Origin of the sequence: uncultured Campylobacter sp. (genome assembly GCF_937980635.1) — a bacterium.
Taxonomy (GTDB): domain Bacteria; phylum Campylobacterota; class Campylobacteria; order Campylobacterales; family Campylobacteraceae; genus Campylobacter_B.
In genome coordinates, this window is the sequence record NZ_CALJPG010000002.1 from 1 (window position 1) to 56,944 (window position 56,944).

Annotated in this window: 52 protein-coding genes and 4 pseudogenes; 15 read left to right on the forward strand and 41 right to left on the reverse strand. The window is 46.7% G+C overall.

Annotated elements, in window-relative coordinates; genetic code table 11:
• The 7 genes from Q0460_RS00200 to lgt all read right to left on the reverse strand — a co-directional run.
• Positions 1 to 525 (reverse strand): CdaR family protein (locus Q0460_RS00200; protein WP_299083382.1); only part of this gene is annotated, 525 nt, incomplete at its 3' end.
• A complete protein-coding gene (cdaA, locus tag Q0460_RS00205; RefSeq protein ID WP_367178637.1) occupies positions 512 to 1,168 on the reverse strand; it encodes a diadenylate cyclase CdaA in 657 nt (218 codons plus the stop codon). The genes Q0460_RS00200 and cdaA, both read right to left, overlap by 14 nt.
• Positions 1,086 to 1,277, reverse strand: a complete 192-nt coding sequence (locus Q0460_RS00210; protein WP_299083385.1) for a hypothetical protein — start codon at positions 1,275 to 1,277, stop codon at positions 1,086 to 1,088. The genes cdaA and Q0460_RS00210 overlap by 83 nt, the downstream gene beginning before the upstream one ends.
• 176 nt (positions 1,278 to 1,453) lie before the next feature.
• Entirely contained in the window at positions 1,454 to 2,191 is a 738-nt protein-coding gene (locus Q0460_RS00215; RefSeq protein ID WP_297897165.1) for a fumarate reductase iron-sulfur subunit, read from the reverse strand.
• Positions 2,184 to 4,202, reverse strand: a complete 2,019-nt coding sequence (locus Q0460_RS00220; protein ID WP_299083389.1) for a fumarate reductase flavoprotein subunit — start codon at positions 4,200 to 4,202, stop codon at positions 2,184 to 2,186. The genes Q0460_RS00215 and Q0460_RS00220 overlap by 8 nt, the downstream gene beginning before the upstream one ends.
• A gap of 10 nt (positions 4,203 to 4,212) precedes the next feature.
• On the reverse strand, positions 4,213 to 4,896 hold the full coding sequence (locus tag Q0460_RS00225) for a fumarate reductase cytochrome b subunit (protein ID WP_297915476.1): 684 nt from the start codon (positions 4,894 to 4,896) through the stop codon (positions 4,213 to 4,215).
• A 94-nt stretch (positions 4,897 to 4,990) separates the two neighbouring features.
• Positions 4,991 to 5,809: a prolipoprotein diacylglyceryl transferase gene (gene lgt, locus Q0460_RS00230; RefSeq protein ID WP_299083393.1), complete on the reverse strand. Its 819-nt coding sequence runs from the start codon at positions 5,807 to 5,809 to the stop codon at positions 4,991 to 4,993.
• A gap of 367 nt (positions 5,810 to 6,176) precedes the next feature.
• On the opposite strand from lgt, the gene Q0460_RS00235 reads away from it, so the two are divergent.
• Complete coding sequence (locus tag Q0460_RS00235; protein WP_299083396.1) at positions 6,177 to 6,482, forward strand: hypothetical protein; 306 nt, start codon at positions 6,177 to 6,179, stop codon at positions 6,480 to 6,482.
• Positions 6,483 to 6,485: 3 nt separating this feature from the next.
• Here the strand turns inward: Q0460_RS00235 and Q0460_RS00240 are convergent, their stop codons facing one another.
• The 13 genes from Q0460_RS00240 to exbB all read right to left on the reverse strand — a co-directional run bounded on the left by Q0460_RS00240 (position 6,486) and on the right by exbB (position 19,006).
• Entirely contained in the window at positions 6,486 to 7,025 is a 540-nt protein-coding gene (locus tag Q0460_RS00240; protein WP_299083398.1) for a hypothetical protein, read from the reverse strand.
• Between the two features lie 19 nt (positions 7,026 to 7,044).
• Positions 7,045 to 8,202, reverse strand: coding sequence for a DNA polymerase IV (locus Q0460_RS00245; protein WP_299083403.1), 1,158 nt, complete (start codon positions 8,200 to 8,202; stop codon positions 7,045 to 7,047).
• Positions 8,199 to 9,200 carry a bifunctional 3,4-dihydroxy-2-butanone 4-phosphate synthase/GTP cyclohydrolase II gene (locus Q0460_RS00250; RefSeq protein WP_299083406.1) on the reverse strand — a complete coding sequence of 334 codons (1,002 nt, stop codon included), beginning with the start codon at positions 9,198 to 9,200 and terminating at the stop codon, positions 8,199 to 8,201. The genes Q0460_RS00245 and Q0460_RS00250 overlap by 4 nt, the downstream gene beginning before the upstream one ends.
• 16 nt (positions 9,201 to 9,216) lie before the next feature.
• Positions 9,217 to 10,359: a WG repeat-containing protein gene (locus tag Q0460_RS00255; RefSeq protein ID WP_299083409.1), complete on the reverse strand. Its 1,143-nt coding sequence runs from the start codon at positions 10,357 to 10,359 to the stop codon at positions 9,217 to 9,219.
• A 14-nt stretch (positions 10,360 to 10,373) separates the two neighbouring features.
• A complete protein-coding gene (locus tag Q0460_RS00260) occupies positions 10,374 to 10,862 on the reverse strand; it encodes an HIT domain-containing protein (RefSeq protein ID WP_299083412.1) in 489 nt (162 codons plus the stop codon).
• Between the two features lie 980 nt (positions 10,863 to 11,842).
• On the reverse strand, positions 11,843 to 12,643 hold the full coding sequence (trpC, locus tag Q0460_RS00265) for an indole-3-glycerol phosphate synthase TrpC (protein WP_299083415.1): 801 nt from the start codon (positions 12,641 to 12,643) through the stop codon (positions 11,843 to 11,845).
• A 2-nt stretch (positions 12,644 to 12,645) separates the two neighbouring features.
• Positions 12,646 to 14,490 (reverse strand): hypothetical protein, encoded by a 1,845-nt coding sequence (locus Q0460_RS00270; protein WP_299083418.1) that lies wholly within the window; start codon positions 14,488 to 14,490, stop codon positions 12,646 to 12,648.
• Positions 14,457 to 14,828, reverse strand: coding sequence for a YkgJ family cysteine cluster protein (locus tag Q0460_RS00275; RefSeq protein ID WP_299083421.1), 372 nt, complete (start codon positions 14,826 to 14,828; stop codon positions 14,457 to 14,459). The genes Q0460_RS00270 and Q0460_RS00275 overlap by 34 nt, the downstream gene beginning before the upstream one ends.
• Entirely contained in the window at positions 14,821 to 16,062 is a 1,242-nt protein-coding gene (locus Q0460_RS00280; RefSeq protein ID WP_299083424.1) for a methyltransferase, read from the reverse strand. Before Q0460_RS00280 ends, Q0460_RS00275 begins: the two co-directional genes overlap by 8 nt.
• Entirely contained in the window at positions 16,059 to 17,006 is a 948-nt protein-coding gene (locus Q0460_RS00285) for an NAD(P)-binding domain-containing protein (RefSeq protein ID WP_299083427.1), read from the reverse strand. Before Q0460_RS00285 ends, Q0460_RS00280 begins: the two co-directional genes overlap by 4 nt.
• A gap of 351 nt (positions 17,007 to 17,357) precedes the next feature.
• A complete protein-coding gene (locus Q0460_RS00290) occupies positions 17,358 to 18,206 on the reverse strand; it encodes an energy transducer TonB (RefSeq protein WP_299083430.1) in 849 nt (282 codons plus the stop codon).
• A complete protein-coding gene (gene exbD / locus Q0460_RS00295; RefSeq protein ID WP_005872149.1) occupies positions 18,203 to 18,586 on the reverse strand; it encodes a TonB system transport protein ExbD in 384 nt (127 codons plus the stop codon). Before exbD ends, Q0460_RS00290 begins: the two co-directional genes overlap by 4 nt.
• Entirely contained in the window at positions 18,587 to 19,006 is a 420-nt protein-coding gene (exbB, locus tag Q0460_RS00300; RefSeq protein ID WP_299083523.1) for a TonB-system energizer ExbB, read from the reverse strand.
• Positions 19,007 to 19,291: 285 nt separating this feature from the next.
• On the opposite strand from exbB, the gene Q0460_RS00305 reads away from it, so the two are divergent.
• The 3 genes from Q0460_RS00305 (at position 19,292) to tsaD (ending at position 24,469) form a co-directional block, all read left to right on the forward strand.
• Positions 19,292 to 21,361 (forward strand): TonB-dependent receptor, encoded by a 2,070-nt coding sequence (locus Q0460_RS00305; protein ID WP_299083433.1) that lies wholly within the window; start codon positions 19,292 to 19,294, stop codon positions 21,359 to 21,361.
• A gap of 362 nt (positions 21,362 to 21,723) precedes the next feature.
• The gene (gene creD, locus Q0460_RS00310) at positions 21,724 to 23,118 is read left to right on the forward strand and encodes a cell envelope integrity protein CreD (RefSeq protein ID WP_299083436.1); all 1,395 of its coding nucleotides are present in this window, start codon (positions 21,724 to 21,726) and stop codon (positions 23,116 to 23,118) included.
• 343 nt (positions 23,119 to 23,461) lie between these two features.
• Positions 23,462 to 24,469 (forward strand): tRNA (adenosine(37)-N6)-threonylcarbamoyltransferase complex transferase subunit TsaD, encoded by a 1,008-nt coding sequence (gene tsaD / locus Q0460_RS00315; protein ID WP_299083439.1) that lies wholly within the window; start codon positions 23,462 to 23,464, stop codon positions 24,467 to 24,469.
• 206 nt (positions 24,470 to 24,675) lie between these two features.
• Here tsaD and Q0460_RS00320 read toward each other — a convergent pair whose 3' ends face one another.
• The 4 genes and pseudogenes from Q0460_RS00320 to Q0460_RS00335 all read right to left on the reverse strand — a co-directional run.
• The gene (locus Q0460_RS00320; RefSeq protein ID WP_299083442.1) at positions 24,676 to 25,158 is read right to left on the reverse strand and encodes a hypothetical protein; all 483 of its coding nucleotides are present in this window, start codon (positions 25,156 to 25,158) and stop codon (positions 24,676 to 24,678) included.
• Position 25,159: 1 nt separating this feature from the next.
• Positions 25,160 to 25,606: a hypothetical protein gene (locus tag Q0460_RS00325; RefSeq protein WP_299083445.1), complete on the reverse strand. Its 447-nt coding sequence runs from the start codon at positions 25,604 to 25,606 to the stop codon at positions 25,160 to 25,162.
• A 325-nt stretch (positions 25,607 to 25,931) separates the two neighbouring features.
• Positions 25,932 to 26,351: pseudogene (locus Q0460_RS00330) on the reverse strand (7-cyano-7-deazaguanine synthase); the annotation flags it as partial.
• 402 nt (positions 26,352 to 26,753) lie between these two features.
• Positions 26,754 to 27,002, reverse strand: a pseudogene (locus tag Q0460_RS00335) (7-cyano-7-deazaguanine synthase); the annotation flags it as partial.
• Between the two features lie 54 nt (positions 27,003 to 27,056).
• Here Q0460_RS00335 and ybeY point away from each other — a divergent pair.
• Entirely contained in the window at positions 27,057 to 27,686 is a 630-nt protein-coding gene (gene ybeY, locus Q0460_RS00340) for an rRNA maturation RNase YbeY (RefSeq protein WP_299083448.1), read from the forward strand.
• A gap of 210 nt (positions 27,687 to 27,896) precedes the next feature.
• Here the strand turns inward: ybeY and Q0460_RS00345 are convergent, their stop codons facing one another.
• From Q0460_RS00345 to mscL, 11 genes and pseudogenes are all read right to left on the reverse strand, one after another.
• Positions 27,897 to 28,703: a hypothetical protein gene (locus Q0460_RS00345; RefSeq protein ID WP_299083451.1), complete on the reverse strand. Its 807-nt coding sequence runs from the start codon at positions 28,701 to 28,703 to the stop codon at positions 27,897 to 27,899.
• Positions 28,704 to 28,711: 8 nt separating this feature from the next.
• Positions 28,712 to 29,359: a hypothetical protein gene (locus Q0460_RS00350; protein WP_299083454.1), complete on the reverse strand. Its 648-nt coding sequence runs from the start codon at positions 29,357 to 29,359 to the stop codon at positions 28,712 to 28,714.
• Between the two features lie 722 nt (positions 29,360 to 30,081).
• Positions 30,082 to 30,243: a hypothetical protein gene (locus tag Q0460_RS00355; protein ID WP_299083457.1), complete on the reverse strand. Its 162-nt coding sequence runs from the start codon at positions 30,241 to 30,243 to the stop codon at positions 30,082 to 30,084.
• A gap of 279 nt (positions 30,244 to 30,522) precedes the next feature.
• Positions 30,523 to 31,434, reverse strand: coding sequence for a hypothetical protein (locus Q0460_RS00360; protein ID WP_299083460.1), 912 nt, complete (start codon positions 31,432 to 31,434; stop codon positions 30,523 to 30,525).
• Positions 31,435 to 32,078: 644 nt separating this feature from the next.
• Positions 32,079 to 33,407 (reverse strand): annotated as a pseudogene (gene priA, locus Q0460_RS10595) (primosomal protein N'); the annotation flags it as partial.
• A 723-nt stretch (positions 33,408 to 34,130) separates the two neighbouring features.
• Positions 34,131 to 34,370 (reverse strand): annotated as a pseudogene (locus Q0460_RS10600) (primosomal protein N'); the annotation flags it as partial.
• A gap of 4 nt (positions 34,371 to 34,374) precedes the next feature.
• Positions 34,375 to 34,860, reverse strand: coding sequence for a type II secretion system protein (locus Q0460_RS00370; protein WP_299083466.1), 486 nt, complete (start codon positions 34,858 to 34,860; stop codon positions 34,375 to 34,377).
• 94 nt (positions 34,861 to 34,954) lie between these two features.
• Positions 34,955 to 35,944: an archaetidylserine decarboxylase gene (gene asd / locus Q0460_RS00375; RefSeq protein ID WP_299083469.1), complete on the reverse strand. Its 990-nt coding sequence runs from the start codon at positions 35,942 to 35,944 to the stop codon at positions 34,955 to 34,957.
• Positions 35,945 to 37,072 carry a metallophosphoesterase gene (locus tag Q0460_RS00380; protein WP_299083472.1) on the reverse strand — a complete coding sequence of 376 codons (1,128 nt, stop codon included), beginning with the start codon at positions 37,070 to 37,072 and terminating at the stop codon, positions 35,945 to 35,947. It abuts the gene before it with no gap.
• A gap of 3 nt (positions 37,073 to 37,075) precedes the next feature.
• Positions 37,076 to 37,714: a Crp/Fnr family transcriptional regulator gene (locus Q0460_RS00385; RefSeq protein ID WP_298063325.1), complete on the reverse strand. Its 639-nt coding sequence runs from the start codon at positions 37,712 to 37,714 to the stop codon at positions 37,076 to 37,078.
• A 9-nt stretch (positions 37,715 to 37,723) separates the two neighbouring features.
• Positions 37,724 to 38,125 (reverse strand): large-conductance mechanosensitive channel protein MscL, encoded by a 402-nt coding sequence (gene mscL, locus Q0460_RS00390; RefSeq protein ID WP_005872182.1) that lies wholly within the window; start codon positions 38,123 to 38,125, stop codon positions 37,724 to 37,726.
• 114 nt (positions 38,126 to 38,239) lie between these two features.
• On the opposite strand from mscL, the gene gltX reads away from it, so the two are divergent.
• The 4 genes from gltX to Q0460_RS00410 all read left to right on the forward strand — a co-directional run bounded on the left by gltX (position 38,240) and on the right by Q0460_RS00410 (position 41,992).
• Positions 38,240 to 39,556 carry a glutamate--tRNA ligase gene (gene gltX, locus Q0460_RS00395; protein ID WP_299083476.1) on the forward strand — a complete coding sequence of 439 codons (1,317 nt, stop codon included), beginning with the start codon at positions 38,240 to 38,242 and terminating at the stop codon, positions 39,554 to 39,556.
• Positions 39,543 to 39,839 (forward strand): YggT family protein, encoded by a 297-nt coding sequence (locus Q0460_RS00400; protein WP_295151925.1) that lies wholly within the window; start codon positions 39,543 to 39,545, stop codon positions 39,837 to 39,839. The genes gltX and Q0460_RS00400 overlap by 14 nt, the downstream gene beginning before the upstream one ends.
• The gene (locus tag Q0460_RS00405; RefSeq protein WP_299083479.1) at positions 39,836 to 41,500 is read left to right on the forward strand and encodes a lytic transglycosylase domain-containing protein; all 1,665 of its coding nucleotides are present in this window, start codon (positions 39,836 to 39,838) and stop codon (positions 41,498 to 41,500) included. The genes Q0460_RS00400 and Q0460_RS00405 overlap by 4 nt, the downstream gene beginning before the upstream one ends.
• A 249-nt stretch (positions 41,501 to 41,749) precedes the next feature.
• On the forward strand, positions 41,750 to 41,992 hold the full coding sequence (locus tag Q0460_RS00410; protein ID WP_299083482.1) for a hypothetical protein: 243 nt from the start codon (positions 41,750 to 41,752) through the stop codon (positions 41,990 to 41,992).
• Positions 41,993 to 42,400: 408 nt separating this feature from the next.
• Here the strand turns inward: Q0460_RS00410 and Q0460_RS00415 are convergent, their stop codons facing one another.
• A complete protein-coding gene (locus tag Q0460_RS00415; protein ID WP_299083485.1) occupies positions 42,401 to 43,357 on the reverse strand; it encodes a hypothetical protein in 957 nt (318 codons plus the stop codon).
• Between the two features lie 11 nt (positions 43,358 to 43,368).
• Positions 43,369 to 43,914 (reverse strand): hypothetical protein, encoded by a 546-nt coding sequence (locus Q0460_RS00420; protein ID WP_299083488.1) that lies wholly within the window; start codon positions 43,912 to 43,914, stop codon positions 43,369 to 43,371.
• A gap of 100 nt (positions 43,915 to 44,014) precedes the next feature.
• Here Q0460_RS00420 and mobB point away from each other — a divergent pair, with 100 nt between their 5' ends.
• The 5 genes from mobB to dapE all read left to right on the forward strand — a co-directional run bounded on the left by mobB (position 44,015) and on the right by dapE (position 48,630).
• Positions 44,015 to 44,503: a molybdopterin-guanine dinucleotide biosynthesis protein B gene (mobB, locus tag Q0460_RS00425; protein ID WP_299083491.1), complete on the forward strand. Its 489-nt coding sequence runs from the start codon at positions 44,015 to 44,017 to the stop codon at positions 44,501 to 44,503.
• Positions 44,504 to 44,512: 9 nt separating this feature from the next.
• The gene (locus Q0460_RS00430; RefSeq protein ID WP_299083494.1) at positions 44,513 to 45,361 is read left to right on the forward strand and encodes a class 1 fructose-bisphosphatase; all 849 of its coding nucleotides are present in this window, start codon (positions 44,513 to 44,515) and stop codon (positions 45,359 to 45,361) included.
• Complete coding sequence (locus Q0460_RS00435; RefSeq protein WP_295151906.1) at positions 45,361 to 45,570, forward strand: hypothetical protein; 210 nt, start codon at positions 45,361 to 45,363, stop codon at positions 45,568 to 45,570. The genes Q0460_RS00430 and Q0460_RS00435 overlap by 1 nt, the downstream gene beginning before the upstream one ends.
• A 1,269-nt stretch (positions 45,571 to 46,839) precedes the next feature.
• Positions 46,840 to 47,436: a LysE family translocator gene (locus Q0460_RS00440; RefSeq protein WP_299083498.1), complete on the forward strand. Its 597-nt coding sequence runs from the start codon at positions 46,840 to 46,842 to the stop codon at positions 47,434 to 47,436.
• Between the two features lie 15 nt (positions 47,437 to 47,451).
• Entirely contained in the window at positions 47,452 to 48,630 is a 1,179-nt protein-coding gene (gene dapE, locus Q0460_RS00445; protein WP_299083501.1) for a succinyl-diaminopimelate desuccinylase, read from the forward strand.
• A 1,067-nt stretch (positions 48,631 to 49,697) separates the two neighbouring features.
• Here dapE and Q0460_RS00450 read toward each other — a convergent pair.
• The 3 genes from Q0460_RS00450 to Q0460_RS00460 all read right to left on the reverse strand — a co-directional run bounded on the left by Q0460_RS00450 (position 49,698) and on the right by Q0460_RS00460 (position 53,146).
• Positions 49,698 to 50,261, reverse strand: coding sequence for a methylated-DNA--[protein]-cysteine S-methyltransferase (locus Q0460_RS00450; RefSeq protein WP_299083504.1), 564 nt, complete (start codon positions 50,259 to 50,261; stop codon positions 49,698 to 49,700).
• 145 nt (positions 50,262 to 50,406) lie between these two features.
• The gene (locus Q0460_RS00455) at positions 50,407 to 52,308 is read right to left on the reverse strand and encodes a hypothetical protein (RefSeq protein WP_299083507.1); all 1,902 of its coding nucleotides are present in this window, start codon (positions 52,306 to 52,308) and stop codon (positions 50,407 to 50,409) included.
• A gap of 25 nt (positions 52,309 to 52,333) precedes the next feature.
• Positions 52,334 to 53,146: a M23 family metallopeptidase gene (locus Q0460_RS00460; RefSeq protein ID WP_299083510.1), complete on the reverse strand. Its 813-nt coding sequence runs from the start codon at positions 53,144 to 53,146 to the stop codon at positions 52,334 to 52,336.
• A 108-nt stretch (positions 53,147 to 53,254) separates the two neighbouring features.
• Between Q0460_RS00460 and Q0460_RS00465 the strand changes: the two genes are divergently transcribed.
• Positions 53,255 to 54,070 carry a lipid-binding SYLF domain-containing protein gene (locus tag Q0460_RS00465; RefSeq protein ID WP_299083514.1) on the forward strand — a complete coding sequence of 272 codons (816 nt, stop codon included), beginning with the start codon at positions 53,255 to 53,257 and terminating at the stop codon, positions 54,068 to 54,070.
• 493 nt (positions 54,071 to 54,563) lie between these two features.
• Here the strand turns inward: Q0460_RS00465 and hypF are convergent, their stop codons facing one another.
• Positions 54,564 to 56,861, reverse strand: a complete 2,298-nt coding sequence (gene hypF, locus Q0460_RS00470; protein WP_299083517.1) for a carbamoyltransferase HypF — start codon at positions 56,859 to 56,861, stop codon at positions 54,564 to 54,566.
• Positions 56,862 to 56,944: the final 83 nt, after the last annotated feature.

Here is a 56,944-nt window from a genome sequence, read left to right on the forward strand (position 1 = left end):
ATCTTCGTCACTTGTAACAGTTACCTTATTGTCACCAACCGTCACGCGATCAACCATCAACCCATCTGCTAACTGGGCTGAACTGATAGTTGTTTTCACTTCAACTGTCTTGCTTGCTTTCTTGCCAACTTTCACTGTAATCTTAGCTGGTGTGACAGTCGCAGTTAAACCACTAGGTAAATTTTTAATCGCCAAAGGTACTTCTCTCGTTCCTTCTGTAGCTTTTGTCAAATCTGCCACAACCTTGAATTTTCGTGTGCTTTCTTGCATTTCACTAGCAAGAGTCACACGATTAGATCCTGTCAACACTACTGACACTTCAGATGCAAACCCACTGATAAAATATTTTTCACTATTGTATTTAATATCAATTGGTACACTAGGCAAGGTGTTGGTATAGTTTTCAGAAGTTGTTTGTCTAGCATTTGAATTATTTTGGTAATTTGTCGTGGTGGCGTAAATAAATAAAACACCTGCAAAAAAGATGGAAGAAATGATGTACCAAATCTGTTTATGATTTTTCATGTTTCCAACCTCCTAGCACACGATTTCTAAATGGTGATTTTGGTTGTTCATCTGAGATCAGCACTTTCCGCAATTCTGCTTCAAATTCCTCTAATGTCAAATTATGCTTGAAAACTCCATTATGTGTAATTGAAATCCCTCCCGTTTCCTCCGACACTACAAAAGTAAGAGCGTCTGACACTTCTGAAAGACCGATTGCTGCACGATGGCGCGTTCCAAATTCCTTAGAAATACCTGTGTTTTCTGTGAGCGGAAGATAAGCGCAAGAAACGGCTATTTTATTGTCTCTTACAATGACAGCTCCGTCATGCAGCGGTGTATTAGGAATAAAGATATTGATTAACAACTCACCTGATACATCGGCATCTAAAGGAATCCCTGTTGCAATATATTCTTGCAAGGTTCGGCTACCTTGGATAGCAACGAGAGCCCCAATTTTCCGCGGACTCATATAATCCACTGCTTTGACAAATGCCTGCACCATTCTTTCTTCTGAGCTAATGGGTGCTGTCGAAAACAAATTGGTAGCACGCCCCAGCCTCTCCAGACCTGTACGAATCTCAGGTGTAAAAATCACAACAGCCGCAATAACTCCATAGGTAATGACTTGATTGATTAACCAAGAAACCGTTGTTAAACCAATTGCATTGGCAAGAATTTTGAGCGTCAGAATTTTTCTGCAAACCTTGCTCTACATTTTGATGTCGTTCATTTAGAATTTTCTTTAGCTCTTTGGGCTTTGCTTCGTTCATCCTTATCCCTTGCTAGCGATCTTAAGCGATTTCGTATTTTACTTTTTTATCGCTTGGGATAGTATTAAATTTAAAGCTATCTAGCTTGTCTGGCTCAAGCATTTTAGAATTTATCTATCGAGGTAAAATTTATAAATTTAGAAGATAAATTTAAGCGGGAAGGTCCCGCTTAAATTTTATTTGCCGCAGCCGCACTTGCCCTGAGCGGCAAGCTTGCGGCGAACATATGCGATTTTGCTTTGAAGCGGAAGGTGCTTAGGGCAGTGGTCTTCGCAGCCTAGCAGCGTCATACAGCCGAATACTCCGTCATCATCGCCGATTAGCTCGTAAAAATCCTCATCGGTTCGCTTATCCAGCGCATCGATCTGAAAGCGTGCTACGCGGTTAATACCGACGGCGCCAATATAATCCTTTCGCATTATCGCTACGCCGCATGCAGCTACACAGATGCCGCACTCAATGCAGCGATCCAGTTCGAAAACCTCCTGCGCGACCTCAGGCTCGACCTTCTCTTCAAGCTTTGAGATGTCGGTTTCGTGATCGGTATGGATCCAGCTCTCTACGCGTTTGCTCATCGCGTTCATCCAGTTGCCCGTATCAACGCTGAGGTCTTTTAGCAACTTAAAAAATGGAAGCGGCATAAGCTCGATCACGCCGTCTGGATAATCCTTAGTAAGCGTGCGGCACGCAAGCTGCGGCTTACCGTTTACGAGCATACCGCAGCTACCGCAGATACCCGCGCGGCAAACGAAGTCGAAGCTTAGCTCAGGATCAAATCTCTCACGAATCACGTTAAGCGCGATAAACAGCGTCATTCCATCCGTCTCTTCGATCTCGTAAGTAGCGAAGTGCGGCTTTGAAATTTTGCTTAGCGGATTATACTTAAATGCCTTTATTGTTATTTTTCTACTCATATCCTATACCTGCTCTTTCGTTAGGTGCTTTATATTTTGGCTGCAATTCATAATGCATCAATGCCTCTTGAATTTCATATCTGCCTTTGCCCTCGGCTTGCATTTTCTCGCGAATTTCATCGACTTCTTTTTGGCGCACGGCGCTGTCCGGATGCTCGATAATATTGCCTTTGGCGCCGTATCCGCGGAATGCAGGTGGCATCTCCATCTTCATAATATCAAGCGGCTCATAGGTCAAGGTAGGCATCGTATCGCCCTCCTTCCAGCTCGCAAGCGTTCGTTTTAGCCAGTTTAGATCGTCGCGTTTCGGGAAGTCCTCGCGGAAGTGCGCGCCTCGGCTTTCTGTGCGATCAAGCGCACCCTTGGCGATACAAAGCGCGAGCTTTAGCATCTTCGGTACGCGGTAAGCCTCCTCGAGCTCCGGATTTCCAAAAAGCTCTTTATTGCTTACTTTGACGTCCAAGGACTGCTTGTAAAGCTCCTCAAGCTCTTTTACGGCTTTGGCTAATCCCTCGCCGGTGCGGAAGATCGCGCAGTGCTCCCACATAACGTCTTTCATCTTGTTTTTGATCTCGAATACGTTAAATTTACCCTCTTTTTCAAGCAGGCTTTTAATGTAATTTTTCTCTTTATCCACGAATTTTTCGATATCGTGCGTATTAATATCGACGTCGTGTCCTTGGCAATACTCCGCAAAATACTCGCCCACGATCATTCCTGCGACGACGGTTTCGGCGACGGAATTTCCGCCCAAGCGGTTAAAGCCGTGCATATCCCAGCACGCAGCCTCGCCGGCGCTGAAAAGCCCGGCTAGCGTTGGACTCTCGCCCGTAGCTTTTGTTTTGATACCGCCCATCGAGTAATGCTGCATAGGAAGGATCGGAGCCCAACCTTTACCGCGCTTTCTGCCCTGCTCGTCGGTTATTACCTCGGTGTCGGCAGGATCGATGCCGTTGAAAATCTCGCAAATTTCTTGCACGTCGCGTAAATTTTTCTCGATATGCTCGCGTCCGAGGATCGATATGTCAAGCCAAACGTGCTCGCCGTAAGGGCTTTTGACACCCTTGCCTTTTCTTATATGCTCCATTATGCGGCGGCTTACGACGTCGCGGCTAGCAAGCTCCTTTTTCTCCGGCTCATAATCCGGCATAAAGCGGTAGCCGTCCACATCGCGTAAAATTCCGCCGTCGCCGCGGCAACCCTCGGTAAGCAAAATTCCGCTCGGAACGATAGGGGTCGGGTGAAACTGCACCGCTTCCATATTTCCAAGCTGCGCGACCCCCGTCTCCAGCGCGATAGCTGCGCCGATACCCTCGCAAACGACGGCGTTTGTAGTGTGTTTATATACTCTGCCGTAGCCGCCGGTAGCGATCAACGTGCCCTTTGATACGTATGCGATCAGCTCGCCGGTAACCAAATCGCGCACGATTGCGCCATAGCAGCGGTTATTTGCATGAATTAGCGCGATCGCTTCTTTTCTATCATGAATATCTACGTTATGCTTTAGCGCTTCGTTCGCAACGGCAAAAAGCATCGTATGTCCCGTAGCATCGGCGGTATAGCAGGTTCGCCATTTTTTCGTGCCACCGAAGTCGCGGCTGTGGATAAGCCCGTGAACCTCATCTTTTTCGGTAATCGTGGTTTTTTGAGCATTGATAATAGCGCTTCGCTCACCTCTAGTAATCCTAGTCCAAGGAACGCCCCAGCCCGCAAGTTCGCGGATCGCCTTAGGTGCCGTTTGTGCAAACATCCTAGCAACATCCTGATCACAGCCCCAGTCGCTTCCTTTTACCGTATCGGCAAAGTGCACATCTTCATTATCGCCCTCGCTCATTTTGGAATTTCCCAGAGACGCCTGCATGCCGCCTTGAGCTGCCGCAGAGTGCGAGCGCTTAACAGGGATCAGACTCAAAACGATGGTGCTAAGCCCCTTCTCGCCGGTAGCGATCGCAGCTCTTAAGCCCGCCAAACCGCCGCCAATAACTAAAGAATCGCAATATATTACATTCATTCTAAACTCCCTATTCTAAACTTAACCATTTGAAATCGGCGATTATCGAAAGCAAGAAAAATGCACCCCAAACGATGAAAACCGCCTTTTTAATGAAGGCTCTTTTTCTTTGAATTTCAGCCTTCGTGCCGTCTATGCTGATCCATTTCATATAAAGCCTATAAATTCCAATACTAGCGTGAGTTACTACGAAAATCAATAAAACGAAATAAAATAGATGAAGCTGTCCGAATCTAGCAATAGCAAGATCTGCAGTAATTTTCGGACCGAATACGATCATTAAAATATGAGCCGCCGCAAAGAAAAATAGGAAAAATCCCGTCCAAAACTGAAACCACCAAAGCGTCGTGTCGCAATGCTTCATTCGCATTTTGTGCGCTTTAAACGCTCTGTAAGCGGCGTAGTTAGCTGGAAATTTTCTCATCGCCAAAAACGCGTGAATCACGAAAATCACGAAAATTACAAAAGCGACGATGTTTGTAACGAAATAAATTCCGCCCGGTTCGGCGAAATGTACGACGCCCTCAAACGCGCCCTTACCGATCAAAATCGTGCCGGTAAATATCATATGACACAGCATAAAACAGGCCAAAATCAGCCCGCTGATGCTTTGCGCCACGTCTTGCAAAGCCATAATGCGGCTTTTTTTGCCGTCTATGGATCTGCCCGTAAAGCCTTCAATGCGACCTAGCATAGGTTCTCCTTAAAAAAGATGATTATAAATCCCCGCTAAACGAAAATTTACATTTTTGTAAAGAGATTATATTACTTTTTAACTTTAGATTAATTTAATTTCTACAAATTAGTTTTTTCTTCAAAGACTGCTTTAAGAAAACTGCTATCAAAAACATTACCAAAGATAAAATTTGCCCCATCGATAAATTTAAAAATATAAAACCAAGCCCATTATCCGGCTCTCTAAAAAATTCTACGAAAAATCTAAACGCCGTATATAGCATCGCATACAGACATATCAGCTCGCCGTTAAATTTCTTGCGTTTGCGGTAGAAAAATAAAATCACAAAAATAACGAGCCCTTCCAAAACCGCTTCGTAAAGCTGGCTTGGGTGACGTAATGTGCCGTCTACCAAAATCCCCCACGGCTCGCTCGTCTCGCGCCCAAAAAGCTCCTGATTTAAAAAATTTCCCACGCGTCCGAAAAAATATCCAAGCGGCACGCTAAGTGCCACGAGATCGAGCAACGCCCACATATCGGTTTTAAATTTTTTGCAAAACCAAACCGTCGCGATCACGAATCCGACGACCGCGCCGTGATAACTCATACCGCGAATGCCCACGAACTCGCCGTTATGAAAGGGGTTGAAAATTTGCCACGGATGGCTGAAATACCACGCCGCCTCGCCCGAATAAATCGCGATGTATCCCAGTCGCGCGCCCAAAATGACACCAACCTCGACCCAGATAAAGTAGCGATCGAGCATCTTATCGCTAAAGCCAAGGCCGTCTTTGCGTACGAAATACTTGGCGATAAATAGCGCCGTAAGTAGCGCCAAAACATACATAATGCCGTACCAGTGCACGTTTATGCCAAACGCGCTGAATGCCACGGGATCAAAGTGAGTGTAAATTTCGTTCCAGTAATTCAAATTTTTCCTTTGTTTTAAATTTTAAAATTTGGCTACGTGCGCAGGACGCTACGTAACGCATGCTCGGCAAAAGACGCAAAGCGGCGCAAGTGCTAGACGCCAAACCCTAGTTTTCGAACGCTCAATCACACGCGCAAAACACGTAATGCGCGGATGCTTAGCGATAGCGTCAAACGATGCGCAGACCACCTCGCATGAAATTTTAAGCGACGACGCCAGATGGGACACAAGGCGCCACACGTAAAGCACCGAGCGGCGGTACCAGACGACATACAAAGCGACACGCAAGACGCCAAAGCGTAAAACGACGCGACGCAGACAAAGCAGGCAGTACCCTAATGCAGGCGGCGCAAAACGAGAGCACCGGATGCCTAGCAAAACTCGCAGTGCGCGCAAAACAAACATCAGGCAGCACATATGCAAAATACCGAATGCCGTGCAGAATTCAAAAACGACGCGCGATACGACAAACGCCGACGCACAAAACAGCAGGGCAGCTACTTTGCATCCGCGCAAATATGCAGATAAAATTCGCCCGTCTTGCTTAGCTTATCGCGCCCGCAGGAGCTGTACCGGCTACAGCGCAAGAAACCCCGAAAGCAAGCTCCAGACTTATCTCTACATAGCGCTTTTCTGTGCCGAACACGCAAAAAACACCGAGCGAGCGCTCTAAATTTTAAATTCCAAGCCCCAGCGTCTCTTTCACCACGCGGCAAAAATCCGCCAAAAACCACCCGAGCGCCTTGTAGTAGCTGCTTTTGGCGTTTATCTGCACGTGCGTAGCAAGCGCGGAAAAGCTCGGAATGATAAATTGTGCGAGATATAGCGTCAAAATTTTATGCGATTTCGCGTCTGTGTTTTGCTTAAAGATCATGGCAAGAAGTGCTAGCATATTGGCTGCGTGAGCGCTTTTAAGCTCCGCAAAAGGCTTTTTAAAGCGGCATTTTTCATAAAACAGCTCCACTTCGCTTTCGCTTATGAGCTTGAAAAAATCCATCTCAAACGCCCCTTTTAGCGCCTCAAAATCGCGCTCTAGCGCCTCGTAAGGCTCGCCTTGTACCTTTTGCCAAAGCTCGTGGCCGTTTTTGTTCTCGATATTTTTATTTACGATGATCCAGTTTTTACCCAAGCTGCGCAACTTCTGCTCATCTATCACGCCCCTGAAATTCGTCGCAAAGATTATGCAGATCACCGAGTATAGCTCGCCTAATTTCATCTTTTTCCTTTAAATTTAATCAAATTTCGCTCGCTTTTTTTAGCTTTTCGATGCCGAATTTTTCCCAAATCCTGCTTAAAGATCGATCCAAGCTCTGCTGCTTCTTATCGATCTCGCCAAAGAGCAGCGAGCCGCCCGATCTGCCGCCGAAATTTGAAAGATTTAGCGCTACGTGGATTATCTGCGCGCCTTTTTTCACGTCGCAGAGCCTAAACAGCTCAAGCGCGGTCTCGCTCAGCAAATTTAAACTAAACACCCTATCCTGGCTGATCTGGTGCGAAAACTCCTCGCGCGATTTGTAGCGGATCTTTAGATCATACGTCGCGGGCTTTAGGCCTCTGGCGAGCACTTCGCCCGCCAAATGGCGTGCCAAAATCAAAATTTTACGCCGTAGCTCGTCCCGATCGGCGCACGGCGCGAAGCTGCGCCCAAAGCCGATACTCTTGCGCTCGCGCTTTGAGACGACCTCGCCCTCATCCTCGCCGCTAAGGGCTGCAAAAATTTTCCTGCCGTTTGCGCCCATCTTTTCAAAAATTTCTCTGTGCCCTAGCGCATCGCCGAAGCTTACGATGCCGTATTTGCCGAGCGTTTTTTGCGCCGCTTTGCCGATGCCGGGGAATTTCGCTACCGGCACGGCGGATAGCTCGCGCGCGATTTGCGATTTTAAAATTTGCCGCACGCCGAATGGTTTGGCAAGGCTGGTGGCGAGCTTTGCAATCAGTTTTGCTTCGCTAAGTCCGACGCTACACGGAAGGCTAAAGCGGCGCATGATTTCACTTTGCAAAAACGCAGCAAAGCTCAGCGCATCCGCGTCGTAGGGCGTGCCGCGTAAATTTAGAAAAAACTCGTCGATACTAAATTTTTCGATCTCTGGCGTAAAGTTTAGTAAAAACTCATAAATTTCGCGTGAAATTTTTCGGTATTCGCCGTGCCGCGCGCGCACTAAAATTAGCTGCGGGCAGAGTCCGAGCGCGATTTTAGCGGGCTGAGCCGAGTGCACGCCGTCCGCTCTGGCCTCATAGCTCGCGCTTAAAATCACGCTGCCAAGCTCGCTCTTGCCGCCGAAAATCTCCTCGTCGCCGCCTCCGACGACTGCGATCTTTTTGCCCGCAAGCGCAGGATCGGCAAGCCTCGCTACAGAGACGAAGAAGCTGTCCAAATCGATATGAGCTATCAAACTATGTCGATCCCAAAACCGCTAAGCCCCGCGTAGTCTTTCGGCTCGCTCTTGCTTAAAATTTTGATTTTTCTAACGCCCAGATGTGCTAAAATTTGCGCTCCGATGCCGAAGCTCTTAAAATCGGCGCGATTTTGCGCGGATTTTAGCATCAAAAGCACGCCGCCCTCCTTGCGCAAAATGTCCAGATCGCGCATGAAATCGTTAAATTTCGTATCGCTTAAAAACTCCAGATCGCTTGAAATTTTATGAAATTTCACGTTCGTCTGCGCGCCCTTTCCCAGCTCGCCGAAAATATAGGCGCGGTGCTCGTTGCCCTCGTGATCGCTCACGTCGTAAAATTTCGCCGCTTCGCCGCACAGCAGAGCGCTTTTTGGCTCGCTAAATTTAACGAGAGTTTCGTGTTTTAGGCGGTACTGCACGATCTGCGCGACCGAGATCATATTGATGCCGTGCTGCGCGCAGAATTTTTCCAGATCGTCCCTGCGCGCCATATCGCCGTCGTCTTTGACGATCTCGCAGATCACGGCGCTTTGCGAAAGCCCCGCCAAACGGCACAGATCCGTTGAACCCTCGGTATGCCCCGTGCGAGCGAGCACGCCGCCGCTTTTAGCAATGAGCGGGAAGATATGCCCCGGGCGGACGAAATCATCCGCGCGAGCGCCCACGCGCGACATCAGCTCAATCGTCATATTACGCTCATACGCGCTTACGCCCGTCTTGGCGTCCTTCGCGTCGATCGTGACGGTAAACGCGGTCTCGTGGCTCGAAGTGTTTTTATCGACCATCAAGCTTAGATCTAGCTGCTCCGCAATCTGCGGGCTAAGCGCCACGCACAGCACTCCGCGAGCGTGCGTGATGGCAAAATTTACCTTCTGCGCACTGCTAAATGTACTCGCAAACACCAAATCGCCCTCGTTCTCGCGATCGACGTCATCGACCATAACGAGCATTTTGCCGTTTTTCAGATCCTCGATCGCCTGCTCTACGCTAACCATTATCTCTCCTTTAAATTTACGATATTATCTTGCCGTTTCTATCAACGATAGTTTCGCGACCGTCTAGTATGATTTTAACGTAGTCGTCGCTTAAAACTTTCACAAGTTCTACTTCGTCGTAGAACGCTGGCTTTAAAATTTCATTTTCCAAATCATCTAGCAACCCCCATTTGCCGTCTTTTTTGACCTTAACATATCCTTTATAATATATGACTTGATCATATATATCAAATAGGGTATCACTCAAAATCGATATATTATCATAAATGTAAGTAATGACCTCTTTGCCGGTTTTGTCTATATAGCAATATTTACCGTCTTTTATGACCCGAGCTAAGCCTTCTCTAAAGCCATCGGCAGAATCATAAATACAAGGAACGACTTCTTTGCCGGTTTTGTCTATATAGCCATATTTATCGTCTTTTCTAACCAGAGCTAAGCCTTCGCAAAAGTCATAGGCAGAATCATAAATACAAGAAACAACCTCTTTGCCGGTTTTGTCTATATAGCCGTATTTACCGTCTTTTTTGACCTGAGCTAAGCCTTCGGAAAATTTACCAGCATAATCATAAACAAAAGGAATGACCTCTTTGCCTGTTTTGTCTATATAGCCATATTTACCATCTTTTATGACCTCAGCTAAGCCTTCGGAAAATTTTTCGACTTTATTATAAATACAAGGAGCGATCTCTTTGCCGGTTTTATCTATATAGCCATATTTACCGTCTTTTATGACCCGAGCTAAGTCTTCGGAAAATTTTTCGACTTTATTATAAATACAAGGAGCGATCTCTTTGCCAGTTTTGTCTATATAGCCATATTTAAGGCCTTTCCCAATCTGAGCTAAGCCTTCACTAAAGTCACCGGCATCATTATAAATACAAGGAGCAATCTCTTTACCGGTTTTGTCTATATAGCCATATTTACCGTCTTTTCTAACCCGAGCTAAGCCTTCTCTAAAGTTCCAAGCACCATCATAAATGCGAGGAATGACCTCTTTGCCTGTTTTGTCTATATAGCCATATTTATCGTCTTTTATGACCCAAGCTAAGTCTTCTTCGAATTCCCCAACCCAAGTATAAATACAAGAAGCAATCTCTTTGCCGGTTTGGTCTATAATACCCCATTTTCCATCTTTTTTCGTCTTAAACAAAATCATCTCAATCCTCCGTTTTAAATTTTGATTTCTGCGTAAGCCGCTTTTAGCTTCTCAAAAAGCGGGGCGAACGAAACGCCATTTACGCGGACGTTTGCGATCGTCGTGATGAAATTCGTATCGCGCTGCCACCGAGGCACGAGATGATAGTGTACGTGCTCGGCGATACCCGCACCCGCGGCGGCGCCTAGGTTCATACCGATATTTACGCCGTTTGCGCCCAACGTGCGCTTTAAAATCCCCACTCCGGCGCGCACGTAGCGACTCATCTCCACCCACGCATCATCGCTAAGGCACTCGATATTATCGACATGCTCGTAAGGTATGACCATAAACGCGCCCGGGCTGTAAGGGTAGAGGTTCATCACCCCGAAGCAGTGCTGCGCGCGAAAAAGCACGCCGTTGCGATCATCAAACGCCGCATCCGCCGCCGCGTCGCAAAAGGGACAGCCGCTTCTTTTTTCGGTAAAATACTCGCTTCGCCAAGGGGCGCAAAGATAATCCATCTCTTTTCCTTTCCGAAATTCCAAAATTCTATGGAATTTTAAAATTTGCGTTTCGCAAAATTTTATGAAATTTGGAATTTAAAACTTCTAAATTTCATAAAATTTTATTTACGCGACTTGCGCTTGCTCAAACGGCGCAAAGTTATGCGCGCGGTGGTACGCACTCTTTACGAATCTCGTGCTACGCAAAGCGCTTCGGTGCGACATACACTCCGCGGATCAAAGCGCACGGCGGGCGATATTAAATCCGCGGCAGTTTGCGTGCGGATTATAACAAAACTTTGACGCACTCACAGGCACGGTACGCGATGCCAAACCTACGCCGCAATCACCGTCGCGACACGCGGTAAAATTTAACGCGGCGCGATCATAGCGCAGTCGTAATACAGCTGCGGCTTAATCGCGGCGTATTGCAGGGTATCGCAACCCCACTAGCCCCTACGCCGTCCGCTTTTACGATAGCTCGCTTTGCGTAGTTATCGTACGCGCAGCTCCTCTGGGCGGCTTAAGTCGCGAGCTGTGATTAAATTTACGACGCCGCGCAATCGCCAATACTGGGCTTGAGAGCACGCTAGGCATGCAAGGCGCTACGGCAGACTCGCAATTCTCGGCGCTCAATGCTACAAGTGCAACCGCGCGCGCGAAGCTTCGCAAACGTAAAGCTAAATTTAAACCCACGCTTTTTGCACCAGCTCGTGATGCGACGGAAAACTATACAAACGAAAGGCGTAAATTTAAACCTCGCTCCGCAGCCGCTCGCGCAGCGCGTGATAATGAACTCACGACGCCAAAGCGTAGCATGAACGCTTACGCAGCGTGCGATATTTGATCACGTTGCAAACGCTAAATTTAAATAGCCGCTAAATTTTAAAGTCCGCCAAATTTTAGAAATTTTAAAATTTACCACCTTAAAATTTCGCTCTCTTCGCTAAATTTAACTTCTCGTTCCGATCCAGTCTTGCGCGATCAAACAAGCGGGTTTAAATTTCGCCGCCCGCGCCGAGCTTTATCTCGCGCAGTGCCGCGCCGACGTCATTTTGGCGCATAAAATGCTCGCCGATCAAAAACGCATCGACGCCCGCCTCGTGCAAGCTTAAAAGCTGCTCGTGCGAGTGCAGGCCGCTTTCGACGACGATGATCTTGCCGTTTGGAATCAGCGGGATTAGCCGCTCGCTCAGGCTCGTATCGACCTCGAAAGTCTCTAAATTTCGATGGTTGATGCCGATAATACCCGCACCTGCGAAGATCGCCTTTTTCAGATCGTCCTTATCGTGGATCTCGCACAGCACCTCAAGCCCCAGCCTGCGGGCAAATTCAAGCAGCTCTCTTAGCTGTTTGCCTTCCAGAGCTTTGGCGATCAGCAGTATAAAATCTGCACCGTAAACCAGCGCCTCGAGGATCTGATAGCGATCGACGATGAAATCCTTGCGCAAAATGGGCGTATACGTGTAACGGCGGATCTGCGGGATAAACTCCAAATCGCCTCTGAAGTAATGCGGCTCAGTAAGCACCGAAAAGGCGCTGGCGCCCGCATTTTCGTACTCCGCAGCAAGGCTTAGCGGCTCAAAATCCTCGCGGATGATCCCCTTGCTCGGGCTTGCCTTTTTGATCTCGGCGATGATGCGAAGCGGGTCCTTCTCGTCGCTTCTAAGCGCGCTTATGACGTCACGCGGCTCGTAAGGATTGGCGCTTAGCGAGCGGCCGAGCAGATCCTCGGGTAGCCTTTCTTTGCGAAGCGCGAGATCCTCTCGAGTGCGTTTTAAAATTTCGTCCAAAATCATCGCTACTGCTTTGGCGTCTGGGTTTTAGAGCCGGTAGGCTCTTTCGACGTAGAATTTTGCTCTGGCATAAAATCCCGCCTCGATACGGAATTTTGTCTTGACGAGGCAGAATTCTGCGTGGCGGAATTTATGGGCGTCGCAAAATTTTCAGAAGCTGCGGAATTTGGTGCCTGGTTTTGAATCGCAGAATTTGCAGACCCAGCAGAATTTTGCAAAGCGGAGTCTTTTGGCGTTAAATCACGCGTTGCAGCGGAGCTCGGACGTGCAGAATCTAACGCAGAGCTTTCGGGCGCCGTAGATTTTATGGAATTAGGCGAAGGATTTTTTATTGCCGGGCTTTGCGGCGCCTGATCTTTCGGCGCGGAGCCTTTTATCGTAGTGGGATTTTGCGATATGGAATTCTGCGGCGCTACGCCTGTACCTGCGGCGCACGCATCGATCGCCTCTAAATGCTCTTTGCCTTCGGGAGAATTAAAAAATTCTGCGTCTTTGATCTTAGCCATTTCATCTTTAGCCTTGTCGCACTCGCCAAGCTTGTAGTATCCCCAGGCAAGCGAGTCCAGATAATACGGCGAGTCGGGGTCTTTTTGTAAGGCGCGGCGGACAAGCTCGATGCCCTTGCGAACGTCCAAATCATGATCTATTAGGATGTAGCCGTAGTAGTTTAGGTGCACAGGATCTTTAAGCTGCGGCGCGATATTTTCAAATTTTGCCACTACGCTAGATAGGGTCTTGGCATCCACGTTTTTGCCCGCACTTTCATATTCGTAGATCGCCTCGATCGCCAAAAAGTCGTAATTTTTGGTTTTCATAAACTCATCGCGCGCCATTTTAATCGCGGTTTTATAGTCTTTTTTATGCGCGTAGGCATCGATTAGAAGCTCGCGCTTGTAGTCATATTTTTTCAAAAGCTCGATTATTTTATCAAAGTCGTTTGAGTAGTAATAAATCGCTATCATATCGTCTAAGAATTTATTATCCCCCTTGGCTTCATACAGCGCTTCATCGATCTTAGCGACATCCAAATAGCGCTTATTCGCGCGATACACATCAGCTAGCAGCTCGCACGCCATACCCTGGGCGCAGCCGTAGATGCGCCTGTGTGTCTCGATGATGCGGATCGCTCCGTCCGAATCATCGAGTTTATTTAGCAGCACGTCGCATAATCTAATGAGATTTTCGTCGGTTTTGTCTAGCTCATAGGCTTTTTCAAAGTAGGTTTTGGCTAAAGTAAAATTCTCCATCGCATAATATGTCGCCGCTAAGATCGCATAACTTCGCGAAACAGGATCTACGGTGACCAGCTTAAGAGCAGCAGTATTGGCATTTAGATTATCTTTAATGCCTAAGTAGTAGCCGATTTTTACTCGCAGATACTCGGAGTTTGAGCCTAGACTCTTTTCGCCAAGCTTTAAATAGCGCGCCGTATTTTTACGATCTTTTATCGCAAAAGCGGTCTTTAGCGCCTCTAACAGATAAACGGACGAGCCCGTTTTATTGTATGCCTTTTCGTATAAAAACATCGATGCGACGGGATCTTTATGCAGTAGCTCCAAAGCCGTAAGCAAATCGAAATTTAGCTCGGCGTCCTCTTGCGCTCGCATCGCGTGATTTAGCTTTTCTTTGGTTATACTTTTAGCGCTTACGCCGCGATTTATCAAGCTCTTTTTAATTGCATCTTTTGCACCGTTTTTTGTGCCAATGCTGGAATTCCGATCAGACGCCTTTTTATCCGTAACGGACTGCTTCGCCGCTGCAGCATTCGTCCCACTCTCCGCACTTAGATACTGCGGCGCTAAAATCATCGCCGCGATTAAAATTCCGCCAAAAACCTTACCCCGATACATTCTTCCTCCAATTCTTTAGTATGCGTTTTAAAATATTCCCAAAACGGAAAGCTACAGCATTGCTTCGGACGCAGCTCGTAAATCCCGCAGTTGCGCTGCGCCTCGTCAAAAAATACGCACGCCAAACCGCCTTCAAAGGGCTTTTCTTTTACGCTAAATCTAGCGCCTATCTTGTCCAAATACGTCCTTTTAAGCTCCGCGGGCGAAATTTCAAATTTTACCGCAAGTGCTGCGATCTCACTCTCATCTATCCAGATGTAGCCGCTCTCTCCCGTGCAGCACTTACCGCCGCAGCGCTCGCACGCGCTCGCATCAAAGCTGAAGCCGAACTCACTCATAATCCACGCTCGTTAAATCCGCGCTTTTATAGATCGCGTGGGCTTGTGCGGTGCGCCTTCCGTGCGCGCTAGCGTAGATCGGAAGGACGATCTCGCAGGGCGAGCGCGAGTTCTTACGAGCCTGCAAAAGCGCGAGCTTAGCGGGTTTTGAAATGTCAGGATAGACAAAACCGAGCCTCGTTAAATTTAGCCTAAACTCGCCTAAAAGCTCGCAAATTTTAGCTAGCTTGCCCGCCTCGTAGCAAAAAATAAGCGTACCGCCAGGCTTAAGATGTGCATTCGCAGATCGCACGAAATCCCGTAGGCTAAGGCTTGCTGTGCTCTTACTAAGCGCCATATGAGGCTCTTTGCTAAGCGAAATGCGCTCTCGATAAAAGGGCGGATTTGAGACGATAAAGTCAAAACGCTTCTCGCTTTTAAACTCCGCGAAATCCGCGTGCAAAATCTCGGCAGGCAGATCGTTTTGCAAAGAATTTAGCCTTAAGATTTCTAAATTTCGCTCTTGAATTTCTAGCAAGCTTAGATTAATGCTCTCAAAATCGCGCTTTAGCAAAAGCCCTAAAATTCCACATCCTGCGCCCACATCCAGCACGTCGCCGTATATCGCTCGCGGATTTAGCGCGCCTTTGGGGCTACGATCATCGCAAGCGGCAACCCAGCCGTCACACAAGCGCTCCGCAGCAAAATCCTCGCGCGCTTTGGCGTCTTCAAATTTGCTCGCGAAATCTTTATCGTGCGTCTTTTGAGATTCTAAAGACTGCGCGATTTGCTCGTCACAAATTTTAAAATTTTCACCGCTTGCAATATCAGGCTTTAAAGCATGCCAGGCTTCGTCGCTTTGGAAATCGGAATTTTTGCAGTGCTCGCTTTGAAATTTCGCCCGAAATGCCTCTTGAAATTCCATTTTAAATTCCGCCTGGAATTCGGCGCAACCCTTACCTCCAAAATCGCGATCATTCCTCGCGCTATGGCTAGCGGCATACGACTCTTCTTTGCTAAAAGCACAATCATCAGCGCAAAATTCCACCTCGTCGCCTGTGTAATCCGCGGCGCAGAATTTTGCATTAAAGCCTCCATCTGTCGCGTCTTTAAATTCCGCGCCACAGCCCAGCGCCCAAGAGCTATCTTGCGATGCTGCGTCAGCCTTGCGCACGCCTGAGCTTCTTATAAAATTCCACAAAAAAATCGTATCGCTCGTGTAACGATAGCCCTTTTTCGGCTGATAAAGCCTCATTTGCGGATGTTTTTGATGATGGTATGGGCGTGATTTATCGCCACCACGATCGATCCGCCGCTTCTGCTGATGAGATCTCCACCGACGTAAAGCCCGCTAGTGGCGGTTTGGAGATTTTCATCCACGATCGGCACGCCGTTTTCGTCGTAAGCGATGCCGCATTTTTTAAGAAAATCGATCGGGCTCGTGCCGCCGATCGCGTATATCACGCGGTCAAACACGAGCTCGGTGCCATCATCAAATTTCACCAGCACCTTGCCATTTTCATTCTCAAGAGCCTCTATATCGATGCCTAAACGCAAGATGATGTTGCCGTATTTGGTCTCGCGCATTACGTCGCTTTCGTTCGTCTCGTTTAGGCGGGTAAATTTAGGCTTGCGATAGCAAAGCGTCACGACATTGGTTTTACATAGCGCTATAGCGTATTCCGCAGCTGAGTTACCGCCTCCGACGACTAGAATTTTTTCATTGATCGTGCATTTATCTAGATTGAAATTTACGCGTTGCGTGATCGAAGGTGGAATTTTATAAGCAGGTTTATTAGGCTTGCCCATCCTACCAATTGCGACGATGACGTTGCGCGCGCGGTATCCAGCCGAGCTAGTCGTGATATAAAACTCATCTGCGTGCTTTTCGATCTTTTCGACCTCACTTTTGAAATTCGTATCGATTTCGTCGCTATCTAAGAGCTCGTCGAAATAATTTAGCACGCTCTCTTTCGTGCCGGTTTCAAACGAAATAGAGCCGCGCGTCTCGCTGTCAAAGCCCTTATATTCTTTATCGACGCGCTTTTTATCTTTGTAAAACTGCCTAATCGTTTGAGAGTGGTTGTCGCCTTTTTCAAGCAGAAGTACGTGCGCGAGCCCGTTTCTTTTGGCTTCTACTACGGAAGCGATGCCGCAAGGACCGCCGCCGATCACCGCCAAGTCGTAAACGTCTATCATAAATTTCCTTTAATCTTTTAAATTTCATACGAAATTATAGTAAAAATTCCATTAAAATCAGTGGAATTTCCTAGCAATTTCGCAGCTTAAATTTAAAATTTTAACGCTTTAAGATGCTTGCTTGGCTAAATTTGAAAAGACATAATTTTCTCCGTTTAAATTTTAAATTCCAAGACGCCAATCCGTTTATAAAAGCTCATGCGGCGGAGCGACAAAAGCGGCAGCAAGAGCAGTAAATTTTAAAATTTCACTTCGCCGAAATAGAATTTTGCGAGCTAAGATAAAGCGGCAAGGGCGGTAAAATTTTAAAATTTTACCGCTCAGGCAGAAGTTTTAGTAGAAGCTTTAAGGCTAGTTGAAATTTAGCGTATACTTTATGCTAAAGTTAAATTCCATATCTTTCTCGACCTTTGGAAAGCTGCCTTTTGTGCGCTCGACCGCGCTTAACGCGCCCTCATCAAGCGAATCGACATTCGAGGAAGACGTAACGCGAAGACCCTTAACATCACCGCTTGCCGTATAGGTAAAGTGCACGCCTACGACGCCGATTTTACGCATACGTTGGGCATTTTTAGGATAATGCGACTGCGCGTAGCGCGAAATGATGGCGAAAATTTTCTTTCCGACATCGCTATTGCTAGGATCGCCGCGGCTTGTTATAGCGTCGCTACCGCCGCCTGCTGCGCTGGAGCCGCCGCCTCCGCCGCTACCTAGCGAAATAGGCTTTGTCGGGTCGAATTTCGCCGTTAAATTCCTATCGCTGCTTTGAACTTTATGCTCTTTTTTAGGCTTGGGTTTTTCTATAGGTTTTGGTTTTTCTACCGGCTTTGGCTTGGGCTTTTCGACCGGTTTTGGTTTTTCAACTACAGGCTCTGGTATAGGCTCCGGTTCAGGAATCGGCTCGGGCTCCGGTATTGGCTCCGGCTCAGGCGGAGTTGGTTCCGGTTCGGGCTCGGGCTCCGGCGGAGTGGGCTCTGGCTCAGGATCCGGTTCAGACTGATCGGAAGGAGGCGGGATATTAGGCTCATCTGAGATATCGCCCTGCTTGGCCTCATCCATTATGCTATCGATGGAAAAAGCTATCATATCGGGCATGCTAGGCGGCTTCGGTGCCGACGATAAAAGAGCGAAAACACCCACAGCGATGATGCAATGCAGCACCAAAGATACGATAAAACCTACTGCGCTATCTTTATTCATTGCTCTTTTTCGGTCACGATCGCAAATTTTTCATGGCCTGCCTTTTTTAGGACATCCATGATAGAAATGAAAGAGGAAAATTTTGAGTCTTTATCATTTTTCAATACGACAAGATCGTTTTTATCGAGTGCGGCAATTTTTTTCTCAAGCTCATCCTCGCTTATTGCGACATCATCTAGATAAATTTTAGATTCGCTATCCACTTTAATAGTAACTTTTTTATCCTCTTGCGGGTTTTGCGAGCTCGAAGACGAGGGCAGATTGACCTTGATATGACCCTGCGCGATAAAAGTCGAAACGCTAAGTACGATCGCTAGTAGTACCAGCATAATGTCGATGAACGGGACGATATTTAGCCCGTCTCGTCTAGGAATGCTCATTTATTTAACCTCTTCGTAGCGGTTTAGAAGCACATCGACCTTGCGGACGAAACCGTTGTAGATGATGAGCGTAGGTACGGCGACTGCTAGACCAGTAGCGGTAGCTTTAAGCGCGAGTGAAAGACCTTGCATGATAGCCTTGGTATCGATACCGCTTGCAGTACTCATATCAAAAAAGGTGATCATAATGCCGATGACAGTACCTAAAAGACCGATATACGGGGCATTTGAATAAACAATATAAAGCGTCGTTAAATTTTTTGTCAGAGCCTCTTCATATAGCGCCTTGCTTTTGTAATCGCTCGCCTTAACCTTCGAATAAAAAAGCAGCCTTTCGATAGTAAACCACACGACTAAAAAGCTCATAAATCCGAGGATCGCAAAGATAATGTAATCCACGTAATGCGCCAAAAATTCCATAATGCCCATAAGCTCTCCTTAAAAATTTTAAAAATTTTTATAAATTCAGCAAATCGCCTTGCCAAAAAAATGAGCGATTTTATCAAAAGTAGATTTAATTTTTACTAAAATTTTGATGATCGATATTTAAATTATATTTTATCATTTAGCTTTATTTAATGATAATAAAGCATTCGGAGATAGAATTCTAATGATTTTAAAATGTCTTGATAATTAATATAAAATAAAGGATTAATTTTATATTATTTATAGTTTTTTAATCTCATTATCATTTAGGAGTTTCGTATGAAAAAATTTCATCTGGCTTTGTCTTTGTGCGCGGTTCTTTGCTTAAGCGCACAAGCAGACGAGAAATCAAGCGCTACGGACGCGTCCAAAAGCAAGGATTCAAATACGCAAAGCTTAGGCGTAATCGAAGTTACTAGCGATTCTAGCACGCCTAGCACCGTGGATGATGTCAAAATCAACACCCGCAATGCCACGCTCGTCAAAGACGTATTTCGCGATATTCCGGGCGTGTATGTGGGCGGCACCAACGGCATGAATCAAAAAATTTATATGCGCGGCGTGAGCGATCGCGGTCTAAATATCACGATTGACGGCGCGAAACAAAACGGCAATACCTTTCATCACAACGCCGATTTATTAATCGATCCGGATCTTATCAAAGCCGTAGAGGTCGATGTAGGCGCGCGCTCGGTCGTGAACGGCTCGGGCGCCTTGGGTGGCTCGGTAGCTTTTAAGACGGTAGATGCTTCTGATCTGCTTGAGGACGGACAGGATATCGGCGCGAAGCTCAAAGTGGGCTATACGAGCAACAACGAGGGCTATTCGCAAAGCGCGATGCTCTACGGCAGGGCATTTGATAGCCTAGATATGCTTGCTGCGTTTAAGCACTACGGATACGGCTTCGGCGAATCTGGCAACGGCAAGCCTACGGGCGGCGACGGCAACGATATAAATTATTTATTAAAAGCGGGCTATAGCTTTTTGGATTTTCATAAAATTTCGCTCTCTACCGAGCATATGCAGTATAAAGGTCTCTATCCGCTGCGACCGGAATTCGGCTCATGGCTAAACGGGCAGCTGGATAACCGCAAATACGAGCGCGATACACACACGATCAAATACACATATAATCCAAGCGACTTGCTAGAACTCGACATCACGGGATATTACACCAAGCATCAACGCATCGGATCGATTTCGACGAACGTAAAATGGGGCGTCGAGACCAAGGGCGGCAAAATCGGCGCTAAGAGTAAATTTGAAACGGGCGATCTGGCTCATACGCTGCGTTACGGCTTTGATTACTACCGCTCCGAAAACTACGTAAAACCTGGAAATTTGCGTCCGGAAAGGGTTGATAACTACAGCGTCTATTTAGAGGATGCTATGCGATACGGCGGGCTTACGGTAACTCCTGGCGTGCGCTACGAAAGGCACGAGTTAAAAACTTACAACGGTAGAGGCGTGAATATCTCGAGCTACAAATATAAATTCGACGAAGTAAGCCCCGCCTTGGCGCTTGATTACGAGATCGGCGCGGGATTTGGAGCGTTTGCGAGCTATGCGCGAGTATTTAGAGGACCAGACGTAATGGAGAGTATGATGGCTGCGGGCACTAGCCGCGGCAGACCGCTAAGTTGGATGGCTAACGAAAGTTTAAAAGCCACCACGGGCAACGCCTACGAAATAGGTGGTCGCTACAAAAGCGATCTGGGGGAGAATTCCTCGGTAAGCTTAACCGCAAAATATTTCAGGACGGAGTATAAAAATCTCATCGTAGATAACAATGCGGCGGGCGGAATCGTCGGCTGCCCGGGAGGCGCACAGGGCACCTTATGCAGGGCTAATGCAGGCGGTGCGGATATCGACGGCGTCGAGCTTTACGCAAGATTAATATTAGATGATTTAAGTCTTGCTGCGGGCTACACCCATCAGCACGTAGAATATAAAGACCGCGTGCGCAGCGGCTCGGGCTATCTAAGCTCAAACATCATCGGCTACCGCGACTATGGCGATAAATACACCTTCAATGCCGAGTACGCAATCTCTGCGGCGGATCTACTGCTGGGCTATAACTTGCTCTTTTTCGACTCCAAAAACGTAGCCTCCGCAAATAGCGACGGAAAAACAAAAGTGCCTAGTTACGCGGTTCACGATCTATACGTTACCTACGCTCCGGATAGCGGGCGATTTAAAGGGCTTGAGATCAACGCGGGCGTTTACAATCTCTTTGATAAAGCCTACGCGTCGCACTCGCAGCGCAGCGCCGATTTCACCGGAGATTCAAACGCTATCGACTGGGAGCCGGGACGAAATTTCAAGCTAAGCGTGGCGTATAAATTTTAAAGCTTACGCGAGATGACCGCACGAAATTTTGCACGCTAGAGCGGCGAAATTTTAAAAATTCAAAGCCCTTGGAATTTTAAAATTCCTAGGGCTTTGGAAATTTGAAATTCCAAGGGCTTTGAATTTCAAGCCTTTAAATTCTACTAACAGAAATTTTCTCATAAAATTTTTGCAAATAGCAAAATTCTCATTCGCAATGAAATTCTAGCTTACGGCAAAATCCTCAAAATTCAAAGCGATATCCGCAGCGCTTCACATCCGAAGCTCGTTTAGAATTTATAAAATTCCTCCCGCTTCAAGCGCCGTCCGTTTACTCTTCGTCGTTAAAATTCTGTTTTAAATTCTACTTAAAAGGAGAGCCTTTGTTAAATTCTACTAAAAACGCCATTCGCGGGGCGTTTTGGACGAAACCGTTCATAGTTTTAGTGCTACTTTTGCTGCTGTTAATTCCGCTAAGCTTTATCGATAATCTTACCTACTCGCGCTCCGAAACCAAGCAGCTCGCGCAGGATTCGATCCTCACACCGGTGGGCGGCGAGCTGCAAATCCAGGGTCTCGCGATCGTCGTGCCCTATGCAGAGGTAATCGAAGCGATAGACAAAAGCAACAACGAGCTCGTAAAAAGGCGCGTAGAGAAAAATTTCATCATCGTGCCTAAAAACTACTCCCTTGCGGCGGAGATCGACCCCACCTATCTAAAGCGCGGGATTTTTCGCGTTCCGATATATAACGGCGACTTTGCGCTTAAGGCGGACTTTGAGGCGATAAACTATACCGAGCTCGGCGTCGATCCTGCGCGACTAAATTTCGACGAAGCCGTGCTAGTGCTCGGCGTAGGCAATCAAAAATCCTTCACCGCTTCTCCCGCTTTAAGCTTAAACGGCAAGGAGCTTAAGCAATATCACGGCAACACCGAGGCTAAAATTTTCGATCGGAGTTTAATCTACAAGCTCCCCGCTTCCGCGCTGTCGTCTGATTTTAGCATTAGCGGCACGCTTAAAATCCAAGGCGGCGAGGCGCTTCATCTAGCTCCGATCGCGCAAAATAGCCGTTTTGAAATTAGCTCTACTTGGGCATCGCCTAGCTTTGGCGGCGGCTTTATCGCCAAATCGCGCGAGGTAAGCGCTAGCGGTTTTAAAGCTTCGTGGGAAGTTACAGGCTTAGCCGCAGGGATTGCTCCTGCGTGGCTTGCAGATCAAGATGACCGCGTCGCTATGACGAACTGGCGCAGCAACGACGATAGAAATGACGCCGTAAGCATCGGCTTCATCGAGCCCGTGAATAACTACTCGCTGATTAAACGCTGCACGGATTACGCTCTGTTATTCTTAGCGGTGCCGTTTTTAGCGATCTTTTTGTGCGAGGTTTACACTCACGAGCGCATCCATCCGATCCAATACCTATTAATAGGGCTTGAGGACGTCGTTTTCTACCTGCTGGTGCTTTCGCTCTCCGAACACATCGGCTTTGCGATCAGCTACGCTATCTCGGCGATCGCGGTAAGTGCAATAGTGTTTTTCTACGCAAGCGCGATTTTCAAAGGCGCGCGCTGGGGCATTTTCATCACTTGCGTTCAGCTCGTTTCATACGCGATCCTCTATGTCATCTTAAATTCCGAAGACTACGCGCTCCTAATGGGAAGCTTGATGATATTCGCGGTGATTTCGCTCGTTATGTATTTTACGCGCAAGCTCGATTGGTACGACACCGCGATCCCAAGCGGCGAGAAAAAACAGGAACAAGAGCCCGAAATTTAGCCTTTAAATTTACCACCAAATTTAATCGCAACGGCCTTTGGAGCTTTAAAATCCAAAGGCCTTTTTAAATTTGCCCGCTAAATTTCGACTGCCCAAATTTCATCTATTTAAAATTTTACCCGCCGCGGCAGGCAAACTGCGGTGTGGAAGCAAGATGCGCGGCGACGCGTTTTAAATTTAATTCCGTTAGCGCGCCGAGCCGAACGGCGTATTTTAAAATTTAGCCCCGCGAGTGGAAGCATGTCGCGACAAAGACAAAATTTAAAGCGCGCCGTTTTAAATTTTAAAATTTCATCTGCGCCGATTTTTGAGTATAATGAGCGAAAAATTTTAAGGATTTTGTGTGATACTTGCTATTGAGAGCAGCTGCGACGACAGCTCGGTCGCGGTGATGGATGAGCGCAGTTTCGAGCTGAAATTTTACGAAAAAATAAGCCAGGAGGCCGATCACGCCAGATACGGCGGCGTCGTGCCCGAGCTTGCCGCGAGGCTGCATACGGAGGCGCTGCCGCGGATTTTACAGCGCGCAAAGCCCTATTTTAGCGAGCTTAGCGCCGTCGCAGCGACCAATACCCCGGGGCTCAGCGTGAGCCTGATCGGCGGCGTGAATATGGCAAAAGCGCTCGCGCTCGCGCTAAATTTGCCGCTCATCGGCGTAAATCATCTCATAGGCCACGTTTACTCGCTGTTTTTAGGCGGCGAGGCGCGATTTCCGATGGGCGTTTTGCTCGTTAGCGGCGGGCATACGATGGTTTTGGATATCGGCGCGGCGGGGGGTATCGAAATTTTAGCGACTACGGGCGACGACAGCTTCGGCGAGAGCTTCGATAAGGTCGCAAAGATGCTGGGGCTCGGCTATCCGGGCGGCGCGCTCATCGAGGAGCTCGCAAAAGGCGGCGAGCCACGGTTCGAGCTGCCCGTGCCGCTGAAGGGCGACAGGCGGCTGGAGTATAGCTTTTCGGGGCTTAAAAACGCCGTGCGCGTGCAGATCGAAAAGCTAAAAGAGGCAGGCGAGCTGGATAAGCGGGCGATGCACGATCTGGCGCGCTGCTTTGAGGATGCAGCGTGCGCACACATACTGGATAAATTGCAGCGGATCTTTGAGCTGCGCTGCTTTACGCGCTTCGGTGTCGTAGGCGGAGCGAGCGCGAACCTGCATCTGCGCGGACTTCTAACGGATTTGTGCGAACGGGTGGGCTGCGAGATACTTTTCGCACCGATGAAATTTTGCTCCGACAATGCCGCTATGATCGCGCGCGCGGCGATAGAAAAGCTGCGTAAAAAGGAATTTACGGCACCCACAGAGCTTGAGATCATCCCGCATCTAAATCTACGCTCGGCATTTGAGTAAAATTTTATCTCGCGCTCGCTCACGGTTAGGTTTCGGATAAAATTCGCTTTGAATTTACGCATCGCGTTTGAAGCTCGCGCCACGTTTTACTAAATCTCTTTCGTGCTCGCACCGCCATCGGTGCCGCTACTCTTGCGCGTCCTCGCCATTTGCAATATCTGCTAAAATTTGATCGGCTTGTTTACTCGTCATTTTTTTATCCTTTCTCAATCGTGTAAAAATGTTACAATCTGGTGTTCTTTTGGTAGAAATTTTCTACCGCCAATTCCACGACTACCATATTCTTTTAAAGCCTCATTAAGCACCTTATAGAGCTCATCTAAAGAAATTCCGTCAATACTAGAATTTATATTTTCTAGCTTATATTTGATAAAAAACGGATTATCGACTAGCATTTTACTTGTGGTTTCGTCATAGACCCGTCTAATATCAAGCTCAATTTCTCTACCTTTATAATAAAGCAGCCAAATCTCCTCTCCGGTATATCCGTCTCTTGGATCAGGCAGATGCGGGCTACAAACAAAGATAAGCCAAATATCTCTTTGCCTGTCGATGACCCAGTCTAACCACTTTATTTCATCAGGCTCCTGTGGATCATAATGATATTTTGCCAAGCGCTGATCTACACGATTTATAATATCATATTTCTTAATATCCTCTTTAGAAATATATTCTGCTACAAACGCCATTTTATTTTTCCTTTCTTACATCTATTAACGCTACACTAAAATCATCCTTATCCTCCCAGCCTGGTCTAAATTTAAAATCAATCAAAACATCTCTCAATATTTTAATGACTTCATTATCTGGAATAATAGAATTTATAACATTTACCTCGATAATTTTCCACACCCTTTGAAATTTGCGTCCATCCACTTCTTGATCATATTCGTAGTCCAAAAGAATATCTAAATTATTTCCTTGAATATAAAGCCTCCATAGCTTTTTGCTCCCATAACCATAATCATACCCTTCATTTGGTAGTCTTTCAATTAAAAGAAACCAAATATCTTTTTGTCTATCAACAACAAAATTTCTAGGTAGTTCTTCATGATACGGACTATATTGATAAAAAATTTTACTCAATCCATACTTCTCATCATCCTCTTTGGTGATGATTGCATTTTCAAACGCCATTTCCTACTCCTTAAAATTTAATTCTCGGACTATACCGCGATATGTTTATATTCGCCTATGCGCTCATAAATAGCGCAGGAGTTAAATTTATAATTGATTTTTGCTTTGAACCCCACTCAATACTCTCGTTAAAATTTTTAAAATTTCAAAGTGCGGTTTAAATTTACAGCCGCGGCTCGGCGCGCGCTAAAGCGCAAACCGCCGCCGTATGTTTTGAAATCCCGCTGCAAATCATGCGGCGCTACGTATTCAAAAACCCGCGCATATCAGGCGCTGCAATGACGCGCCGAGCCGCGCGGGCTCCGTAAATTTCGCCGCGGCACGCCTAAGCTTTTATCGCGTAGGGGATTTTATCTTTCGCACCGGCGCCCGCAAAGCCTTTAAGCCGCAGCAGGCAGCTGTCGCAAAGCCCGCACGCAGCGTCCTCGCGGTCGTAGCAGCTCCACGTAAGCTCTAGCGGCACGCCGATTCTAAGCGCTAGCGAGACGATCTGCGCCTTGCTGAGGTGCACGAGCGGGGTTTTGATGCGCGGATGAAAGCCGCGGCTCGTGCCCAGATCGAGCGCTCGCTCAAACGCGCCGATGAAGCTCGCGCTACAGTCGGGGTAGCCGCTGCTGTCCTCCTGCACCACGCCGATGAAGATCGCGTCGCAGCGCTCCTTCTCGGCGAGCGCGGCGGCGATGCTCAAAAACACGCCGTTGCGAAACGGCACGTAGGTGCTCGGCAGATCCGAAAACGCGTTCTCGCCGCTTGGCGGTGAAATTTTATCGCTTTGGCTTTGCGATGAAATTTTATCCTCTGCACGCTTTGATGAAATTTTATCGCCCTGCTGCGGCTCGGCTCCGCTTTGAAGTGAAATTTCACCTTCTTGAACCGGAATTTTGCTACCCTGCGGTGAAATTTTGTCGTCGCGAGCTAAAATTTTGCCGCTCTGCACGCAGCTACTCCGCGCCGAATCTACGCCGAGCAGAACGTCCGCGGAGCTCGTCATGAAATTTGACGCAGTAAAATTTTGCCCGCCAGTCTCGGCATTAGTAGAATTTGCTGCGATAGAATTTTGCCCGTCTAGGCGAGCATTCTTGGAATTTGCCGCGCTGTCAATCTCGGCGCTAGCGGACTTTGCGGCGCCGCGAAGCTCCGCAGCACCTTTTCTGATCGACAAAGTGCCGTCCGTAAGGGCGCTGCCGCCAATTTGCGCGATGAAGCGAGCGTCCAAAATAAACCTCTTTGCAACCCCCAAATCGTCGCAAATTTTACCGAAGCACTCGCGCTCCTTGTCCATCGTGCGCTGATTATAATCGAAATGCAGCGCCACGATCTCGTAACCTTCGTGCCTCGCGATATAGGCGCAGGTCGCGCTGTCCATGCCGCCGCTGATCACGCATAAAGCTCTCATTTTCGTCCTTTTTTTGCTAAAATTATACGAAAATTTTATAAAAGAGGGGTAAAAATGATACTTTGCGAGCAGCCCTATCCCGAAATTTTGGACGCTATCGCGGCGGAGCTGGGCGGCGGGAGCGTCGAGCTAATTTTCGTGCGCGGCGAGGAGATGCGGCAGCTAAACGCGCAAACGCGCGGCATAGATAAGACGACCGACGTGCTGAGCTTCCCGCTCGATCCTGCGGCGTTTGCGGGCTTTGGCGAGGATTTGAGCGAAGAGAGCTCCGCGCATGAAAACAGCGGCGGCAAAATTCTAAACGCTGCAAATTCTGCTAGTGAAAATACAGGCACCGTGAATTCTGCGAGTGAAAATTCCAATACTATAAATTCCGAAAATTCCGAGGGCGAAAGTTTTAACGATGAAAATTTAAAGAATGAAAATTTTGGCGGCGAGAATTTCGCTCCCGCGTTGCTCGGCTCGGTCGTGATAAATTTAGACCTCGTAGAGCTGAAAGCCGCGCAGCTAGGGCACGGCACGGATGACGAGACGGCGCTGCTTTTTACGCACGGCTTGCTGCACGTGCTAGGTTACGATCACGAAAGCGACGACGGACAGATGCGCGCCAAAGAGTGCGAGATCATCGAAAAATTCCGCCTTCCAAAAAGCCTGATCGTGCGAGCGGAGGAAAACGAGGAATAAGCGCCGTATATCGAAAAGGGGCGAGCAAGGTATGTGCGGTGGCGAAAACTCTAATCAAATTTTAAAAACGCAGATTGGGAAGCAAAAACTGCAAGCCCAAAACCGCAGCGATAAAAGGATTTTTAGGATAAATCGCCGTAATTTCCCAACCAAAATTTCGCATGCTCAAAATTATTAATCGCAACTGAATATATTTGTATGATTAAATACTTAATGGTAAATTTTTGTATTTAAATACAAATTTCTACAAACGGATGTTTGTGAAACTTTGTCTTTAAATTTACTAATTTTAATAGAAACCGCTTTAAGACCGTTTATTAAATTTACGGAATCGATAAAAAGCAGATAGTCTTTATCCTTATATTTTATCGGTCCAAAATAAATCAGGGTGTTTCTTTCAATTTTATTTTGATAATCCTCAAAATCTGCCCTGCTATAATATGAATCGTATGAGGGGTCTTTTATAATTTTACTGCACTCTTGCGGATCTAGAATATACATAAAATTTGCAAAAGACATCTCGTATTGCCGAAAATCTCTATACGTCATAATATACAAAAGCTTATTATCAAATTTATATAACGTAAATCCTCTCCCCGTAAAGCCGTCTCTAATCGTTTTATTCATATCCATATACCAGCAATCGCCCATATTTTTCTTTAAAACGGGGTTATTGTAATCCGTCGTATCAAAAACCAGAGGCTTGATTACGCTTATATTTTTCCATTCGAACAGATCATCGTAAAAGTCGTTGCAGAAGTCTCTTTCTTTTGATAAATGCTCTTCATACTCTTTTTTGAGCGTTGCATTTCTATCTATTTGCCAAAAGCTAACGGTTTTTCCGTTGAAAGTGGTTTCTCCTTCTACCATACCGGAAGGATTGTTTCTTACTACTTTCCTATCATTAGCTTTCCATAAAGCTATTTTTAAATCAAAAGGAATTTCCGTATCGCTTACATCGTTTGCATTCGCAAATAGTGCAAATGCGATCATTAGAATAAGAATATGAATCCACATAACCGCCCCTATCGATAAAGCTTCGTGTTTAAGTATGAATTGCTACAAACAGGCATTTGTAAAATACCGTCTTTAAATTTCCTGATTGCGACGTTGAATAGTTGTCCGCTGTGCGTATTGTCAAAATCTATGAAAAGTAGATAGTCTATATCTTTATAACGTATCGGTTCGGCATAAAACAGACGTGGTTTATATATAATATTGCCCGGAATTTCTAAATTTACCCTGCTACGAGGATCTTTTATGATTTTACTACATTCTTGCGGATCTAAAATGTAAGCAAGATTTGCGAAATCATCCGTCTGATATATATAAGGAGTAGTTTTGTAAATCATAATATACAAAAGCTTATTATCAAATTTATATAACGTAAATCCTCTCCCCGTAAAGCCGTCTCTAATCGTTTTATTCATATCCATATACCAGCAATCGCCCATATTTTTCTTTAAAACGGGGTTATTGTAATCCGTCGTATCAAAAACCAGAGGCTTGATTACGCTTATATTTTTCCATTCGAACAGATCATCGTAAAAGTCGTTGCAGAAGTCTCTTTCTTTTGATAAATGCTCTTCATACTCTTTTTTGAGCGTTGCATTATCTTCTATCGTAAAAAAATAAAAACTCTTGCCGTTAAAGGTAGTTGCACCCCGGATCATAGGTTCGTGGAGGGCTTTTCTTACAACTTTTTTATCTTGAATTTTCCATAAAATAGGTTCCAGTTGCCATGGCATCGATGGATGCTTTATATCATCCGCTTTTGCGAACGATACAGCAAACAAGATCGCTAAAATAAAAGCACGAATTTGCATCCCTTGCTCCTTAAATGGGCTTTTGGAATCCTAAAAGCGTTTTTTGTTATCGGTTGTATAAGCTTATACAACATAATTACTTAATAAAAGTATAAAATACATTTCATATCCGCACAAATATGAATTTATGCATACCGCCGATCTATACGGCAGGCTTTCAGTGTTTAAATTACAGATCAATTTTATTCACATTCATGAATGTATGGATCTTTTAGGGTAAATTCGCCATGATCTCCCAACCAAAACGTCGCATACTCAAAATTATCAATCGCAAATGTCGCATGGTGCTCGCTGTACACCATGCGCGACCTGCATTTTTTGCCTTCGTAATCATAATGATATGATAATTTTTTATAAAACTCGATGCTTTTGTTATCAAAGTCGTAGCCCAGCGCGATATCTTGATTTCGCCCGTCGTAAAAATGGATATAGTCGAAATCGAGGTTATAATAAACCTTGCAATGACCATTTTCGCCGTTTATTATGGCATCGCTGCAATATTTTTCTAGTTTTAATTTCTCTTTTTCAAACTCATGCCGTAGCTCGGTCTGCTCAGACCGGTCTAAATTTTATGTTTTCTCAGTAAAAAATTCCTCTTCATAACGAAGCGCCTTTTGCAATAAAATAGCCGCATATTCGGCCTTTTTGGAATAAAAATATAGGAAATAAGAGGTGTATAACATAAAGATAAAACCCGCAAAAATCACAAAATTTCTAAGTAGTTTTTTCAAATCGTCGCCTTTATATGCTCTATATCGGTGCAAATAGTTTTGCCTCTTTCAAAAATAGCGATGACTTATTATATCCCGTTAAGATTAAATCGCATTTGCAATTTGATATTATATTTTGATTTTAATCTGATATAAGAATGATGGGGCGTAAAATTTATCGTCGTATCATATAAATTCCGCGGGCAAAATTTATATAAACAAAATTCGCTTAACTGCACGCCTAGCCAAACTCACAGAGTATGTATTTATTCCTGCGGACAAACCCTCAAGCGCGCCGATTTAGAATTTAAATTTCTTAAATTCTATCTTTTCATCGAAAACCGATATCGTGCGCCGTAGCTCGTCTATATCGACATTTAGCACGGCTAAGAAATACTCTCGTAGCTGCACATATTCATCTTTGTTTGCCATCAAAATATTCATTATATCGACGTTGGCGTTTTCTTTATATAGCACAAGCTGATCGTGAATGCCGAAAAATCCGAGGCTGCCATTATGTAGATGCATAAATATCTTAGAGCCGTAAAGCAGGGTAAGTACCATAGTAAAAATACAAACTATATTTCTAATATTAACACTCACGCTTTCGTCGTCTCCGCCAAACTTAAGCGCGAGTAAAACCCAAACGGCGATAACGATCTTAAGGGCTAACGGCATTTGCTGCCTCCAACTCCATCTACAATCGAAGCTAACCGCCATCGCACCGATCTTTTGTAGCTCAAAAAATTTCACAATTTCGCCCTTTTTATAATACTCGACGGCGGAGTTCGTCATCACGAAATATGCTTCGCCCTCGCGCCTAGCTGCCTCTATGAGCGGCAAGGGCACTAGGATAAACATTTGCAATACGCCTAGCTCTGGCGGCCCCACCACGATGACGGCAAAAAACAAAAATATTAAAAATACGCAGCACATCGCAGGGAATTGATATTTAACGTAATCGCGATATAGATGATCCGTGATGATTAATGGGGCTCTGTCATAATCTATGATTATGGTTTGATCCTCGCTCGAAAGGCTCGCATCCTTGTCGGTATACGTTTCTGCGCTATCATCTGCAAGCTCCGAGCCATCTAGTTTTAAATTCAGATCGCAAGCATCAGGCTTATCACTATCTGTCTGCGATCTGCGAGGCGCCTTTGCATGACTTCCGCGTAAGGCTCCTCTTAGCTCATCTAAATTATCGCTCAAATCGTCTCCTTAAATTTTACCCGAAATTTTGCCACTCTTTTTTAGCCCGTTCTGCAAACGGATGCTGCAAAAAAGCGTCCGCGACGAATAAAATTTCGCTCGAATTTTAAAAGCTCCGTCTAGCCGAAGTTTACGGGGTCCATATCGATCTCGACGGGCAGATGCTCAAGCGCGCGCGCGGCGTTAATCAGCGGCACGTGCGAGCCGGCGCGTAGTAGAATTTCAAAGCGAAATTTCGACGCGATATAGGCGATACCGGCCTTACCGTAGCCGATGATCTCGAAGCTCTCGCTCGCTTTCTCTTTCAAATACTGCGCGGAATTTTCGGCAGGACTTTCGGCCGCTAAATTTATAAAATTTTGCGCGGTGCCGTTTCTTTCGGGCTTTAAATTTACGCTATCCGCGTCCATGTAGCGAGCTGAAATTTGCGCTGTGTTTTTTAAATTTGAAGCATTTTTTTGGGGGCTTAAATTTACATCGCTCCCGCACAGATCCGAGCTTTGAAATTTAGAATTTGACATCTGCTTACCGCCCTGCTGTGCAAAATTTTGTAAATTCAAAGCGCTTAAATTTGCTCTCCTCGCGTCCAGCCCGTCATGCGATGCAAACGCGCTGCCTCCCGCCTGTTTGCGGCGCAAAAGCTCAAGCGCCACGTTCATTATCTCGCTCGCCGCCTTTTCGTTTTTATGCGAGATCAGCACGCGCAAAAGCCGCATATACGGCGGATAGAGCCCCTCTCGAAACTCCGCCTCGTCGCGCAAAAAATCATCGTAGTTTTCGATATAATCCCTAAAAAAGCCGCTCTGGCGCGTCTGTATGACGACCCTGCCCTGTCCCGAGCGGCCCGCGCGGCCAGCCACCTGCATCGCAAGCGCCAGTGTCTTTTCACGCGCCCTAAAATCGGGATAGCTCAGATGCTCGTCGATCCCCATTATCACCGCAAGATCGACGCCGTGGTAATCGTGCCCCTTGCTAAGCATCTGTGTGCCTACCAAAATGTCGATTTTATGGGCGTTGAAGTTATTGAGCAGCGCCTCAAGCTTGCGCTGCGTGGTGATCTCGTCGCGATCAAATTTTGCGATACGGGCACTTGGGAAACGCGCCGTAAGCTGTGCCGCAAGCTCGCCGGTACCGATCTTGCGCGCCTGCATCACCTCGCCGCCGCAGTTTTCGCAAGACGCCTTGTAAAACGTGCTAAAGCCGCAGTAATGGCACTTCAGCGCCGCAGCGTCCGCGTGATAGCTCATCCCGACGGCGCAAAACGGACAGCGCACGATCTGCCCGCAGTTTTCGCAAACCATATATTTGTAGTTCGCGCGCGTCGGCAAAAACACGACCGCCTGCTTGCCCGCTTCGAGGCTGCGCCCAATCTCGGTTAAAATTTTGGAGCTCAGCGCCGTCTCGCTCTCATCGAAAATAAAGCGCTTGGCGCTGCTAAAATAGGTGCCGCGCAGGCGGAAGTGCGGCTGCTTCGCGTAGGTGCTAAGCGCGGGCGTCGCAGAGCCCAAAACCACGCGGATGCCGAGCTTTTTGCCGACGAAAATCGCGGCATCGCGGGCATTTAGGCGAGGCGCGGCGGCGGATTTGTAGCTGTCGTCGTGCTCCTCATCCACGACGATGAGGCCTAGATCGCTAAAGGGCAAAAACAGCGCTGAGCGAGCGCCCGCGATGAGCCGGATCTCGCCTGCGTTAAATTTTTCTAAAATTTCGCGCTTTTTTTTGGGCGAAATTTTAGAGTGCCAGACGCCGAGCCGCTCGCCGAAATAGCTTTGTAGCCGCTTCGTCATCTGCGGCGTAAGCGAAATCTCGGGCATCAAAAACAGCGCCTGTTTGCCCGCAGCGAGCGCCTGCGCAATCAGCGCGATATAAATTTCGCTCTTGCCGCTGCCCGTATCGCCGAAAATCAGTGACGTCTCGTTGGCTTCGGCAAATTTACGCGCTTGCTCTTGCGCGGGGGTGAGGTTTGGAATTTTACCTATTTGAAGCGGAGATAGCGACGGCAGGACGGGGCTTTGTGCCGCGGCGTCTGAATTTTGAATTGAGATAGAATTTTGCGCTGAAGTAGAATTTTGCGCTGAAGTAGAATCTTGAATCGAAATGGAATTCTCTCCCTCGGCAAAATCCCGCTCTTGGATAGAATTTTGCGCGATGGCGAAATTTTGTTTGTGCACAGGATCGGGTTCGGCAACAAAATTTATTGTCGTAGCAGGATTTTGAGCCAATGTAGAATTTTGGATTGAAACAAAATTTCGCTCATCGACAAAGTCCCTCTCTTGGATAGAATTCTGCGCGGCGGTAGAATTTGATGCCAAATTTTGAAAGTTAATATCTTGCGCCTGCTTTAAATTTTGCCTTTGCATGGAATTTGGCGCGATGGCAGAATTTATGACGGTAACAGAATTTTTTGAGATAGTAGAATTTCTCGTCAATGTAAAATTCTGGATTGAGGCGGAATTTTGTATGGCACTAAAGTCATCGTCGAGCGCAGAATTTTGTGCGGTGATGGAATTCTGCTCGGAAATAAAATTTTGTTCGCGGGTAGAAGTTTGCTTGCAAGCGGAGGTTGGCTTACTAACGGGAATTTGCTCGCAAGTGCAATTCCGCTCGGTCATAGGATCCTCCTGCGAATTCCGCAAATCCTGCGCCGTATCGCTCGCAGGCTCAAAGATCCCAAATGCAACGCTCTTTTCGCAGACATAGTAGTACGCGATAAAATTTGCAAGTGCGATCTGAAACGAGGTAAATTTAAGCTGCGAAATCTCTAAAATTTCCTTGGTTTTGAAAGTCGGTTTTGCAACCTCGCGCAGGATCACGGCGGATTTGACGCTCGATTTTACGGGAACGGATACGATTTGATAAGCTGAGATTTTAAAATTTGAACTATAAGTAAGCGGCTTTAGGCTGGCGCCCAAAACCGCAACTTCATAATAGAGCATTTAGCTATTGAGCTAAGGATTGACAAAGAGGCTCTTGATGATTGCAGTCGAACGAACCGACATTTCTATCTTTATTTGCACCGGAAGTGGGTATACTAGCTTTTGTTGGATAATAAGAAAAAGTAGTTTTTTTTCCTGCTACGTTAGCGATATATTCGGATGTGGCATTATCACTACCGTCTTTTTTTAAAGTCCAGCCGTTCCTACCGCCATCTCTCATAGGATAGATAGGTTGCTGCAAAACGCCATCAAAAAGAGTGGCATTGTCCGAACCCTCCAAAGCGGGCCACGTAGTCACGCCCCTCATCATATTCTCGCTTCTAACTAGCGAAAGTCCGCTTCTAATAGCGGCGATATCCCCGCGCATCTTAGCGATCGTAGCATCATCGCGCGTAGCGGCCAATCTAGGCACCGCGATGCCCGCCAAAATACCTAAAACGACGATGACGAAAACAAGCTCTATCATCGTAAAAGCTTTTAAATTTTTCATGTTAAATCCTTTGATTTAAAGTGAGATGATTATAGCCAAATTTAAATAAAATTAATTTTAGTTAAAGAAAAAATCCTGCATTTTAAATGGAATTTTATGAAATTTCATTAAATTCTGCGATTTTTTGTCCGAATTTTACGGACGTATCAGTCGGGGTTTCAAATTTCAAAAACTCGCTTTGCGCTACGAGCACGATCGTTGAGCCCAGCTCGAAATTTCCCAAATGATCGCCTTTTTTGAAGTTTAAATTTTCATATTCGTAAAGCGCCTCAGCTCTGCTTGCACACGCATTCGTCTGTATTCGTGCATCGAAATCAAATTTCATCTTACCTACGTTTAAAGCACCCACGAAAACCATCCACAAAATCCCGCCGTTAGGCATTTTGCACTTTAAAATCACGCGCTCGTTTTTAGCGTAAAGGTTTGGAATTTTAAGTAAAAATTTCTTCGCCACGCTGTAAAGATCAGCGGGTATGTAAAGCGCCTCCGTCACGCTCAGGTCGCACGGCGCGTGATAATGATGATAATCGCGCGGGCTTAGATAGATGTTTGCGTAGCTTAAATTTACGCCCTTTGTATTTTTGCAGCATTGGGCATCCTCTGCGCTCGTTTCGCTACTCGTGCTACTTTCATTGCTATAAATTTCAGCTCGCACGCCGCTTGCGGAATAAGTTGCGCCGCTTTCGCCGTCTATGATTTTCGCTTGCGCGGCATCTGCGGCGTCATCTGAATTTTTAACCGCTCCGCCGCTTTCGCTTGCAGTAAAAGTGCGCCCCAGCAGCTCGCTAAGGCTATATTCGCAGCCTTTTACGCTAAAAGCCCGCAGATCGGCGCAGCATCCGCTCTCAAAGATAACGCCGTCACTAGGGCTTATAAAAGCCGTCTCGTCCGTCGCTATCTCGCACGGACGCAGCAAACGGCGAGTAAAAAGCGCGTTTAGGCTCGCGTAGCTTTGCGGCGGATCAAATTCGCTCATATCGATTTTAAAAAATTCCACATATTTGCGGTTGATAAAATTTTGTATAAATTTAGGGAATTTCACCGCGGCGATAACCCCAAAAATCCTCGAAATAAAACTTCTCATCTATGCCTTTCTAAGCTTAAGCAGTGCGATCTCGGCATCGGCAAAGACCCTTATCGGCGGGCCCCAAAACCCCACGCCGCTGCTTACGTAAATTTGCTTCAGCCCGTCGTTATACAGCCCGTAAAGATACTTCTGGCTAAGCAGCACCAAAAGCGTCCACGGAAAAATTTGCCCCGCGTGCGTGTGTCCGCAAATACACAGATCGACCTCGTCGCGCACGAAATCCACGACGTATTTGGGCTGATGAGCGAGTAAAATTTTAGGCTTATTAGGATCCGCCTGCGCTAGCGCAGCACTTAAATCTGGCTGCATGTATCCGAAGCGAAAGCCGCTAAGATCGTGCACGCCCATTAAATTTAGCCCTTCAAATTCCACGCTTTCGTTTTGCAGCACGCGCACGCCCGCTTTTTGCATCGCTTTTATAAGTCCGCTTGCGTCGCCGCGGTAATACTCGTGGTTGCCCGTGACGAAAAATATAGGTTTTTTTATCGCCTCAAGAGGCTGCAAAATATCCCCGAGTTCATCCGAGCGCAGATCAAACATATCGCCTACGATCAGTAGCGCATCGAAGCTTAGCGAGTTTATCTGCGCTACGACGCCTTGCAAAAACTCCTTTTTCAAAAACTCGCCCAGATGCACGTCCGAGATGACGGCAAAACTTAGCTCGCGAGCTAAGTTTTTGATTTTTATTTCGCGCTCGGTGATTTTTGGAATTTTTAGTGCATTATAAAGCCCCTTAAAAATATAGCTAAACGCCATTATTACAAAGGTTGCGTCTATAAAGGTTTTTAAAAATTTTCGCCTGTTTTGGCTAAATTTAACCACATGCGCAGCGGCGCTTAGCACATCGTAAGCAAGGCAGATAAAAAAGAGCGAAAAGGACGCTGCCATGCAAAATACGCAAGCTTTATAGAGCAGCTCATTTTTAAAGCTTCCATTAAGCCCAAAACCCACAAAAAATATCGCATCTAAAATCGCCAAAGCTACGCAAAGCAAAATCAAGGCGGGGCGAAAGATCACGAAATTTTTGTATGGCGTAAAGCGCGCGCTGATCGATCTGTAGACGTAAAGATTAAAAAACAGAAATAAAACCGTGCCGACGATCGGGAAAATATAGGCGCTTTTCAAACTCTAGCCTTGGATATACTCGTCCAACTTATCTTTATCAAAGCCCGTGATTTCTTGCTTATCGTCTAAAATTAGCGCACCGCTCTTTTTAAATTTAGTGATAGTGCGCGAAAATGTCTCGGGGGTGACATTTAGAATTTTGGCTATTCTGGTGTATTTCGTGCTCATAAAAATATCGAAATTCTCGCTGATAAACTTAGCGATCTTGCCATCGCAGTTAAGTACGACTTGATTATCAAAGACTGCATTTAGCGCGCGGATCTTCTCAGACATCGATTTTAAAAGCTCCAGACAAATCTTTGGATCGCTCATAAACTCGTTTTTAAATTTTTCATAATCGATCTTTAGCACCTCGCCGTTTGTCGAAAACACGCCACTTGCAGGATAGCTCGTCTCTTCGAAATTTACCATCTCCGCCACGAGCGAGATGGGGCGGATCTCGCGCATATGGATCTCACGCCCCTTTGCGGAGGTTTTATAGATTTTTAAAATTCCTTTTAGCAAGATTAATAGGTACTGCGAGCGCTCGCCCTCGAAAAATAAAATTTCGCCCTTTTTGTAGCTTTTATGGATGCTAATCTGCTCCAAACGATCGATTTGCGCTGCGCTTAGAGCTTTAAAATAAGGGATTCTCTCAAGCATCGCCGCGACCTATTTTTTAAGCAGGTCTCTTATCTCGGTAAGAAGTTTAATCTCTTCGCTAGGCTCGGCAGGTGCGGCAGGCTCTGGAGCAGGGGCAGGCTTTTTAAGCTTATTGATCGCCTTGATCGCGCAGAATATACAAAACGCGATGATGATAAAATCGACCGTTACCTGGATAAACGAGCCGTAGTTTATCGTAACGGCCGGGGTCTGCCCCACCGCTTCTTTTAGCACGATCTTAAGATCGGTAAAATTCATGCCTCCCGTAAGAAGTCCTAAAACCGGCATCATAATGTCGCTTACGAGCGAGGTTACGATCTTGCCGAAAGCTCCGCCGATGACGACGCCCACCGCCATATCGATGACGTTGCCTTTCATTGCGAATTCTTTGAATTCCTGAATGAAACTCATATTGTCTCCTTAAATAAAATGCGCCGATATTAGCCTATTTTTGCTTTGTTTTTGCTTTTTATTAGGAAGTAAAAAGTATAATCCCAGCTTAAATTTAAACCCAAAGGACCTAAATTGTATCGCTTCGCTCCGTCGCCCACCGGCGATATGCATATCGGAAATTTACGCGCGGCTATTTTTAACTACATCTGCTCGCTGCAGGATAAAAGCGGCTTTATTTTGCGCATCGAGGATACCGACACTGCGCGCAATATCGAAGGCAAAGATCAAGAGATCATCGAAATTTTAAAGCGCTTCGGCATCTCATGGCAGAGCCTGTATTATCAAAGCAAAAATTTAAAATTTCATCAGCAGTTCGCTGCTAAGCTGCTCGCCGAGAAAAAGGCGTTTTGCTGTTTTTGCAGCGAGGAGGAGCTGGAAGCGAAAAAGCAAGCCGCCAAAGACGCTGGCGAGGCGTACCGCTACGACGGGCACTGCGAGCATTTAAGCAACGAAGAGGTGCTTGGCTGCGGCAAGCCCTTTACTATCCGCCTTAAAAAGCCCGATCACGCGCTGGAATTTACCGACGCGATCAAGGGGCGTATCTCATTTGAGCCGCAGAACATCGACAGCTTCGTCGTCATGCGCGCGGACAAGACGCCAACTTATAACTTCGCCTGCGCTTGCGACGATATGATGCAGGGCGTGAGCTTCGTAATCCGCGGCGAGGATCACGTCTCAAACACCCCGAAGCAAAATTGGATCCGCCAAAGCCTCGGCTACGACGGCGAGATCAAATACGCGCACCTGCCGATCATATTAAATTCCGAAGGCAAAAAGATGAGCAAGCGCGAGGATAGCTCCTCGGTGAAATGGCTGCTTCAAAGCGGCTACCTGCCCGAAGCGATCGCGAATTATCTGATCCTGCTGGGCAACAAAACGCCGCGCGAGGTCTTTAGCATGGATGAGGCGGTGGAGTTTTTCGATATCGCTAAAATTTCAAAAAGCCCGGCGAAATTTGACGAGGACAAACTCGCCTTTATAAACCGCGAGCATATCAAAAAAGCAAGCGAGCAGCGCCTGGCGGAGCTTTTTGAGCTTGAGCCAAAATTTGCTCCTTTGATAAAATTTTACACTCAAGAAGCGAGCCTTATCCCGCAGATTAAAGAAAAGATCGCAGCGATCTACGGCGCGAAAGATATCCCGCAGGAGTGGGCGGCGCAGGCGCAGGCGCTACGAGAGGCGATCTTAAATTTATTGAGCTCAAACGGCGCTCCAATGGAATTTAATGATTTCAAAGCGGCGCTTTCGCAGGCTACAAGCTTAAAGGGCAAGAGCCTATTTATGCCGCTTAGATTTTTACTAACCGGCGCGCCTCACGGACCGGAGCTTAGCGAGCTGTATCCGCTGATCCGCGCCGATTTAAAGGAGATACTCGATGCTACTAAATAGCGTATTTTACGGCATTTTAGTGAGTATTCACTACGTGATTCAAGCTTATATGATGCTAATTTTCGTCGCATGCGTTTTGAGTTTCATCCGTCCAAATCCGTTCGGTAAATTTTATAAAATCATCCGCGTGATCTCTGCGCTTACCGAGCCTGCGTTTGCGCTGGTGCGTCGCTATCTGCCTACGACTTTCGGCGGCTTCGATCTTTCGCCGTTAGTGATTTTATTCGTTTTAATGTTTTTTGATAATATGATAATTTATATTCTAAATAGGAGCGTTCTTTGAGAGCCATATGTAAATTTTGCATTATTTTAACTTTGCTGTGCGCCGCAAGTAGCGGTAAAATTTTAAGCTACGAGCAGATCAAAGACGAGCCCAAATCCCTAGCCAAGGACTATTACATATATCGCCTAATAGATGAGACAAAATACAACAAAGCGGAAATTAGAGCCTTAAAACAGAGCATCTTTCGCTACAAAGGCAAGCTAAAAGATAAGCTCGATAGAATTTTCGGCGTCGTTCGCTCGCCTAAGCGTCCGGATCGCTGCGCAGGAGTAACGGCGGCAAATATTTTAGATGCAAATTTAACCTGCAAAAAGGCGCGCTCCTATCCAAATTTTATCGCCAAGCTAAGCCCGTCCGTGCGCGAGACGCTCGCTTCACAGCTTGAAAAGTACCAAGACGTGGCAAGTAGAAACGCCGTAAATTTACTGCGCGGATTTAATGACAAAAATCCAAGCGAGTATTTTATGCAGAGCCGCAATGCGCAAAACTACTTTTTATATTACGACTACTTAAAAGGCGCGGGCAAAGACGCTCTGATCGACATCGACGTCGACGCAGCCTTCGTAAGCGAACTAGCTTCGCAAAAAGGCTTCAAAGCGGTTCTTAACGACGCGCTAATCAACCGCAAATACCCGCACTTGCGCCGCTCGCTTATGGGCGTCGATCCACTAGCCGTGGAGAAGGACGTAGCGTTTATGCTCGGCGTAAATGCCGTCATGCAGGGCGATGAAGGGGCTGCGCTTGCATTTTTTAGCCGCGCGGCTGCTAGCTTTGAGAAGCCTCACGATGTGCACAATGCGAAATTTTGGATCTACCTGCTAAACGGAGATCAAAATGTCTTGCGTCAGCTTGCTAGCAGCGAATACTACAGCCTCTACGCACTTTATGCCAAGGAGGTCTTAGGGGATAGGAATTTAAACATAATCATCCCAAACCCCGCTAAAAATTCTATCGAAGGCTACGATATAAGCGATCCTTTCGCTTGGGTTCGCACAAAAAATAGCGCTGATCAGATGTCACGCCCGCAGCTTTTGGAATTTGCCAAAAAATTCGACACCAAGCAAAGCATCGGCGAGTACTCATACATCATGAATAAAGCAAGCGGCGGCAAGGATAACTTCTATCCGACGCCGTTTATGGAACACATCGGCGACGGCGACAACCGCCGCAAGGCGCTAATTTTGGCGCTCGCCCGCCAAGAGAGCCGCTTCGTGCCTGCATCGGTATCTACGTCGTATGCGCTTGGGATGATGCAGTTTATGCCGTTTTTGGCTAACGAGATCGGCAAAAAGCAACTCAAAATCGACGGCTTCGATCAAGACGATATGTTCCGTCCAGAGGTCGCTTACCGCTTCGCTAACATCCATATCGACTGGCTGGAGCGCAAAATTTACAGCCCGGTTTTCATCGCATACGCTTACAACGGCGGGCTCGGGCTCGTCAAAAAGATGCTTCAGCGCGGCGATATGTTTAATAAGGGCAAATTCGAGCCTTGGCTTAGCATGGAGCTCGTGCCGTATGCCGAGAGCAGAGACTACGGCAAAAAGGTGCTTGCAAACTTCATCATCTACTCGCAGATCCTCGATCCGCGAGCAAAAGTCTCGGTGCAACAGGAGCTGCAAGATCTGCTGATCCCCTCTCGCAGCGATAACTTTCGCTAAGCTGGCGGCGAGCTTGAAGGATGATTTTAAGAGGCGGCGAGCGAGAAATTTTAAAAGCCGTCGCTTCAACAAAAGCGCAAAATTTGCCCGCCAAGAGCTTAGACGAGCAGATCAAAACGGCAAAATTTTACCGCAAAAGTAGGCAAGGCGCTATAAAATCGTGCGAATTTATTTTGACTTCAGTAGTGAAATTTTATCTCTTGATGCTAGCCAAAGGTTATTTCTGCCCTACACGAAAGGCCACACGCCATGCAAATTATCGCGACCGCAGTTCTCATAGTAGCCGCCGTTTTGTGCGTATCGTCATTGAAAGACGAGAAGAAACGCTCCGCAAATTTAGTGGCTTGCTTGTCTTTTATGGCGTTTGTCTATTGCGTGCAATTCGGCGTAGGGGACGAGAGCTACGTCCGAGCGGGCGGCGCGGCGCTGATAGTCTTTTTTATCTTTGCGCTTGCTTTTTTCGAGCTTTATTTCTGGGGCGACGAGCTTTGAAATCTAAAATTTATTGAAATTTTATCGCGGCGTTTTGTGAGCGATTAAATTAGCGCCAGAGCGTAGAATTTTAAGTGGCGTGAAATCAAAATCGGGCGCTTTCGGCTATGGAATTTAAACAGATAACTATTCGCAGGTACCCGCCGCAAAGGCTACAGCGGGTTTAAATTTAGCCTCTTTCGCGGCCTGTTTGCGACGCTTTAAAATTTCGTAACTTCAGATATGCAAGCCTCCGTTTTAAAATTTCGGCAAGTTTTAAATTTTAAATTCACGCCTGCCGCCGCGCCGTTTTAGCTAAATTTTAACCGCGCGGCGCAGAGCTCGCAAACGCGAGATGATTTAATTTTACAATCTTAACTCCGCACTCCGCGCAAGCTTCGGCGGAATAAAATTTAGCGATCAAAATTGTTATTTAAAAAGCCTCTTGATCTTGCCGAAAAGCGACTTCTCGCCGCCTGCGGAGGTTTCGTCTTCATGATCTTCTGCGGCGGAATTCTCGCTGCCGCCCTCCATTGCATCGCCATTGCACGGGACGGCATTCTCGCCGCTTGCCTTCATTATGTCGCCATCCGCTTCTATTGCACTGCTGCCGCCCGTTACATCGACGCTGCGCAAGGTAAAATTCTCTCTGACCATCCTAACGCCTCCGCCTGTATTGCTACGCTCTATCGCCTCGCCGATCTGCTGCGCGGCGATTTCCGCATAGATCAGCGCGCCCTGAGTATCGCAATTAAAAAGATTTGAAAACGACTCGGACCTATTCAGATCGATCGGATTGGGCTCAACCACCTCGGTAGCCTCAAGTAGCCCTACTCCAAGCTCCGCAGCCAAATTTAGCGCCTTTAAAAACACGGGCAAATTCTGCGCATAAAACTCATCTATCGCCTCTTTTATCTCGCCGTCCGCTTTATAATCGTGCAGCAGTTTCTGCACATTATCGGCGCCAAGATACGCGCCGCAGCAGTAGTTTTCGATGATCTCATTGTGAATTTGCCCGCTAAATTCCGCTAGAAATTCCGCCGGCAAAACCTCGCGCCAATCGCTTATGTAGGGTTTAAATTTAAAGCTTTGCGCCGCCAAAAAGCTAAACGCCGTACCGCGCGTGTAAAAATATTCTCTGAAATAGCCCTGTGCCACGGCTATATGAAATCCGTGCGTTTTATTAAAAATGCCCCCTGTGCCGTACTGTAGCGCCGAGCGGAAGCCGTCTGCGTATTTTTCTACATAAAATTCATCCATCCTGACCCCGCGCGCGATTTTAGCGATAGCCTCAAAATCTCCCTTTTGCGCGAGCTTTAGCGGCTTAAAATACCACTGCAAAATTTCATCTTTGCCGATCGCGTGATAGCTTATGTCGTAACCCACCATCTCTCCTTTTAATCTTTCAGATCGATCTGCGGATGCCAATACATCGACTTTGAAATTTTACGAAATTTCATCGTGGCATCCAGACCATTTGAGGTGCGGTAGCTAAGCATCAGCTCGTCCTTATCACTCTTAGGCGCAGTGATCTTGTAGCGGCTCGCCCACGCGATCTTAAAAAGCTCCTTTTGTAAAAGCGGATCGCCGTCGTGCAACGGCGTTACGTTTGCGTTTGCGCCGTTGATCTGCACCGCGAGGATCTGAATCTCTTTAGGATAAGAGGTGAGCAAAAACACCTCGTCCTCTGCGGCGTTTCTAAGCTCGGGCGCGACGGGATTTAGATAGGTCGCCACTGCCAAATAGCGATCGCCCGCGCGCACCGATTCAAATTTTTGCGTATAGGCCAGAAACTCGTTTTTAAGCGGATCGTGACGGGGATCGTTTGCGGAGCAGGAGTTTAAAAATAGCGCTAACGCGGCTAAAATAGCGCCCTTTGCCGCAACGCTTAACGAGCCCCTTGCCGCGCTACCTCGCGCGCCGCTAAAATCAAATTTTCTCATCGGTCTTCCTTTGAAATTTTAGGCGCATTTTAACGAATTTTGCTTTTTAAAAGGCTAAATTCGCTACAATCTGCTCATCTTAAAAAGCCGGATTTTAAAAATGAAAAGACTTGCTATCGCATTTTCAGGCCCTTCCAACAGCGGCAAAACGACGCTAATCTGCAAGATTGCTAAAATTTTTATCGCTAGCGGGCTGCGGATCGCGATCGTAAAGCACGATCCTGGCGATAAGGCGCGCTTTGACGTAGAGGGCAAGGACAGCGCAAAATTTAGCGAGCTCGGCGCCGAAACCGTCGTGATGAGCCCAACGCGGACGAGCTATTTTTCGCAGCGCTGTATGCAAATCGACGAGGTCGTGCGGATGCTAGGCGAGTTTGATATCTTGCTCGTAGAGGGGCTAAAGACGCTGCCGCTGCCGCGCATAAGCTTGTTTCGCGACAGGATCGATGAGGCGTATCTGCCATTTTCAGACGCGATCGCTTCAAATTTAAGCGGCGAGCAGATGGATAAATTTTGCCACGTAAATTTCGACATCGACGACGCTGTGGGCATTAGCGAATGGATCTTAAAAAACGCCAAAAAAATGTAAAGGAATAAAATGCAAGAGATCGTAAAATCAATCCAAAATATCGCGCTACAAATCGCCGAGGAGCTGAAATACGCGGAATTCGGCTACACAGATCATCACAATAGCACGGGCGATACGCAGCTCAAACTCGACGTAAAAAGCGACGCCATAATCGAAGCGGAATTTCGTAAAAATCCGCTCGTACGCGCCCTAATCAGCGAGGAGAAAGAGGAAATTTTAACGCTGCGAGAGGACGCGCGCCTAATCGTCGCTTACGATCCGCTCGACGGCTCGAGCTTGGTAGACGTAAATTTCGCCGTGGGCTCGATTTTCGGCATCTACGAGGATGAAATTTCGCCCGCAAACTTAAAAGCAGCGATCTATTGCATCTACGGACCGCGCCTTGAAATGGTCGTTTGCGAGGACGCGCCGAAGCTCTACCGCCTAAATCGCGAGGGCAAATTTAGCTTCGTAAAAGAGCTGCGCCTACAGCAAAAAGGCAAACTAAACGCCACGGGTGCGACGCAAAAGGGCTGGAGTGAACCGCACCGAAAGCTCGTGCGGGCGCTGTTTGATGAGGGCTACCGCCTGCGATATAGCGGCGCGATGGTAAGCGACCTGCATCAAATTTTATTAAAAGGTGGCGGACTTTTCAGCTACCCCGCTACTAGCGATCATCCGCGCGGCAAGCTTCGCGTAACCTTCGAAGTGCTGCCCTTTGCGTTCATATTCGAGCGCGCAGGAGGCGCCACTAGCGACGGCGCAAACTGCTCGCTTTTACAGCTTAAAATCGAGAAAATCCACCAAAGCACCCCTTGCTTTTTCGGCTCGAAGTACGAGATCGCGAAGATGCATGAAATTTACGGCGAGAAAAACTGATGGCTGATACCGAGAGCAGCGCGCCGCGCGACGTTTACGACGAAATTTTAGATAAAAGCTTAGCCGCGCTGCAGGCGTGCCAGGCGGAACACAACCTCACCAGCTGCCTGGAGTGCGAGAAGCTGCTAGATTGCGCGGTGCGCGATAAGTATGTCAAGGCGGTTTATGAGAGCATGTCGCACGGCGCGACGGGGGATTTTTCGTTTTAAAACGTACTTTTGCGGCGTGATGGGGATTTTTGACGGACTTTGGCATAAATGCACCCCGCCGCCTTCCTCTTGCAGGCGCGTAATTTTTATGAAGTGAGCTTTGCGCGTAATATCTCTGCAAACCAAGCTGCGGCGCAGAATTCGCTCGAAATTTGCTATGCGATGCGAATTTGATCCGGCGGCGCATAGGTTCTTACTTTGCAGCACGGAATTTACCCCACTGCGAAACGATAAAATTTACGGCGCAATTTGGCGTTGCGGCGGGGTCTGCTTTGCGGCGCGCCTGTTTTGTGGGCAAGGTTTTGCGGCGGCCGATAAAATTTAAAATGAGGGCGTAGCCAAATTACGGGCGCGCGGCTAAATTTCAAACGCACATACGGTTAATTCGGCACGCGGCTAATTGAAGCGGACAAACGTTGATCTCGGGCTCCGCGGTCGGATTTTTAAAATTTGTGGATAAAATTTTAAGATAGGCGGAACGGCGGGGTTGTATCCTTCGTTGAATTTTTAAAATTTACGGATAAAATTTTAAGGCGCGATTTCGCTTAGCAAAATTTCAGCCGCGATTTATGAGCGCGGATACGCAAATGTCTGAAATTACGCAAAGTAAAATTTCGGCGGGCTAAATTTTACCGCCGCGATCTTAAAATTTACGCGACTAAGGCCTATCGACTTGAACGAGCCGCCGTTTACCGCCGATCTAAATTTTGCCTTGTTAAATTTAGCTCACGACTAGAGTGACGGCTCTGCTACCGGCGATGAAATTTAAATTTCGACTTGCGGAATTTAACTCGAAAACTTAGCGGCGCAGGCAAGACGACGGATTTTGCTTCGCCAAATCCGAGCCGCAAATTTAAACCGCGATCCGTGCATTAAAATTTAAAAGCTAAATTTAAAGTCTAGTGAGCGGGTCCGCCGCACGAATGCTCGTATAAATTTCAAGCATATAATGCTCATATTGAAATTTTGCGACTGAGCGTGCCGTGCGAAGCGCTCGTTAAAATTTCAAAGCCGAGGCGCATGCAACCACACACGTTAAAAATTTTAGAGCCGAGCGCGCTACGACGCTCGCTTTAAAATTTTAAAGCTAAGGCGCATACGGCGGCGATTGCGTTAAATTTATAACCGATCGTCGGTCGCGCGGAATTTTAGGATTGATCCATTCGCGAAGCTGTGCGTCATCGATCTATTCGCAAAGCCGCGCCCATAGATCTTTTGCAGCGCCGCACGCCGAAATTTTAGAGCAGATTGGGGAGTATAAGCAGAGGGATGCAACCGTTCATACAAGGGTTTTTGATGGGGCTGGGCGTTAGCGTGCCGATCGGCCCGGTAAACGTACTGATAATGTCCTACGCGCTGCGAAGCTACACTAAGGCGCTGCACCTGGGTCTCGGCGCTATGAGCGCGGACATGCTGTATCTAGCGCTATCGGCGTTTGGCATATCGCAGTTAGCCAAAATCCCGATCGTTTTTACCTGCATATCGGTATTTGGCGCATGCTTTTTACTCTACACGGCGTACGCGATCTGGCATGGCGCGACTAGCTCGATACAGCCTGCAAGCGTCGAGGCTTGCTCAGGCGCGGCGCTTTACGGCAAAGGCTTTTTGATAAATTTACTAAATCCATACGTCATTATGTTTTGGCTCAGCGTCTCTGCCGGCACCGCGCGAGCAGATTTTGCGCTTGCTCTTGCGGGGCTTGTAAGCGGAATCTTAGCTTGGATCACGCTTTTTCCGCTTGCGATCTATCTAGCTCGTAGCAAGCTTCCAAACATAGTAGTGCGGGCATTTGCATATATCTCGGCGTTTATTTTGGTATTTTTTGCGCTAAAGCTTTTATACGCTATAATTTTCGCTAAAATTTAAACCAAAGGATGGCTTATGAAACCGACTGAAATTCTAAAAGAGCTCATCAAATTCCGCTCGCTCACGCCTAGCGACGACGGAGCTTTTAACTACGTCTCAATGCTGCTGGCAGACTTTAGCGAGGATAGATTCGAGCTAAACGGCGTAACTAACGCGATTTTTACCAAGCGCTTCGGACAGGGTCCGCACCTGTGCTTTGCCGGGCACATCGACGTCGTGCCGCCGGGCGAAGGCTGGGCGAGCGATCCGTTTAAGCCGGTGGAAGCAGAGGGCTTTTTATACGGGCGCGGCGCGCAGGATATGAAAAGTGGTATCGCAGCGGCAATCTGCGCGCTAGCGGCGGCACGCGATTTTAAGGGCACGCTAAGCCTGCTGCTAACCAGCGATGAGGAGGGTGACGGCATCTATGGCACGCGCGAAATGCTTTCTAAATTGCGCGAGCAAGGTGCCCTACCCGACTTCGCAGTCGTTGCGGAGCCTACATGCGAAGTGCGCTTCGGTGATACCATTAAGATCGGCCGTCGCGGCTCGATTAACGGCGTCCTCACACTCACGGGTATCGGCGGGCACGCAGCCTACCCAGATAAATGCATCAATCCTGTCCACATTTTAGCGCCGGTGCTAGCAAGCCTCGCGGGGCATGATCTGGACGCTGGCAGCGAGGATTTCGCTCCAGCCAAGATAGTCATCACCGACATTCGCGGCGGTTCGCAGGTAGTAAACGTAACACCCAAGGACGTGCGCGTGATGTTTAACGTCCGCGGCGGCGTAGGGCTGGGGCTAGAGGACGTGCGAGACTACGTACTGGGGTTATTTGAACTGGACGCAAAAGATGCGCTATGCAGCGAAAGCGAATCTTGCGGCAAGCTAGAAATGAGCTGCACGGCGCAGCTACGAGCAGGCGCGTCGCTACACCTTGCGTTAAAAAGCTCCTCAAAGCCTTTTTTAACTCAGCGAAACTCCAAAATCGTGCAAAAACTAAGCGCTAGCGTGCAGAAGATCTGCGGCGCAGTAGCCGAGCTAAACACTGCAGGCGGCACGAGCGATGCGAGATACTTCGCGGAGTTTGGCGTGGAGACGGCGGAGTTTGGCGTGCGAAACGACACTATCCATCAGATCAATGAACGAGTAGAGATTAGCGACGTCGAAAATTTAGCTAAAATTTTTAGCGATCTGATAGAAAATTTCGGCTAATTTAAGAATTTGGTAAAGATGCGTAGATTTGATAAAAAATTCTGCGTTCTACCAAGCTTTGCTGAATTTGCCGGGGTTTTGCTCGTAGTTGCTTGGCAAATTTTATCTTTACCGTGCGTATTGCGTAGAAATTTTGCCCTGCGCCACTTTTGCCAAGAATTTTATCTACAGCACGCTTGCCGCTTTTACAATTATTTTGCTAGGCAATGTCGCTTTCGCAAGAAACCCTAGCAAAACGTCGCTGCCTCAAAGGCGAGCTTCGCCGACGAACGCTACCGCTACTAGGAATTTTTTAAAAGAATACTGCTTCTGCGAGAATTTCAGCAAATAGCGCGATCTTTGCGTAGAATTCCCCCTCGCTCTCTTTGCGTAGAATTTCATCTTCGCCAGGTGTCTCTAGCAGCATGCTGCTGTACTTTGCCGCCTCCGCGAGAAATTTTATCTTTGGCGAGCCAGCTGCTTACGCAAGAATCTTGGCTAAGACGATGCTGCTTCTGCTGGGATACCGCCTGCTTCGTGGGTTTATAGAATTTTGCTTAGTCACGTTGCCGCTGAGATAAATTCTGCCACGCTTACCGCTTCTGCGCGGATTTTAACCATGCCTGACAAGCGCAATTAAAATTTTACTTTGCTTTGATACAGCGGCGTGGAATTTTGCCCATACGGCGTAGCGACACAGAATTTTAACCTCTGCAAAATTCCGCCTCAAAACTTGCTATCCTTGCCGTATTTGCACGAAAGTAGCGGTAAAATTTTGCTGCCTCGCGCGCTGCCGCACTAAATGCACGCAAGATGAAAATTTATCGAAGGACTTCAGCGCGGAATTTCGCGAGGCTAAATTTATCACTGCGAAAAATTTCAACCGCTCATAGCAAGCGTCTGCGGCGCGATAAATTTAAAGTTAGGACTTGAAAGCAGCCTTAGCAGGCTTTGCTTCTTGCAAAATTTCAACTATCTTGGTCGCCGCAAAACTATAAATTTACAAAATCGCTTTATGAAATTTCGCAGCGTCGCGCGGTAAAATTTTAAAATAAACGCCTGAGCGGCAAGGCGGAATTAACGGAATTTTACTTGCTAAATTTGGCTAGGCTTTCTCTTTCAAAGTTTAGCAGCCACGCTTTGGTCGCTACGCCGCCCGCGCCGCTGTATCCTCCGAGCCCGCCCGAAGCTACGACGCGGTGGCACGGCACGATGATGGGGATTTTGTTTTTGCCGTTTGCGCTGCCTACTGCTCGGCTTGCGCGCGGTCTGCCGATAGCCGCAGCTAGCTCGCCGTATGTTACGACCTCGCCGTAGGGGATCTCTAAAAGCGCGCTCCACACGGACTTTTGAAACTGCGTGCCATTTTGGCTCAGTTTAACGCTAAAGCTTTCAAGCTCGCCTCTAAAATAGGCGCCAAGCTCGTCGGTGCAAAGAGCCAAATTCCTTCTTAAATCGCTAAGCCTTAAATCGCGTCCTTTATCGTCCGCTGCACGCACAAAGCCTAATTTAGGCTCTGCGTCGTGTTTTTTAAAGATCTCATCATTGGGCCCGCAGACAGAGCTTTTGACCCAGTCGATGCTGCAGATCCCGATCTCATCATCACAAATTTCAAGCATTCCGACGGGCGAATTAAAAAAGGCTTTTTGCATCTCAATCCTTTCAAATTTTTACTGGTTTGATCAAAAAAATTTTAAAAAGCGCTTGCCGCCGGTGCGAGCTAAAGCTCGGAAACGGCAGAATTTCACGCTGTAACGCGAATTTTTTAAAATTTACACGCGAGGCGCCGCAAAGCCTCTACTCAAACCGCATGATGTTTACTAAAACCCCGTCGAAAACGTCCTGCTTAAAGAGCTTGATCTCGCGCACGATATCTGCGTTATCGTCGTCAATGACGCCGTTATTGACGAGGCTGTCCTCGACGAGCTTGAAAATAAAGGCGTGGTTGCTGACGTCGGAGATACCGCTTTTAAAGCCCATTTCAAGGCGCACCGACACGTCGATATGCACGCCGCGCAGATCCTTAGCGATGTAAAGATCAGCGATCGTGCGCACCATCTTTTTCGCCGTTTGGTAGTTCGCCGTGGATGACAAAATATCATTAAGACCAAAATTCTCCATCAAAAGTGGAATACGAACGCGCGCCAAAACCCCCTCACCCGGCTCGCTTGCGCTCTTTTTCAAAAACGAAATTTTAATCCTATGCGCGATGCCTATAAAGCGCGGCTTAAGCTCGATGAGCCCAGCTCTAGGCGCTTGCGGTAGCGAGATAGGACGCGAAGCGCTTGCAATAGGCAGAGCCTGCGGACGCCCCAGCAGGCGCGCACGCTCTTTCGTAGGTGCTTTGCGCGCAGGCTTGCCATAGAAATTTACGGGCTTAGCCGCAAAAGTTGATTCGCTCCCAAAAGCAGCAGACGCGGGCTCATCACCAAGCGTCTCCTCCGCCATAGAAGAAGCAAATGTAGAATTCTCGCCCGTTAACGCAGGCTGCGTGGGTTGCTCAAATTCGGGCACAAATTCATTTCCCGCTTGCGGCGGCAAATTCGAAGGGCGCCACTCTTGTGCGGAGCTTTTCTGTGCTAAATTTTGCCCATCGGAATTTTCGGGCGCGCAATTTTGCCCTTGTGCCGAAAACGTGGAATTCTCACCGACGAAATTCTCATCTTGAGACGCGAATTCCGAGGCATTTTCTAAGGCAAAATTTGCGGCACGGCAGCTAGCGGAATTCGCGATTTGCCCCTTAGAAAACTCGGAGCCTTGAGGCCCACAATCATTTGCGCACTTTATATCAAGCGTAGAATTTGCGAAAGTGGAATTTTTTGATGCAGAGCCTTGCGCCGTAGAATTTTTACTTCGTAGGTTCGCGCCTTGCTCTGCTACAAACGAATTTTCAGCTGCAAAATTCTCCGTTTGCGCCATAAAATTAGAATTTTGCGACTCAAATGCGGAATCTTTCACGAGCGCAGGGCTTTGCGCGGAAATAAAATTTCGCGATGCAGGAATGAAGCCTTGCTCTTTAGCAGAATTCGCAGGTGCAGAGCTTTGCGGCATAAAATTTTTACTCCTCGCATTTTCGCTCTCTTCGAAACTAGCGGCAAGCCCCACGCTCATATCATCCTGCGCAGCGTCATTTTGCAAAATTAAATTCTCGCGCGTCGTATCCCACGCGGTATCTACGCAAAATTCCGCCTGAGCCGCACCATAAAATTCTGCTTGCGAAACATCTTGAAATTCTGCCTGCGAAGTAAAGCCTTGCGCACTCTGAGCGCTGCGCGCAGAAAAATCTCGCTCGCCGCGCCTTGCATTTGTAGCATACGAAGTCTTTGCTAAGCTGCCGCCAGCCTCGGGCAAAACTGCGCTTAAATCTCCTTCGCAAAAGCTACCAAAATCGCAGGCGCCGTCAAACTCCGCATAGCCATCCGCCGTGCGGAGACGATCTGCGCGGGCTTTCTTTTTGGGAGTAGAAGAGAGCGTGAGCCTGCCTGCAAGCTCGCGTCCACCGGAGTTTAAAATCCCAAAAATTCTAGCTCTAAAGCGCTCGAACTGCTCGCCACTGAGCGAAATTTTATCATTTAGGCTCTGCACGCCGAAGTCTGCGGCGGTAAAATTTACGATCGCTCCGTCCCTACTCGCGACGCGCACGCGGCCTTTGACCGAGCCTTTTAGCTTAAAATCGCTGCCTGCGAGAATTTTTTTCATTAATTCCTTCGGATTGTAGGGCATTTTAGCGCTCGCCAAAAACCACTTCGTTAAATTTAGCGACGAAGCTTAGCGGATTGACGCTCACGCCGTTGATCGCGATGCCGAAGTGCAGATGCGGGCCGCTAACTCTACCGCTCTCGCCCGAAAGTGCGATTTCATCGCCTTTGTGAACGTGATCGCCAAGCGCCACTTTGATCTCGCTTAGATGATAGTACTGCGAATAGATGCCGCCGCCGTGATCAATCACGACCGAGCCTCCGGCGTAGTAGCGGTCTTTGGCGATGACTACGACGCCGTCGTTGGCAGCGCGCACCGCAGTGCCTACCGCAGCGCGATAGTCGGTGCCGCTGTGATAGCTTTTAAGCTCGCCATTAAAGGTGCGGGCATTGCCGAATGCAGAGGTTATTTTGGAGTTTAAAGGCAGCTCAAACGGCGTGGAAAAAAGATAGCGCGGCGTGGTAATCGCATAGATCGCGTTGGCTTCGTCGAGCTCTTTTTTGATACGCGCGGCGGCTTCTTTGGGTGGTTTAACTTTACCAGGAGCGACACTTAGAGCCTCTTTTTTATACTCGCCCTTTTTCAAAGCGACGATCTGCTCACGGCTGCCGCTTTGATCTACTATTCGCAGCGCGAAATCTCCCTTAGCGCGGTAATTCGCTGCTAAAACGGCGATTTTATCGCTAGAATTTGGAGCTGTAATGAGAGGAATTTGCTTTGAGCCAAAGCTCAACTCGGTTGTGCTTTTATCTAATTTTAAGATAATAACGTCACCGTTTACTATGTCTAAAGCGAAAATTTTGATCGCCAAAAGTGCAAAAATAGCTAGAAATTTCATAAATTTTCCAAAATTCGTTATTTTTCATCAATTTTTTGTTAAAAATTAGCTAAAACAAATGAAATTGCTGTTATAATAACGAAAATTCAATTTTAAAAGGATTAAATGATGAAAAAGTTTTTGCTTCTAGCATCTGTTGCACTTTGCGGTTTTTTGCACGCGGACGTCGTGGCAAATCAAGAGGTTATAGCGGCGACTAACGTCGTCAGATCTTTCGTGGCGGCTAATAACTTCGGCACCGATGAGCGCTATCTGACTAGCGCCAAAGCCGTCGCAATACTAACCGACGTAAAACGTTTAGCTGCGGGCGCATCGCTGCAGTACGGCGATGGAATTTTTAGCGTCAAAGGCGAGAACGGCGAGTGGAGTTCACCGATTTTTATCAAATATAAAGGCTACGGCGTGGGCTTACAGGCAGGCTACGAGACGAGCGACATCGTTATGATATTCCACACCACAAAGTCATATCAAGACATTTTTACCGGCACAGACACTCTTGAGATCAATGTAGGTGCTGCAGCAGGCGGCGTAGGTAGAAGAACTGGTCGCGCAACCGATCTACCTGATATTTCTGCATGGATGGTAAGCCCGGGCGAGCAAACAGGCGTCTACCTAGGCGTATCGATCGACAACGGCAGAATAACTATCGACGATCAGCTAACTAACGACTTCTATGAGAGAATTTACGATTACGAGGATATCTTAAACGATTCTCCGCGCGCGAATAAATACGCAAAAAGATGGAAAGAAGTGATGAGGAAGTATTTCACAAACGGCGAGAAATACGGTGCTAGCAGCAGTGCAGCGATACCTGTAAATCACGTGCAGAAAAAATACCCTGACGGTAAGCCGATCATCTCAAACCGCTCTCCTAGAACTCATGCTAAGGCTACGCGAAGCAAAAAGGCTAAAAAAGCAAAATAAATTATCGAGCCAAGCCCCGCTTATGGGGCTTCTTGCTTTGGCTTTGCGTTGAGTTTGTGCAAGAGCGCGCAAGCGTGAAATTGAAGCGCATAGGTTATTTTAAAAAGATTTATTGATTCTTTACTAAAGTATTTTATTTAATTTTTATGAGTTATTAGATATATAAAGACCGAATAGAATTTTATAAAATTTAACGAAATTTTTATAAAATTTAATCAGTTTTTTATATTTTTATCACTACAATTACAGTTCTTGTCTCGTTAGCTCAGTTGGTAGAGCATCTGACTCTTAATCAGGCGGCCGTAGGTTCGAATCCTACAGTGCCAATGGCATCATTAATAGAGATTAACTGTGCTGGTACTGCTAAACACATATACCCTCCTCTAGTTAATAAAAATTAAACTTATATTTATCATCATTAATTTGAATATTTTCAATATAGTTATTGTATCACAATTAGAAGATGAATTTCTGTAACCTAGAACACTTTATATTATGTATGATGAGCAATCCATAATTGACCTAATGATAGCCCCCCATCATTACAGGGAACCTTTTTATTAACATATAAATTGCCATGATGCCATTTATGTTGTAACAAATTCAATAATTTACGATTTTGGAATACACCACCACTGATACATACATCATCAATGCCATAGCGCTCACATAAATCAGCACCGACTTCACATATTGCAATAGCTAGCGTCTTATGAAAGCTTGCAGCCAAGGAGGCTACACTTTCACCATGCACATAGCCATCCATAATCTGTTGTACGGTAGGCATCAAATCCAAAACTTGCCCATCATAATTAAAATCTAATAATTGGCCTTTTTCGTCGCCGCATTTAGACTCTAAAGCGATGGCGATTTGTGCATCAAAGGTGTGAATATTCCCCAACCCCAATAAAGAGCCAATCGCATCAAATAGCCTGCCAACACTAGTGGTCATCATCATCGGCATATCAGACTGTAGTGCTTTATCAAGAATTTCCCATCCCACAGGCAGATTACCAGTCCACACTTTATAAACCTCTGGTATATCCTTACCATAATAATTTCGTATATACCACAAAGCTTGGCGCCACGGTTCTAAGGCAGCCTTCTCACCACCTGGAAGTGGTGCCCCGTGAATATGTGCTACGCGCATGTATTCAGCACCATAACACAACATAAACTCGCCACCCCATATAGTATCATCATCGCCATAACCAGTACCATCAAAACATATCCCCAAAACGGGATATTTCAAATCATATTCGGCCATAACCGATGCAATATGGCTATGATGATGTTGTACTTCTATAGTTGGAATATTGAGCCTTTCACTTAAGATTCGACCATAATTGGATGAGAAAAAAGAAGGATGTTTATCCATAACTATGGCCTCTGGTTTTACATCAAATAGCTGCTCATACCGTTCTATGGTCCACTCATAGGTGTCATGCGTGGACTGACTCGCTAAATCACCAATATGCGGACCCATTAAAACCTCTTGCCCCTTATTCATGGCAAAAGTATTTTTTAAATCACTCCCCATTGCTAATACAGATTTATTAGACAACGATTCACAATGAATAGGCTCAGGTACAAACCCACGACTGCGACGAATCAAAAGAGGTTTGTCCTCCACAACTGATATAATCGAATCATCTACAGGTGCAAAAATTTGACGATTATGAATCAAATAATAGTCTGCAATCCCTTGTAATTTAGAAAGTGCATGTTCATCTTTATAAATTACAGAATCGCCACTAGCATTGCCACTTGTCATTACCCATACCGCATCTGAGGGCACCAATACATAATGAATAGGTGCATAAGGTAACATTACGCCTATCATATGATTATCTGGCGCTACAAATTTACTAATTGATAATGTCGATCTATCTCTTTTCTCTAACAGCACGATAGGTCTTGCCATATTTGCCAGCGCATCTAAGTCGCCATCATTAACAACAGCAAAGTCCTCTACAATATCAATGGAGCCCGCCATAACAGCAAGAGGTTTATCTTTTCTTTGTTTTCGTTCACGCAAAGTTTTTACAGCCTCATCATTTGTAGCATCACACACCAAATGATAGCCCCCAATGCCTTTTAGCGCTATAATCGCACCACTGGCGATTAATTCTCTCGCTTTATCAAAACAATTGTCCACAGCACACAGCTGACCGTTACGGTCTAACAAACGATAACTGGGACCACAATTTGCACATGCATTTGGTTCCGCATGATATCTACGCCCCATTACATCTACATACTCAGTATGACAAGATTCACACATTGTAAAATCAGCCATTGTAGTTCGTTCTCTATCATAAGGCATAGATTTGATAAGAGAATATCGAGGTCCACAGTTTGTACAATTGATAAATGGATAGTCATGACGGCGCCCCTGCTCTTTCATCTCTGTTAAACACTTATCACAAGGGGATGTATCAGCACTAATGAAAGTGTTAACGGTCCCTCCAAGAGGAGATGGTGCAATGACAAAAGCATCCTTTTCATTACATTCTAAGTCAATAGGTTCCAAAGGTGTAATACCGACATGGGTTATACGACATAATCGCGGTTGTTCATCTTGAATCATATCCACAAATAATTGTAATGTATCTTTATCAGCTTGAGCCTCAACATATACACCGGAACCATCATTAAATACAAATCCATTAATACCTAATTGATGGGCCAACATAGAAACAAGGGGTCGAAATCCGACCCCTTGTACGATACCTGTAAATCGAATTCCCCACCGTTCATTAGTTTGTTTGTCTTCCAATCTAGTGTCCATAGTGGCTCCTATTACACAATGTATAACAATATTTATAACTTATTTATCCTAAAGCTATAGGAATACTACCATCAATGCCAGCT

What these genes read in the sequence shown, in the direction of transcription:
- Q0460_RS00385 (WP_298063325.1), bottom strand. Translation starts at nt 37,714, where the DNA reads ATGCTTGAGAGAATCCCTTATTTTAAAGCTCTAAGCGCAGCGCAAATC.
- Q0460_RS00260 (WP_299083412.1), bottom strand. Translation starts at nt 10,862, where the DNA reads ATGGATTATCTTTGCGCCCCTTGGCGAAGCGAGTATTTTACCGAAAAA.
- Q0460_RS00235 (WP_299083396.1), top strand. Translation starts at nt 6,177, where the DNA reads ATGCCTAGCAAAACTCGCAGTGCGCGCAAAACAAACATCAGGCAGCAC.
- exbB (WP_299083523.1), bottom strand. Translation starts at nt 19,006, where the DNA reads ATGGAATTTTTGGCGCATTACGTGGATTACATTATCTTTGCGATCCTC.
- Q0460_RS00305 (WP_299083433.1), top strand. Translation starts at nt 19,292, where the DNA reads ATGAAAAAATTTCATCTGGCTTTGTCTTTGTGCGCGGTTCTTTGCTTA.
- Q0460_RS00285 (WP_299083427.1), bottom strand. Translation starts at nt 17,006, where the DNA reads ATGATAGACGTTTACGACTTGGCGGTGATCGGCGGCGGTCCTTGCGGC.
- Q0460_RS00440 (WP_299083498.1), top strand. Translation starts at nt 46,840, where the DNA reads ATGCAACCGTTCATACAAGGGTTTTTGATGGGGCTGGGCGTTAGCGTG.
- Q0460_RS00435 (WP_295151906.1), top strand. Translation starts at nt 45,361, where the DNA reads ATGGCTGATACCGAGAGCAGCGCGCCGCGCGACGTTTACGACGAAATT.
- Q0460_RS00325 (WP_299083445.1), bottom strand. Translation starts at nt 25,606, where the DNA reads ATGGCGTTTGAAAATGCAATCATCACCAAAGAGGATGATGAGAAGTAT.
- mscL (WP_005872182.1), bottom strand. Translation starts at nt 38,125, where the DNA reads ATGAGTTTCATTCAGGAATTCAAAGAATTCGCAATGAAAGGCAACGTC.
- Q0460_RS00420 (WP_299083488.1), bottom strand. Translation starts at nt 43,914, where the DNA reads ATGAGAAAATTTGATTTTAGCGGCGCGCGAGGTAGCGCGGCAAGGGGC.
- Q0460_RS00255 (WP_299083409.1), bottom strand. Translation starts at nt 10,359, where the DNA reads ATGATTTTGTTTAAGACGAAAAAAGATGGAAAATGGGGTATTATAGAC.
- hypF (WP_299083517.1), bottom strand. Translation starts at nt 56,861, where the DNA reads ATGGACACTAGATTGGAAGACAAACAAACTAATGAACGGTGGGGAATT.
- Q0460_RS00280 (WP_299083424.1), bottom strand. Translation starts at nt 16,062, where the DNA reads ATGAGGCTTTATCAGCCGAAAAAGGGCTATCGTTACACGAGCGATACG.
- ybeY (WP_299083448.1), top strand. Translation starts at nt 27,057, where the DNA reads ATGATACTTTGCGAGCAGCCCTATCCCGAAATTTTGGACGCTATCGCG.
- Q0460_RS00350 (WP_299083454.1), bottom strand. Translation starts at nt 29,359, where the DNA reads ATGATCCGGGGTGCAACTACCTTTAACGGCAAGAGTTTTTATTTTTTT.
- Q0460_RS00270 (WP_299083418.1), bottom strand. Translation starts at nt 14,490, where the DNA reads ATGTATCGGGGTAAGGTTTTTGGCGGAATTTTAATCGCGGCGATGATT.
- Q0460_RS00460 (WP_299083510.1), bottom strand. Translation starts at nt 53,146, where the DNA reads ATGAAATTTCTAGCTATTTTTGCACTTTTGGCGATCAAAATTTTCGCT.
- Q0460_RS00290 (WP_299083430.1), bottom strand. Translation starts at nt 18,206, where the DNA reads ATGAATAAAGATAGCGCAGTAGGTTTTATCGTATCTTTGGTGCTGCAT.
- Q0460_RS00465 (WP_299083514.1), top strand. Translation starts at nt 53,255, where the DNA reads ATGAAAAAGTTTTTGCTTCTAGCATCTGTTGCACTTTGCGGTTTTTTG.
- Q0460_RS00370 (WP_299083466.1), bottom strand. Translation starts at nt 34,860, where the DNA reads ATGAAAAATTTAAAAGCTTTTACGATGATAGAGCTTGTTTTCGTCATC.
- Q0460_RS00410 (WP_299083482.1), top strand. Translation starts at nt 41,750, where the DNA reads ATGCAAATTATCGCGACCGCAGTTCTCATAGTAGCCGCCGTTTTGTGC.
- Q0460_RS00345 (WP_299083451.1), bottom strand. Translation starts at nt 28,703, where the DNA reads ATGTGGATTCATATTCTTATTCTAATGATCGCATTTGCACTATTTGCG.
- Q0460_RS00240 (WP_299083398.1), bottom strand. Translation starts at nt 7,025, where the DNA reads ATGAAATTAGGCGAGCTATACTCGGTGATCTGCATAATCTTTGCGACG.
- asd (WP_299083469.1), bottom strand. Translation starts at nt 35,944, where the DNA reads ATGAGAAGTTTTATTTCGAGGATTTTTGGGGTTATCGCCGCGGTGAAA.
- Q0460_RS00225 (WP_297915476.1), bottom strand. Translation starts at nt 4,896, where the DNA reads ATGCTAGGTCGCATTGAAGGCTTTACGGGCAGATCCATAGACGGCAAA.
- Q0460_RS00275 (WP_299083421.1), bottom strand. Translation starts at nt 14,828, where the DNA reads ATGAGTGAGTTCGGCTTCAGCTTTGATGCGAGCGCGTGCGAGCGCTGC.
- Q0460_RS00210 (WP_299083385.1), bottom strand. Translation starts at nt 1,277, where the DNA reads ATGAACGAAGCAAAGCCCAAAGAGCTAAAGAAAATTCTAAATGAACGA.
- dapE (WP_299083501.1), top strand. Translation starts at nt 47,452, where the DNA reads ATGAAACCGACTGAAATTCTAAAAGAGCTCATCAAATTCCGCTCGCTC.
- Q0460_RS00400 (WP_295151925.1), top strand. Translation starts at nt 39,543, where the DNA reads ATGCTACTAAATAGCGTATTTTACGGCATTTTAGTGAGTATTCACTAC.
- Q0460_RS00215 (WP_297897165.1), bottom strand. Translation starts at nt 2,191, where the DNA reads ATGAGTAGAAAAATAACAATAAAGGCATTTAAGTATAATCCGCTAAGC.
- Q0460_RS00430 (WP_299083494.1), top strand. Translation starts at nt 44,513, where the DNA reads ATGCAAGAGATCGTAAAATCAATCCAAAATATCGCGCTACAAATCGCC.
- trpC (WP_299083415.1), bottom strand. Translation starts at nt 12,643, where the DNA reads ATGATTTTGGACGAAATTTTAAAACGCACTCGAGAGGATCTCGCGCTT.
- Q0460_RS00455 (WP_299083507.1), bottom strand. Translation starts at nt 52,308, where the DNA reads ATGAAAAAAATTCTCGCAGGCAGCGATTTTAAGCTAAAAGGCTCGGTC.
- mobB (WP_299083491.1), top strand. Translation starts at nt 44,015, where the DNA reads ATGAAAAGACTTGCTATCGCATTTTCAGGCCCTTCCAACAGCGGCAAA.
- Q0460_RS00250 (WP_299083406.1), bottom strand. Translation starts at nt 9,200, where the DNA reads ATGGTTAGCGTAGAGCAGGCGATCGAGGATCTGAAAAACGGCAAAATG.
- Q0460_RS00220 (WP_299083389.1), bottom strand. Translation starts at nt 4,202, where the DNA reads ATGAATGTAATATATTGCGATTCTTTAGTTATTGGCGGCGGTTTGGCG.
- Q0460_RS00450 (WP_299083504.1), bottom strand. Translation starts at nt 50,261, where the DNA reads ATGCAAAAAGCCTTTTTTAATTCGCCCGTCGGAATGCTTGAAATTTGT.
- exbD (WP_005872149.1), bottom strand. Translation starts at nt 18,586, where the DNA reads ATGAGCATTCCTAGACGAGACGGGCTAAATATCGTCCCGTTCATCGAC.
- Q0460_RS00320 (WP_299083442.1), bottom strand. Translation starts at nt 25,158, where the DNA reads ATGGCGTTTGTAGCAGAATATATTTCTAAAGAGGATATTAAGAAATAT.